The organism is Trinickia sp. Y13 (assembly GCF_029522115.1).
In the GTDB taxonomy this organism is placed as follows: Bacteria; Pseudomonadota; Gammaproteobacteria; order Burkholderiales; family Burkholderiaceae; genus Trinickia.
The window spans coordinates 1-56,598 of the sequence record NZ_JAKWFK010000020.1; the positions used below are offsets into that span (position 1 = coordinate 1).

General features: G+C 64.1%; 50 protein-coding genes (1 of these 50 only partly in view). 30 read left to right on the plus strand and 20 right to left on the minus strand.

Annotation, left to right across the window (positions count from 1 at the left end; all coding sequences use genetic code 11):
* Positions 1-236: 236 nt before the first annotated feature.
* Positions 237-1,469, minus strand: coding sequence for an SGNH/GDSL hydrolase family protein (locus MMB74_RS24565; protein ID WP_277431329.1), 1,233 nt, complete (start codon positions 1,467-1,469; stop codon positions 237-239).
* Between the two features lie 255 nt (positions 1,470-1,724).
* Positions 1,725-1,907: a hypothetical protein gene (locus MMB74_RS24570; protein ID WP_277431269.1), complete on the minus strand. Its 183-nt coding sequence runs from the start codon at positions 1,905-1,907 to the stop codon at positions 1,725-1,727.
* A gap of 192 nt (positions 1,908-2,099) precedes the next feature.
* On the opposite strand from MMB74_RS24570, the gene paaA reads away from it, so the two are divergent.
* From paaA to MMB74_RS24605, 7 genes are all read left to right on the plus strand, one after another.
* The gene (gene paaA / locus MMB74_RS24575) at positions 2,100-3,098 is read left to right on the plus strand and encodes a 1,2-phenylacetyl-CoA epoxidase subunit PaaA (protein ID WP_277431270.1); all 999 of its coding nucleotides are present in this window, start codon (positions 2,100-2,102) and stop codon (positions 3,096-3,098) included.
* 56 nt (positions 3,099-3,154) lie between these two features.
* Positions 3,155-3,439, plus strand: coding sequence for a 1,2-phenylacetyl-CoA epoxidase subunit PaaB (gene paaB, locus MMB74_RS24580; RefSeq protein ID WP_277431271.1), 285 nt, complete (start codon positions 3,155-3,157; stop codon positions 3,437-3,439).
* Between the two features lie 7 nt (positions 3,440-3,446).
* Positions 3,447-4,250: a 1,2-phenylacetyl-CoA epoxidase subunit PaaC gene (paaC, locus tag MMB74_RS24585; protein WP_277431272.1), complete on the plus strand. Its 804-nt coding sequence runs from the start codon at positions 3,447-3,449 to the stop codon at positions 4,248-4,250.
* Between the two features lie 40 nt (positions 4,251-4,290).
* Positions 4,291-4,857, plus strand: a complete 567-nt coding sequence (paaD, locus tag MMB74_RS24590; protein ID WP_277431273.1) for a 1,2-phenylacetyl-CoA epoxidase subunit PaaD — start codon at positions 4,291-4,293, stop codon at positions 4,855-4,857.
* Positions 4,858-4,861: 4 nt separating this feature from the next.
* Positions 4,862-5,950, plus strand: a complete 1,089-nt coding sequence (paaE, locus tag MMB74_RS24595; protein ID WP_277431274.1) for a 1,2-phenylacetyl-CoA epoxidase subunit PaaE — start codon at positions 4,862-4,864, stop codon at positions 5,948-5,950.
* Between the two features lie 172 nt (positions 5,951-6,122).
* Positions 6,123-6,731, plus strand: coding sequence for a TetR/AcrR family transcriptional regulator (locus MMB74_RS24600; protein ID WP_277431275.1), 609 nt, complete (start codon positions 6,123-6,125; stop codon positions 6,729-6,731).
* A gap of 255 nt (positions 6,732-6,986) precedes the next feature.
* Entirely contained in the window at positions 6,987-7,658 is a 672-nt protein-coding gene (locus MMB74_RS24605; protein ID WP_277431276.1) for a GNAT family protein, read from the plus strand.
* Between the two features lie 169 nt (positions 7,659-7,827).
* Here the strand turns inward: MMB74_RS24605 and MMB74_RS24610 are convergent, their stop codons facing one another.
* Positions 7,828-8,319, minus strand: coding sequence for an Lrp/AsnC family transcriptional regulator (locus MMB74_RS24610; RefSeq protein WP_277431277.1), 492 nt, complete (start codon positions 8,317-8,319; stop codon positions 7,828-7,830).
* A 162-nt stretch (positions 8,320-8,481) separates the two neighbouring features.
* Here MMB74_RS24610 and hppD point away from each other — a divergent pair, with 162 nt between their 5' ends.
* On the plus strand, positions 8,482-9,579 hold the full coding sequence (gene hppD / locus MMB74_RS24615; protein WP_277431278.1) for a 4-hydroxyphenylpyruvate dioxygenase: 1,098 nt from the start codon (positions 8,482-8,484) through the stop codon (positions 9,577-9,579).
* A 115-nt stretch (positions 9,580-9,694) separates the two neighbouring features.
* On the opposite strand, the gene MMB74_RS24620 is transcribed toward hppD, so the two are convergent.
* The gene (locus tag MMB74_RS24620) at positions 9,695-10,009 is read right to left on the minus strand and encodes a hypothetical protein (protein ID WP_277431334.1); all 315 of its coding nucleotides are present in this window, start codon (positions 10,007-10,009) and stop codon (positions 9,695-9,697) included.
* 409 nt (positions 10,010-10,418) lie between these two features.
* Here MMB74_RS24620 and MMB74_RS24625 point away from each other — a divergent pair, with 409 nt between their 5' ends.
* Positions 10,419-14,009 carry an indolepyruvate ferredoxin oxidoreductase family protein gene (locus tag MMB74_RS24625; protein ID WP_277431279.1) on the plus strand — a complete coding sequence of 1,197 codons (3,591 nt, stop codon included), beginning with the start codon at positions 10,419-10,421 and terminating at the stop codon, positions 14,007-14,009.
* A 146-nt stretch (positions 14,010-14,155) separates the two neighbouring features.
* Here the strand turns inward: MMB74_RS24625 and MMB74_RS24630 are convergent, their stop codons facing one another.
* Positions 14,156-16,426: an NADP-dependent malic enzyme gene (locus MMB74_RS24630; RefSeq protein WP_277431280.1), complete on the minus strand. Its 2,271-nt coding sequence runs from the start codon at positions 16,424-16,426 to the stop codon at positions 14,156-14,158.
* Positions 16,427-16,733: 307 nt separating this feature from the next.
* Between MMB74_RS24630 and MMB74_RS24635 the strand changes: the two genes are divergently transcribed.
* Positions 16,734-17,420, plus strand: coding sequence for an orotate phosphoribosyltransferase (locus MMB74_RS24635; protein ID WP_277431281.1), 687 nt, complete (start codon positions 16,734-16,736; stop codon positions 17,418-17,420).
* Between the two features lie 60 nt (positions 17,421-17,480).
* Here the strand turns inward: MMB74_RS24635 and MMB74_RS24640 are convergent, their stop codons facing one another.
* Positions 17,481-18,290: a response regulator gene (locus MMB74_RS24640; protein ID WP_277431282.1), complete on the minus strand. Its 810-nt coding sequence runs from the start codon at positions 18,288-18,290 to the stop codon at positions 17,481-17,483.
* Positions 18,291-18,471: 181 nt separating this feature from the next.
* Between MMB74_RS24640 and MMB74_RS24645 the strand changes: the two genes are divergently transcribed.
* The 4 genes from MMB74_RS24645 to MMB74_RS24660 all read left to right on the plus strand — a co-directional run bounded on the left by MMB74_RS24645 (position 18,472) and on the right by MMB74_RS24660 (position 23,105).
* Positions 18,472-19,080 carry a YbhB/YbcL family Raf kinase inhibitor-like protein gene (locus tag MMB74_RS24645; RefSeq protein ID WP_277431283.1) on the plus strand — a complete coding sequence of 203 codons (609 nt, stop codon included), beginning with the start codon at positions 18,472-18,474 and terminating at the stop codon, positions 19,078-19,080.
* 152 nt (positions 19,081-19,232) lie between these two features.
* Entirely contained in the window at positions 19,233-20,180 is a 948-nt protein-coding gene (gene argC, locus MMB74_RS24650) for an N-acetyl-gamma-glutamyl-phosphate reductase (RefSeq protein ID WP_277431284.1), read from the plus strand.
* A gap of 741 nt (positions 20,181-20,921) precedes the next feature.
* Positions 20,922-22,151 (plus strand): DUF2957 domain-containing protein, encoded by a 1,230-nt coding sequence (locus MMB74_RS24655; protein ID WP_277431285.1) that lies wholly within the window; start codon positions 20,922-20,924, stop codon positions 22,149-22,151.
* Between the two features lie 102 nt (positions 22,152-22,253).
* Positions 22,254-23,105 carry an OmpW family outer membrane protein gene (locus tag MMB74_RS24660; RefSeq protein ID WP_277431286.1) on the plus strand — a complete coding sequence of 284 codons (852 nt, stop codon included), beginning with the start codon at positions 22,254-22,256 and terminating at the stop codon, positions 23,103-23,105.
* Positions 23,106-23,319: 214 nt separating this feature from the next.
* Here MMB74_RS24660 and MMB74_RS24665 read toward each other — a convergent pair whose 3' ends face one another.
* Positions 23,320-23,763 carry a response regulator gene (locus MMB74_RS24665; RefSeq protein WP_277431287.1) on the minus strand — a complete coding sequence of 148 codons (444 nt, stop codon included), beginning with the start codon at positions 23,761-23,763 and terminating at the stop codon, positions 23,320-23,322.
* Between the two features lie 539 nt (positions 23,764-24,302).
* On the opposite strand from MMB74_RS24665, the gene MMB74_RS24670 reads away from it, so the two are divergent.
* Together MMB74_RS24670 and MMB74_RS24675 are read left to right on the plus strand one after the other, a co-directional pair.
* Positions 24,303-24,737, plus strand: a complete 435-nt coding sequence (locus MMB74_RS24670) for a DUF2844 domain-containing protein (RefSeq protein WP_277431330.1) — start codon at positions 24,303-24,305, stop codon at positions 24,735-24,737.
* 11 nt (positions 24,738-24,748) lie between these two features.
* The gene (locus tag MMB74_RS24675) at positions 24,749-25,999 is read left to right on the plus strand and encodes a DUF3443 domain-containing protein (RefSeq protein WP_277431288.1); all 1,251 of its coding nucleotides are present in this window, start codon (positions 24,749-24,751) and stop codon (positions 25,997-25,999) included.
* 2 nt (positions 26,000-26,001) lie between these two features.
* Here MMB74_RS24675 and MMB74_RS24680 read toward each other — a convergent pair whose 3' ends face one another.
* Positions 26,002-26,940, minus strand: coding sequence for a LysR family transcriptional regulator (locus MMB74_RS24680; protein ID WP_277431289.1), 939 nt, complete (start codon positions 26,938-26,940; stop codon positions 26,002-26,004).
* 96 nt (positions 26,941-27,036) lie between these two features.
* Here MMB74_RS24680 and MMB74_RS24685 point away from each other — a divergent pair, with 96 nt between their 5' ends.
* Positions 27,037-28,308, plus strand: coding sequence for an MFS transporter (locus MMB74_RS24685; protein WP_277431290.1), 1,272 nt, complete (start codon positions 27,037-27,039; stop codon positions 28,306-28,308).
* 42 nt (positions 28,309-28,350) lie between these two features.
* Here the strand turns inward: MMB74_RS24685 and MMB74_RS24690 are convergent, their stop codons facing one another.
* Entirely contained in the window at positions 28,351-28,995 is a 645-nt protein-coding gene (locus tag MMB74_RS24690; RefSeq protein ID WP_277431291.1) for a LysE family translocator, read from the minus strand.
* Positions 28,996-29,136: 141 nt separating this feature from the next.
* The gene (locus tag MMB74_RS24695; protein ID WP_277431292.1) at positions 29,137-30,240 is read right to left on the minus strand and encodes an NAD(P)-dependent oxidoreductase; all 1,104 of its coding nucleotides are present in this window, start codon (positions 30,238-30,240) and stop codon (positions 29,137-29,139) included.
* Between MMB74_RS24695 and MMB74_RS24700 the strand changes: the two genes are divergently transcribed.
* Positions 30,124-30,885 carry a Mut7-C RNAse domain-containing protein gene (locus MMB74_RS24700; protein ID WP_277431293.1) on the plus strand — a complete coding sequence of 254 codons (762 nt, stop codon included), beginning with the start codon at positions 30,124-30,126 and terminating at the stop codon, positions 30,883-30,885. The genes MMB74_RS24695 and MMB74_RS24700 overlap by 117 nt on opposite strands.
* 611 nt (positions 30,886-31,496) lie before the next feature.
* Entirely contained in the window at positions 31,497-33,152 is a 1,656-nt protein-coding gene (locus tag MMB74_RS24705; RefSeq protein ID WP_277431294.1) for an NRAMP family divalent metal transporter, read from the plus strand.
* Between the two features lie 100 nt (positions 33,153-33,252).
* On the opposite strand, the gene MMB74_RS24710 is transcribed toward MMB74_RS24705, so the two are convergent.
* A complete protein-coding gene (locus MMB74_RS24710) occupies positions 33,253-34,275 on the minus strand; it encodes a class I fructose-bisphosphate aldolase (protein WP_277431295.1) in 1,023 nt (340 codons plus the stop codon).
* 360 nt (positions 34,276-34,635) lie between these two features.
* Positions 34,636-35,547, minus strand: coding sequence for an EamA family transporter (locus MMB74_RS24715; protein ID WP_277431296.1), 912 nt, complete (start codon positions 35,545-35,547; stop codon positions 34,636-34,638).
* A gap of 257 nt (positions 35,548-35,804) precedes the next feature.
* Between MMB74_RS24715 and MMB74_RS24720 the strand changes: the two genes are divergently transcribed.
* Entirely contained in the window at positions 35,805-36,710 is a 906-nt protein-coding gene (locus MMB74_RS24720) for an AraC family transcriptional regulator (protein ID WP_277431331.1), read from the plus strand.
* On the opposite strand, the gene MMB74_RS24725 is transcribed toward MMB74_RS24720, so the two are convergent.
* On the minus strand, positions 36,644-37,552 hold the full coding sequence (locus MMB74_RS24725; RefSeq protein WP_277431297.1) for a LysR family transcriptional regulator: 909 nt from the start codon (positions 37,550-37,552) through the stop codon (positions 36,644-36,646). The two genes, MMB74_RS24720 and MMB74_RS24725, sit on opposite strands and share 67 nt — an antisense overlap.
* 121 nt (positions 37,553-37,673) lie before the next feature.
* Between MMB74_RS24725 and MMB74_RS24730 the strand changes: the two genes are divergently transcribed.
* From MMB74_RS24730 to MMB74_RS24740, 3 genes are all read left to right on the plus strand, one after another.
* Positions 37,674-38,318 (plus strand): glutathione S-transferase, encoded by a 645-nt coding sequence (locus MMB74_RS24730; protein ID WP_277431298.1) that lies wholly within the window; start codon positions 37,674-37,676, stop codon positions 38,316-38,318.
* Positions 38,319-38,360: 42 nt separating this feature from the next.
* Positions 38,361-39,383, plus strand: a complete 1,023-nt coding sequence (locus MMB74_RS24735) for a pyridoxamine 5'-phosphate oxidase family protein (RefSeq protein WP_346780710.1) — start codon at positions 38,361-38,363, stop codon at positions 39,381-39,383.
* A 177-nt stretch (positions 39,384-39,560) separates the two neighbouring features.
* A complete protein-coding gene (locus tag MMB74_RS24740; RefSeq protein ID WP_277431299.1) occupies positions 39,561-40,868 on the plus strand; it encodes an Nramp family divalent metal transporter in 1,308 nt (435 codons plus the stop codon).
* 37 nt (positions 40,869-40,905) lie between these two features.
* On the opposite strand, the gene nirK is transcribed toward MMB74_RS24740, so the two are convergent.
* Positions 40,906-42,198 carry a copper-containing nitrite reductase gene (gene nirK, locus MMB74_RS24745; protein ID WP_277431332.1) on the minus strand — a complete coding sequence of 431 codons (1,293 nt, stop codon included), beginning with the start codon at positions 42,196-42,198 and terminating at the stop codon, positions 40,906-40,908.
* A 130-nt stretch (positions 42,199-42,328) separates the two neighbouring features.
* On the opposite strand from nirK, the gene MMB74_RS24750 reads away from it, so the two are divergent.
* The gene (locus MMB74_RS24750; protein WP_277431300.1) at positions 42,329-42,751 is read left to right on the plus strand and encodes a hypothetical protein; all 423 of its coding nucleotides are present in this window, start codon (positions 42,329-42,331) and stop codon (positions 42,749-42,751) included.
* Positions 42,752-42,848: 97 nt separating this feature from the next.
* Here the strand turns inward: MMB74_RS24750 and MMB74_RS24755 are convergent, their stop codons facing one another.
* Complete coding sequence (locus MMB74_RS24755; protein ID WP_277431301.1) at positions 42,849-44,129, minus strand: DNA topoisomerase IB; 1,281 nt, start codon at positions 44,127-44,129, stop codon at positions 42,849-42,851.
* A gap of 118 nt (positions 44,130-44,247) precedes the next feature.
* The gene (locus tag MMB74_RS24760) at positions 44,248-45,027 is read right to left on the minus strand and encodes an SDR family oxidoreductase (protein WP_277431302.1); all 780 of its coding nucleotides are present in this window, start codon (positions 45,025-45,027) and stop codon (positions 44,248-44,250) included.
* 120 nt (positions 45,028-45,147) lie between these two features.
* Between MMB74_RS24760 and MMB74_RS24765 the strand changes: the two genes are divergently transcribed.
* Positions 45,148-45,558: a helix-turn-helix domain-containing protein gene (locus MMB74_RS24765; RefSeq protein ID WP_277431303.1), complete on the plus strand. Its 411-nt coding sequence runs from the start codon at positions 45,148-45,150 to the stop codon at positions 45,556-45,558.
* Positions 45,559-45,726: 168 nt separating this feature from the next.
* Complete coding sequence (locus tag MMB74_RS24770) at positions 45,727-47,433, plus strand: carboxylesterase family protein (protein ID WP_277431304.1); 1,707 nt, start codon at positions 45,727-45,729, stop codon at positions 47,431-47,433.
* Positions 47,434-47,449: 16 nt separating this feature from the next.
* Here the strand turns inward: MMB74_RS24770 and MMB74_RS24775 are convergent, their stop codons facing one another.
* Together MMB74_RS24775 and MMB74_RS24780 are read right to left on the minus strand one after the other, a co-directional pair.
* Positions 47,450-48,136, minus strand: coding sequence for a glutaminyl-peptide cyclotransferase (locus MMB74_RS24775; protein ID WP_277431305.1), 687 nt, complete (start codon positions 48,134-48,136; stop codon positions 47,450-47,452).
* Positions 48,137-48,146: 10 nt separating this feature from the next.
* A complete protein-coding gene (locus tag MMB74_RS24780) occupies positions 48,147-49,367 on the minus strand; it encodes a helix-turn-helix domain-containing protein (protein WP_277431306.1) in 1,221 nt (406 codons plus the stop codon).
* Positions 49,368-49,526: 159 nt separating this feature from the next.
* Between MMB74_RS24780 and MMB74_RS24785 the strand changes: the two genes are divergently transcribed.
* From MMB74_RS24785 to MMB74_RS24800, 4 genes are all read left to right on the plus strand, one after another.
* Entirely contained in the window at positions 49,527-50,291 is a 765-nt protein-coding gene (locus MMB74_RS24785) for a DUF899 domain-containing protein (RefSeq protein WP_277431307.1), read from the plus strand.
* Between the two features lie 8 nt (positions 50,292-50,299).
* Positions 50,300-50,938 carry a DUF2182 domain-containing protein gene (locus MMB74_RS24790; RefSeq protein WP_277431308.1) on the plus strand — a complete coding sequence of 213 codons (639 nt, stop codon included), beginning with the start codon at positions 50,300-50,302 and terminating at the stop codon, positions 50,936-50,938.
* A 217-nt stretch (positions 50,939-51,155) separates the two neighbouring features.
* Positions 51,156-51,353 (plus strand): DUF3311 domain-containing protein, encoded by a 198-nt coding sequence (locus MMB74_RS24795; protein ID WP_277431309.1) that lies wholly within the window; start codon positions 51,156-51,158, stop codon positions 51,351-51,353.
* The gene (locus tag MMB74_RS24800) at positions 51,350-52,846 is read left to right on the plus strand and encodes a sodium:solute symporter (RefSeq protein WP_277431310.1); all 1,497 of its coding nucleotides are present in this window, start codon (positions 51,350-51,352) and stop codon (positions 52,844-52,846) included. Before MMB74_RS24795 ends, MMB74_RS24800 begins: the two co-directional genes overlap by 4 nt.
* A gap of 114 nt (positions 52,847-52,960) precedes the next feature.
* Here MMB74_RS24800 and MMB74_RS24805 read toward each other — a convergent pair whose 3' ends face one another.
* Both MMB74_RS24805 and MMB74_RS24810 read right to left on the minus strand, forming a co-directional pair.
* On the minus strand, positions 52,961-54,412 hold the full coding sequence (locus MMB74_RS24805) for a PepSY domain-containing protein (RefSeq protein WP_277431311.1): 1,452 nt from the start codon (positions 54,410-54,412) through the stop codon (positions 52,961-52,963).
* Positions 54,413-54,414: 2 nt separating this feature from the next.
* Positions 54,415-56,598: the 3' portion of a TonB-dependent receptor gene (locus MMB74_RS24810; RefSeq protein ID WP_277431312.1), read on the minus strand. It continues 159 nt past the right edge of the window; only the last 2,184 of its 2,343 coding nucleotides appear in the window; its start codon lies beyond the right edge, outside the window — the gene reads right to left on this strand; the stop codon is at positions 54,415-54,417.

A 56,598-nucleotide genomic window follows, 5' to 3' on the forward strand; every position in this document is an offset into this window, starting at 1 on the left:
CGTCGCTCAACCGAGCAGCACCGAAAGAAGCCTTTCTAGCACCGCCTGTCTTGCGTTGCTGCGTCAGCAGCAGAGAAACGAGATTATGCAGAGTCTTTCACATCGCGTCAACTGTTTTTTAGCACTTCGCTTAAAACTCGTTGCCGCCGGCGCCCGTTTCATCGCCGCCTCACAAAGGAGGAGGCGAATAGTAGGTCAAACACGCCCACATGACAAGGGCATGACGCATCTTTTTTCTAACGACGCGCGGCCGTTGCGACCATCTCCAACGGAATCGCCGCAGCCATCGCCGAATAGCCCTCGTCGCTCGGGTGAATGTGATCGCCGCTGTCGAACCGTCGCTGCAAGCGGTCGGGATGCGCGCTGTCGCGCAACGCGGCATCGAAATCCACCACGCCATCGAAAGCCCGACTGCCGCGGATCCAGTCGTTCACGGCAGAGCGCACCGCTTCGCGCGCTGGCGGCAATGAGGCGGGGGTTAAGGTCGCACCGAAAATGCGCACGCCGCTTCGGTGCGCCTGCTCGATCAAGCGCCGGTAGCCGTCCGTCAGGCTGCGCACGCTGACCGAAGTGTGCGGGAAGTCGCAATCGAGTCCCGCGCGCGGCGGCATCGACGCGAAGTTGATGTCGTTGATGCCGATCAGCACGATGACCGCGGTCACCGCGGCGTGCCCCAGCGCATCGCGCTCGAACCTGCGCTCGAGCGCCTCGCCATAGCACGGCGAATCGCTCAACAGCCGGTTGCCGCTGATGCCGAAATTGAGAACCGCGGTTCGTTCGACGCCCGCTTGCTCGAAGCGGCGAGCCAACGCGTCCGGCCAGCGGTGATTTCGATTCAAGCTCGAGCGCAGGCCGTCGGTGATCGAATCGCCGATCGCGGCAACGGCGACCGCACCCGATGTCTGTACGTCGAGGCCGCTGACCCAAGCGGATTCGGTGAATTTGCGCGGAAACGCATCTGCCGCGACGTCCGCCGAATGATCGCCGGGCGTCGACACGTAGTTGATCTGATTGGCGACGCGATGCCAGGCTGTCAGCGTCTGCGCGGGCCCCGCGGCCAGACTGATCGCATACGGCTCGCCGGCCGTCAATTCCGCGGAAACGGGATCGCTATCGGCCTCGGCGCCCGGCTTCAACGTGACCCACGGTTTGCCGCCGAACGTCACACGCACCGACGTGCCCGGGCGCGTCGCCGCGCCGCCCACCGACTGCGCCAACGTCACGGCCGTCAGCGTGAGCGGCGCCCTACCCAGCGCGTTGCTCAGATGCACGCGCACACTGCGCCCGGACACCGTCGGATAGACGATCTGCCTGACCGTTCGGCCCGCCACCTCGGGGGTGCGATACAGCGGCGGCGGATCCGGCAGATCGGGGATCGATTGCATCGCGCTCGCCCAAGCGGTCACCCAACGGCCTGAGACCGGCGCGGCAAACGCCGAGCCGTCGAGGCAAACAACGATAAGCGCAATCGACGCAATCGCGCGGGCGCGCCACCGCTTGAGCCACCGTTTGAACCGGGAAGTGGAAGTGAAAACCATCGAGATCGGGTGGAGAAGCAATGAGGTAGCGCGGATTGTGCCTGACGGACGAAGCCTGCGGTAGGCTGCGCGGCCTTCCTGCCGGTAGCCACGGGCGCCGTGAAAGCACGATCGAGGCACGATTGGGCGCGGCACGCCCGCGCCCTGGGGTGCAAGGCGGCCCAAGCTCGCCGGCCCGCTCGCGGATCACGGCGAATGGCGCGTGATGATTTGATAGCCGGGCTCGGCGTTCTCATGCGCGGCGCGCTCGGCTTCTTCGTACGAAAGAAAGTGCTCGGCTTCTTCGATCGAGGGTGTGAGGCCGATGTCGCCATCCTCTCCCGGGCCCAAGTACTGTTCCCCGCTTTTCACCAAGTAGATGGTGGTCATGGTCGCGATGCAGTCATCTCGTCGAAGGAAATGCTTTCAGTCTAGCAGCCGCCATGCCGTCCGCCGCAAATCGCCCGGTCGCCCTGCGAACGCCGCCGCATCCGTATCATCCCTAACAAAATAATTTATTAACCGACCGGTCGGTTGGCTTATACTCGCGTCAACGTACAACTCAGGACGAGACCGCTCTCCATGTATACGCAATCCCTCGACATTCCGGGCAACGTGGCGGCGCTCGATGCGGGCGCGAGCACACCCGAGCAGCAACGCTTCGACGCCGTCATCGGCGCCGACGGCAAGATCGAACCGCAGGACTGGATGCCGGACGCCTATCGCAAGACCCTGATGCGGCAAATTTCGCAGCACGCGCATTCGGAGATCGTCGGCATGCTGCCCGAGGGCAACTGGATCTCGCGGGCGCCCAGTCTCAAGCGCAAGGCCATCTTGATCGCGAAGGTGCAAGACGAAGGCGGCCACGGGCTCTACCTGTACAGCGCATGCGAAACGCTCGGCGTCTCGCGTGACGAACTCGTCGACGCTCTGCACAGCGGCCGCGCCAAGTATTCGAGCATCTTCAACTATCCGACGCCCACCTGGGCCGATGTCGGCGTCATCGGCTGGCTCGTCGACGGCGCCGCGATCATGAATCAGATTCCGCTGTGCCGCTGCACGTATGGCCCCTATGCCCGAGCCATGATCCGCATTTGCAAGGAAGAGTCGTTCCACCAGCGTCAAGGCTACGACGCGCTGCTCGCGATGATGAAAGGCACGCCTGCTCAACGCGAGCTCGTTCAGCAAGCCGTCGACCGGTGGTGGTGGCCGGTGTTGATGATGTTCGGTCCGAGCGACAAGGATTCCGTTCACAGCAATCAGTCGGCGAAGTGGGGCATCAAACGCATCTCGAACGACGATCTGCGGCAAAAATTCGTCGATGCCACCGTCGAGCAAGCCAAAGTGCTCGGCGTCACGCTGCCCGATCCCGACCTCAAATGGAACGAGGCTCGCGGCCATTACGACTACGGCGCGATCGACTGGGAAGAATTCTGGCGCGTCGTGGGCGGCGACGGCCCCTGCAACAAGGAGCGCCTCGCCACGCGCATCAAGGCGCACGAGGACGGCGCGTGGGTACGCGAAGCCGCGCTCGCTCATGCCGAAAAACAGCGCCTGCGCGCGCGACAAGCGGCGGCCTGAGGCGCCGCGCCCGACGCAAGCGCTTCGTTCTATCAAGCATCCAGGAGTGTGAATTCATGAACAAGGAATGGCCGATTTGGGAAGTGTTCGTGCGCAGCAAGCAGGGCCTCGACCATAAGCATTGCGGCAGCCTGCACGCCGCCGACGCGTCGATGGCGCTGCGCATGGCGCGCGATGTCTACACGCGGCGCCAGGAAGGCGTGAGCATTTGGGTCGTGCCGGCCGCGGCAATCACGGCTTCGGACCCGAGCGAGAAGGCCGATTTGTTCGAGCCGGCCGGCGACAAGATCTACCGGCACCCGACGTTCTATACGCTGCCCGACGCAGTCAACCACATGTAAGAGAGTCATGACGACCACGCCCGAACATCTTTCCTACGTGCTGCGGCTCGCGGACAATGCGCTGATCCTCGGTCAGCGCAACGCCGAGTGGTGCGGACACGGGCCGGTGCTCGAAGAAGACATCGCGCTGGCCAACATGAGTCTCGATCTCATCGGCCAGGCGCGCATGCTCTACTCGCACGCCGCGACGCTCGAGCACGCGCTCACCGGTTCGACGAAGACCGAGGACGACTACGCGTACTTTCGCGCCGAGCGCGAGTTCGCCAACTACACGTTGGTCGAACTTCCCCATTGCGGGCCGCTCAGCGGCACGGCGCGCAGCGATCGCGATTATGCGGTGACCATCGTGCGCAATTACCTCTACACCGCGCTGATGGCTCACGTCTGGAGCGCACTCGAACGCTCGAAGGACGCGCAGCTCGCCGCCATTGCATCGAAGTCGATCAAAGAAACGCGCTATCAGCTCGAGCATGCCCGCGAATGGCTGATCCGCCTCGGCGACGGCACGGATGAATCGCATCGGCGCGTGCAAGCGGCGCTCGACTATTTGATGCCGTATATGCGCGAGTGCTTCGCACCCGACGCGCTCGAAGACGCCGTAGCGGCCGCCGGTATCGGCGTGCGCGCCGCCGATTTCCAATCGGACTGGCAGCGCGACGTGCAAGCGACCTTGGCCGAGGCCACGCTCACGCTGCCCGAGCCGGTGCAACACGTGACCACGGGCAAGTACGGCGAACACTCCGAGCACATGGGATTTCTGCTCGCGGAAATGCAAAGCCTTGCCCGCCAGCATCCCGGCGCGACCTGGTGATCGAGCCCATCCGATATTCGCATCGTTTAAGGTCCGTCCAATGTTAAGCAGCCCCGATCACGTCGACCGCGCCGATTCAAGCTCGCCGCTGAACGAGGATGCCGGCCTCGCTCGCGCTTGGGCGGTGCTCGAATCGGTGCCGGACCCGGAAATTCCGGTCGTATCGATCAGAGAACTCGGCATTTTGCGCGGCGTCGAGCGCGCCGAAGATGGCGCGGTCGAAGTCGTCATTACGCCGACGTACTCGGGATGCCCTGCAATGGCGCACATCGCCGAGGACATCGGGCAAGCGCTCGATCGCGCCGGCTTGACGCCGCATCGGATCAAGACAGTTCTCGCCCCCGCATGGACGACCGACTGGATCACGGACGAGGCGCGCGAAAAACTGCGCGCGTACGGTATCGCCCCGCCCGGCGGCCAGTGCGGGCGCGCGCCTGCGCACGAGCAAGCGGTCCGCTTCGTCCCGCGCCCCGTTGCTGCCCCCGTCTGCCCGCGCTGCGGCTCCGCGCATACGGAGCGCTTGGCGCAGTTCGGCTCGACCGCGTGCAAAGCGTTTTACCGCTGCCTCGATTGCCGAGAACCCTTCGATTACTTCAAACCCTACTGAACCCATGACGACCCCGCAATTCCATTCGCTGCGCATCCGCGAGGTGCGGCCCGAGACCGCCGACGCGGTTTCCGTCTCGTTCGAAGTGCCGCCCGAGCTGCGCGAGCAATATCGCTTCACGCAGGGGCAATTCGTGACGCTCAAGGCGCACGTGGATGGCGAGGAAACGCGGCGCTCTTATTCGATCTGCGTCGGCGTCACCGACTACGACCGCGACGGCGAATTACGCATCGGCATCAAGCGCGTGCGCGGCGGCCGCTTTTCCAACTTCGCCTTCGACACGCTGCAGGCCGGCCATACGATCGAAGTCATGACGCCCGATGGCCGCTTCTTCACGCATCTGAACGCAGAACAAGGCAAGCAGTACGTAGCTTTCGCCGGCGGCTCGGGGATCACGCCCGTGCTCGCAATCGTGAAAACGACGCTCGAGGTCGAGCCGCGCAGCACCTTCACGCTGATCTACGGCAATCGCAGCGTCGATGCGATCATGTTCGCCGAAGAGCTCGAGGATCTGAAGAATCGCTACATGAACCGCTTCGTCCTGTACCACGTGCTGTCCGACGACATGCAGGACGTCGAGCTCTTCAACGGCGTGCTCGATCAAGCGAAATGCGCCGCGTTTCTCGACACGCTCGTTCCCGCCGCCGCGATCGACGAAGCGTTCATTTGCGGGCCCGGGCCGATGATGGATGCGGCCGAAGCGGCGCTGAAGGCGGCGGGCGTGGCGCAATCGAAGGTACACGTCGAACGCTTCGGGACGCCGTTGCCGCAAGCGGGCGCGCCCGTCGTCGAGATCACCGACGATACGCCGGCCGCAGACCTCGAGATCGTCATCGACGGCAAGCGCCGCAAGATGCGGCTGCCGTATGAAGGCGCGAGCCTGCTAGACGTGGGCTTGCACGCCGGTCTCGCGCTGCCGTATGCCTGCAAAGGCGGCGTTTGCTGCACCTGCCGGGCGAAAGTGCTCGAAGGGGAAGTCAAGATGGATAAGAACTACACCCTCGAAGCGCAGGAGCTTCGCGATGGCTTCGTGCTGACGTGCCAGTGCCATCCCGTCAGCGAACGCGTCGTCGTCAGCTTCGACGAGCGTTGAAGTCCAGACCGGCCTCGCGCTTGACTCAACCGCGTTTCGCTTAAACTAGCGCCCGGCGGTCCGAGGCCGCGCTGCGCGGCGGCTCATCCGCCGCCTAGCGCGCAAAAGCAACGATCAATACGATTCCAACGCGACTCTCGCGCCTGGGCCGGCCCCCAACGACGACACAACCATGGCCCGTACCCGAGCACCCGATCACGACACTCAGCGCGAGCAGATCCTCGATCTCGCCGCCAACGCCTTCGCGCAAACGAGCTATCCCAGCACGTCGATGGCCGAACTGGCCGCGGCCAGCGGCACGTCGAAAGCACGGCTTTATCACTATTACGAAAGCAAGGAAGCGATTCTGTTCGATCTGCTCGACCGCTACACCAAGCGGCTGATGCTGATCATCGCCGAGGTGGAGGGGTCGAGCCAACGGCGCGGCCTGTCCGAGCGCGAAACGTTCGCCGAACTCGTGCGGGCGTTTCTGATCGAGTACGAGACCTCGCACAGCCGGCACGTCGCGCTGCTCAACGACGTCAAATACCTCGTCGAAAGCCAACGGGAAGTCATTCTCGATCGTCAGCGAGACATCGTCGCCGCATTCGCCCGCCAACTCGCACGCGCGTACCCCGGCCGCGTCGCCAAAGACAACCAGACGGCGCTGACCATGATGGTGTTCGGGATGATCAATTGGACCTTCACCTGGCTCAAGCCGGGCGGGCGCCTCGGCTACCGAGAGTTTGCCGACCAAGTCATGCAGGTCCTGGAGCATGGTCTCGTTCCAGCGGGCGAGTGACCGGACCATGCGCGCCCGCGATTAACGCTGCGGCGCAGCATCAAAACTCCAGTCTTATATCGGTCAAAATGACGCGGCGCATCGCCGCAACACAGAACTTTATACCTAATATTCAATAACTTAGGTGCTCGCGGACGCACCAATAGAGGCCAACCTCAGGGTTGCACTCGGGTTTTCCCTAGTGCTACCGATGCACATCGGGTAGAATTCGCATTGCGTCGCAACAATGGACGCACGACGAAAGGAGAACCCACGATGAACCCGCAGCCCTCTATCCGAGCCGCCGCCTCGACCGAGCAGCACGAGCGCCGTGCACAAGTGGCGCATCGTGAGCCTGTGCTCGTTCGTGAGTTGACGGCGGGCGACCGCGATCAGCTGTTGACACACTTTCTCGCGCTCGACGCGGACGATCGTCTCCTGCGCTTCGGTCAAGCAGCACCCGATCATGTGATCGAACACTACGTGCAATCGATCGATTTCACGCGCGACAAGGTCTTCGGTGTTTACGATCGCGCGCTCGCACTCGTGGGCGTGGGCCATCTCGCTTACTTGCCAGCCAACGGCGAAAATCGCACCGCCGAGTTCGGCGTGTCCGTGCTCGAAAGCTCGCGCGGGATGGGCGTAGGCTCGAAGCTGTTCGCGCGCGCGGCAATGCACGGCCGCAATACGCGCGTCACGACGCTCTACATGTACTGCCTGTCGCGCAACACGACGATGATGCACATCGCCAAAAAGGCCGGGATGAAGATCGAGTATGCATACGGAAGCGCCGATGCGTACCTGACCCTGCCGCCGGCCGATCAAACCAGCATCATCACCGAGATGCTGCAAGAGCAAGCGGCGCTGTTCGACTATGCGATCAAGCGCCAAGCTCGCAATACGGCGCGCATCATCGAGGCGATGATGCCGGCAGAAGCGCTCGCCTGAACGAGCGCCTCGGTTCATCGCGTCAACGCGAGGCGATTCGAGGCTGTTCGAGACTGTTCCCCCTAGCGCACCGCTCTCCCCTGTGCGGTGCGCGCGACGAGGCGGCTTCGGCCGCCTCGCCGCCCCTCTCCTCCACGCTTGCACACGTCTACCGGCCGGCGCCGATCGGTCATAGGATCGGCAAGGCAGTCGTTTCTTTGAACGATTCCAGCGCAAAACTCGTCTTGACGTCGATGACCGACGGATGATGCAGCAGTTGATCCTGCACGAAGCGCGAAAAATGGATCATGTCTTTGACCTGCACGCGTAGCAAGTAGTCCATCTCCCCCGTCATCGCGTGGCAGGCAACCACTTCCGGCCACGATTGCACCGCCGCTCGAAAGAGCTCGGCGTGCGTCGTCCCGGCATGCCCCGTCGCCCCGCCGCGTTTCTCCAGGCGGACGTTGACGTAAGCGAGCAACCCAAGGCCCAGCTTTTGCGGATCGAGCAGCGCGACGTAGCCGCGTATCACGCCGGCTTCCTCGAGCCGCCGAATACGCCGCAGGCAGGGGCTTGGCGAGAGATTGACGCGTTCCGCGATGTCTTGGTTGGATGCGCGCCCGTTCACCTGCAAAAAGGCGAGAATGCGCCTGTCGACGGCGTCCAATTCGATCTCAGCCATTTTTTTATTCCCCCTGCGTTTATTGAGACAGAAAGTTGCGCAATCGTAGTCGACGCCGAGCGAGTTCGCAAATTTTTGTTATGACCGTCGCTATACACTTGCGTCTATTCTTCATGGCCTGCGACGCTAGGCCACACCTAGACCGGAGAGACGGAGACAAGCATGCAGGTTCAAACGTGGGATAACCCCGTCGGCACGGACGGCTTTGAGTTCATCGAATACACCGCGCCCGATCCGAAGGCGCTCGGCAAGCTGTTCGAGCAAATGGGCTTTACCGCGATCGCCCGCCATCGGCACAAAGACGTGACGCTGTACCGGCAAGGCGAGATCAATTTCATCATCAACGCCGAACCCGATTCGTTCGCTCAGCGCTTCGCGCGGCTGCACGGACCGTCGATCTGCGCCATCGCGTTCCGAGTGCAGGACGCCGCCAAGGCCTACAAGCACGCGCTCGACCTCGGCGCTTGGGGCTTCGACAACAAGACCGGCCCGATGGAGCTGAACATCCCCGCCATCAAAGGGATCGGCGATTCGCTGATCTACTTCGTCGATCGTTGGCGCGGCAAGAACGGCGCGCCGGCGGGCAGCGTGGGCGATATCGACATCTACGACGTCGACTTCGAACCGATCCCGGGCGCCGCGTCGCGTCCGGTCGGCCACGGCCTCACCTACATCGATCACTTGACGCACAACGTCCATCGCGGACGCATGCAGGAATGGGCGGCCTTCTATGAGCGGCTGTTCAATTTCCGCGAAATCCGCTACTTCGACATCGAAGGCAAGGTGACGGGCGTCAAATCCAAAGCGATGACTTCGCCCTGCGGGAAGATCCGCATTCCGATCAACGAGGAAGGCTCGGAGACAGCCGGCCAGATTCAGGAGTACCTCGACGCTTACCGCGGCGAAGGCATTCAACACATTGCGCTCGGCTCGTCCGACATCTATCGCACCGTGGACGGGCTGCGCTCGACGGGCATCAAGCTGCTCGATACGATCGACACCTACTACGAACTCGTCGATCGTCGCATTCCGGGCCACGGCGAGCCGCTGGACGAGCTCAAGAAGCGCAAGATTTTGATCGACGGCGAAAAGGGCGACCTGCTATTGCAGATCTTCACCGAGAACCAGATCGGCCCGATCTTCTTCGAGATCATTCAGCGCAAGGGCAACCAGGGGTTCGGAGAAGGCAACTTCAAGGCGCTGTTCGAATCGATCGAGCTCGATCAGATTCGCCGCGGAGTGGTGCAGGACAAGGTCTGAAGGGGTTGGATGCGCGACGGCGTCACGCTGCCGCGCTTGAAGGGGCTCGAGCAGGCTTGAAGGGGGGGCGCCGCGGCGGGCAGAGCTGCCGCGGCTATACAGCGCAGCAATGCGATCACATCAAAGCGACCGGCATCGTATTCGCAGTTGCGCTAGCGTCTTCACGCTTGGCTGCCGCCGCCTCGACGCTCGACGCATGCGCGCGGCTGGCCCGCGCAATCGGCCGCGCCGCGAACGGCGTGCGCGCCGCCTTCCCCTCGCCGAGCGACGCGGCCCATACCTCGGCCGGGCTCGCGCCGATGCCGGCCTGCGCCATCGTGCGCGATACGGCCGCCGCGATCACGCCGGCTTGCGCCTGACGCACCGGCAAGCTCATCGCGAAAAATGCCGCGGAAATCATGAGGAAAGTCTGAATGTGTCGCTTTTCCATCTGTACTCCTTATATTTAAGGGCGCCATGGCATGCCATCCGCCAGGGGCGCCTCGCGCAGCCATCGATCCCAGCGTGGGTCGGGCCGCGTACCCGCCAATGAGCGGCGGGTTGAAGAATTAGACCAGGTCGGGCAAGCGCGCTCCACCCTTTAAACAACACGTTACGGGCGTTACAGAAGGAAACGCGCGCATGACACAGCTGCGTCACGCACCATTTTCGAGATATTGGACCGCTGGGGGAGTCTTGCCAGATAAGCGGTGGCACTATTTTTGACCGCTGCGGCGGGTTTCCACCAGTGCTACCATCGCAAAAAATCCGCCAATATGGCGGCCCCGGCCGAAGCATCCACAAGATGCGTCAGGTTGAGACGTTTTGGTGATCCCAAACAGGGTTGAGGAGTCAACATAATGAATGCCCCGCTGGACGCAGGTCAGCGAGCCTCGCTCGAAGCTGCGCTATCTTCCGTCACGCTCGACGACAAATACACGCTCGAACGCGGCCGCGCCTATATGAGCGGCATCCAGGCGCTGGTGCGTCTGCCGATGCTGCAGCACGCGCGAGACCAAGCCGCCGGACTCAATACGGCCGGTTTCATCTCAGGCTATCGCGGCTCGCCGCTCGGCGGTCTCGACCTCGCCCTGTGGAAGGCCAAGCAGCACCTCTCGTCCAATCATGTCGTGTTCCAGCCCGGGATCAATGAAGATCTCGCCGCGACGGCCGTCTGGGGCACGCAGCAAGTCAATCTCTACCCCGGCGCGAAGTACGACGGGGTGTTCTCGATGTGGTACGGCAAAGGCCCGGGCGTCGATCGATCCGGCGACGTGCTCAAGCACGGCAACTCGGCCGGCTCCTCGCGCCACGGCGGCGTGCTGGTGCTCGCCGGCGACGACCACGCTTGCAAGTCTTCGACGCTCGCGCACCAATCCGAGCATATCTTCAAGGCGTGCGGCCTACCGGTCCTGTTTCCGTCGAACGTTCAGGAATACCTCGATTTCGGCCTGCATGGCTGGGCGATGAGCCGCTACTCGGGCCTATGGGTGGCGATGAAATGCGTGACGGACGTCGTCGAATCGTCCGCTTCGGTCGATATCGATCCGCATCGCATGCAAATCGTGCTTCCGACCGATTTCGCCATGCCCGAGGGCGGCCTGAACATCCGATGGCCCGATCCGCCGCTCGTGCAAGAAGCGCGGCTGCTCGACTACAAGTGGTACGCAGCGCTCGCTTACGTGCGCGCGAACAAGCTCGACCGTGTCGAGATCGACTCGCCGCAGGCGCGCTTCGGCATCATGACGGGGGGCAAAGCCTATCTGGACGTGCGTCAAGCACTCGTGGACCTCGGTCTGGACGACGAGACCTGCGCGCGCATCGGCATTCGGCTCTATAAGGTGGGCTGCGTCTGGCCGCTCGAAGCGCAAGGCGCACAAGCCTTCGCGCGCGGGCTCGACGAGATTCTCGTCGTCGAAGAGAAACGCCAGATTCTCGAATACGCGATCAAGGAAGAGTTGTACAACTGGCCCGACGCCCAGCGCCCGCGCGTGTTCGGCAAGTTCGACGAAAAAGACGGCGCGGGCGGCGAGTGGTCCGTGCCGATGGGCAACTGGCTGCTGCCCGCGCACTACGAACTTTCGCCTGCGCTGATTGCCAAGGCGATCGCGACGCGTCTCGAGAAATTCGAATTGCCCTCCGACGTGCGCGAGCGTATCGCGGCGCGCATCGCCGTGATCGAGGCCAAGGAAAAAGCGCTGGCCAAGCCGCGCGTCACCGCCGAGCGCAAACCGTGGTTTTGCTCCGGCTGCCCGCACAATACATCGACGAATGTGCCCGACGGCTCGCGCGCGATGGCCGGCATCGGCTGCCATTACATGACGGTCTGGATGGATCGCAATACGAGCACGTTCAGCCAGATGGGCGGCGAAGGCGTGGCATGGACGGGCCAAGCGCCGTTCACGAACGAAAAGCACGTGTTCGCCAATCTCGGCGACGGCACCTACTTCCATTCGGGACTGCTCGCGATTCGCGCGGCGATTGCGGCCAAGGCGAACATCACCTACAAGATCCTCTACAACGATGCCGTGGCGATGACGGGCGGCCAGCCCGTCGACGGCGTGTTGACGGTGCCGCAGATCACGCATCAACTTGCCGCGGAAGGCGCGAAGAAGATCGTCATCGTCACCGACGAGCCGCAGAAGTACCACGGCACGACGCTACTCGCCCCGGGCGTGACGATCCACCATCGCGATCAGCTCGACGAGGTGCAGCGCGAGCTGCGCGAGATCGAAGGCACGACGATTCTCATTTACGACCAGACCTGCGCGACCGAGAAACGCCGCCGCCGCAAGAAAGGCGAGTTCCCCGACCCGGCACGCCGCGTCGTCATCAATGAAGCGGTCTGCGAAGGCTGCGGCGATTGTTCGGTGCAGTCGAACTGCTTGTCGGTCGAGCCGCTCGAAACCGAACTGGGCACCAAGCGGCAGATCAATCAATCGAGCTGCAACAAGGACTTCTCGTGTTTGAAGGGCTTTTGCCCGAGCTTCGTGACGGTGGAAGGCGGGCAGTTGCGCAAGCCTAAGGCGGTCAGCGCGAAGGCCAGCAGCGAGCTACCGGCGATCCCCGAGCCGACGTTGCCCGAGATCGCGCGCCCGTACGGCGTGCTCGTCACGGGCGTGGGCGGCACGGGTGTCGTGACCATCGGCGCGCTGCTCGGCATGGCCGCGCACTTGGAGCAAAAGGGCGTGACCGTGCTCGACGTGACCGGGCTCGCGCAAAAGGGCGGCGCCGTGATGAGCCACGTGCAGATCGCGAATACGCCCACCGACATCCATGCCACGCGCATTGCGATGGGCGAGGCGAACCTCGTGATCGGCTGCGATGCGATCGTCACGGCTAGCGACGAATGCACCTCGCGGATGAAGTTCGGCCTGACGCGCGTGGTCGTCAATAGCTCGAAAACGCCGACGGCCGAGTTCATCAAGAATCCGAATTGGACCTTCCCCGGCGCGAGCACGGAGCAGGACGTGCGCGCCGCCGCCGGCGATCAGGTCGACCTGATCGACGCGAATCGTTTTGCCGTCGCATTGCTCGGCGATGCGATCTACACCAACCCGTTCGTGCTCGGCTACGCATGGCAGCGCGGGTGGCTGCCGCTCTCGCATCGCTCGCTCGTGCGCGCGATCGAGCTCAATGCGGTTCAAGTGGAGAAGAACCTCGCCGCATTCGAATGGGGCCGGCGCGCGGCGTACGATTTGGCGAGCGTCGAACGCGCCGCCAAGCCTGCCGCGGGCGCGCAGGACGCGGGCGCGACGGTCATCTCGCTGCATACGAAAAAGTCGGTCGATGCGTTGATCGCCAAGCGCATCGAGCTTTTGACCGCTTACCAGGATGCGGCGTACGCCAAGCGCTACGAAAGCCTCGTCTCGCAAATGCGGGCTGCCGAACGCCTGCTCAACGACGGCAGCGCCGTCAGCGAGCCGTTGACGGAAGCCGTCGCGCGCAATCTGTACAAGCTGATGGCGTACAAGGACGAGTATGAGGTCGCGCGCCTGCAGACGGACCCGGCGTTCCTTGCGAAGCTGAAGGACCAGTTCGAAGGCGATTGGAAGCTGAACTACCATCTCGCCCCGCCGCTGCTGGCGAAGAAGGACGCCAAGGGGCATCTCGTGAAGAAGCAGTACGGCCCGTGGATGCTCTCCGCGTTCAAGCTGATCGCGAAGATGAAGTTCCTGCGCGGCTCGGCCTTCGACGTGTTCGGCAAGACGCAAGAGCGTCGCACGGAGCGGGCGTTGATCGGCGAGTACGAAGGGCTCGTGCGCGAGGTGATCGCGGGGCTCAAGGCCGAGAACGTCGCGCTTGCGACCGAACTGGCGAATCTGCCCGATGGGATCCGCGGCTACGGGCATGTGAAGGAAAACAACCTGAAGGCGGTGCGCGTGAAATGGAACGAGCTCATTGCCAAGTGGCGCAAGCCTGACGGCGGTGCGACGCGCCACGCGGCGTAAGGTCCACCGATAGGTCCATCGGCGGCGCCTGGCGCGCCGATGGGCGCAACAAAAATGGCGGCTGTCTGTGAGGACAGCCGCCATTTTGTTTGGCTTCGGCTTTCTGGGGCGTACGGCCTGCGCTCGCGCGGCCGCACTTTCTGACGTTACTCCGCCCGCACGTTCGCAGCGGCCACGGCCGTCATATTGATGATCCGCCGCACCGTCGCCGCGGGCGTGAGGATATGCACGGGCTTATCCGCGCCGAGCAAGAACGGCCCCACCGTCACGCCTTCGCCGCCGACCATCTTCAGCAGGTTGTAGGCGATGTTCGCGGCTTCGACGTTCGGCATCAACAACAGGTTCGCTTCGCCCGTGAGCGTCGTGCCCGGGAACGACTGCTTGCGGATGACTTCGGACAACGCCGCGTCGCCGTGCATTTCACCGTCGACTTCGAGGTGCGGCGCGCGCTCCGCGATCATCTTGCGCGCGGCCGCCATCCGCTGTGAAGCGGACGACGGCGCGCTGCCGAAGTTCGAATTCGACAGCAGCGCGATCTTCGGCACGATGCCGAACCGCTCGATTTCGCGCGCGGCCAGGATCGCCATATCGGCCAACTGCTCGGCGCTCGGCACTTCGTTGACGTACGTATCGCAGATGAACAGATTGCGGCCCGGCAGCATCAGCAGGTTCATCGCCGCATAATGCTCGGCTTGCGGCGCACGGCCGAGCACTTGCTCGATGTACTTCAAATGGCTGTGATACGTGTCGATCATGCCGCAGATCATGCCGTCGGCTTGCCCCAGGCGAATCAGGATCGCGCCGATCAGCGTGTTGAACTTGCGCATCGCGGCCTTCGCGATCTCGGGCGTGACGCCGTCGCGCGCGCCGATCTCGTGATACAGCTGCCAGCTTTGCGTGAAGCGCGGATCGTCCTCGGGATCGACGATCTCGAAGTCCGTGCCAACCTTCAGCTTCGAGCCCATTTTCTTCAAGCGCATGTCGACCACCGACGGCCGGCCGACGATGATGGGCTTGGCGATTTTCTCCATCAGCACGAATTGCGCGGCGCGCAGCACCCGCTCGTCCTCGCCTTCGGCGAAGACGATGCGCGCGGCACTCTTCTTTGCCGCGGCAAACACGGGCCGCATGACCATGCCCGTGCGATAGACCGTCGTGCCCAATTGCTCGCGATAAGCATCCATGTCTAGGATAGGCCGCGTGGCCACGCCCGAATCCATCGCCGCTTGCGCAACGGCCGGCGCGATCTTGATGATGAGACGCGGATCGAACGGCTTCGGAATCAAATACTCAGGGCCGAATTCGAGCGAATGGCCTTCGTACGCCTTCGCCACTTCGTCACCCTGATCCGTTTCTTCAGCCAACTCGGCGATCGCGCGCACGCAAGCGAGCTTCATTTCTTCGGTGATCGTGGTCGCGCCGACGTCCAGCGCACCGCGGAAGATGAACGGGAAGCACAGGACGTTGTTGACCTGATTCGGATAGTCGGAGCGACCGGTCGCAATGATGGCGTCGGGGCGCACGGCCTTCGCGTCTTCGGGCCGAATCTCGGGTTCGGGATTGGCGAGCGCCAGGATGAGCGGCTTCTCGCCCATTTCCTTGACCATCTCGGGCTTGAGCACGCCCGCGCTCGAGCAGCCGAGGAATACATCGGCCGATTTGATCGCATCGGCCAGCGTGCGTGCGTCGGTCACGGCCGCGTAGCGCGCCTTCGACGGATCGAGGTTGCCCCGGCCTTCGTAGATGACGCCCTTCGAATCGGCGACGAGCACGTTCTGCTTGGACAGCCCCAGCTTCACGAGCAAGTCGAGACACGCGATCGCAGCGGCGCCGGCGCCCGAGCAGACGAGCTTGACCTTCGACAGCTCCTTGCCCACTACTTTCAAGCCGTTCAGGATGGCGGCCGATGCAATGATGGCCGTGCCGTGCTGATCGTCGTGGAAGACCGGAATTTTCATGCGCTCGCGCAGCTTCTGCTCGATGTAGAAGCATTCGGGCGCTTTGATGTCCTCGAGGTTGATGCCGCCGAGCGTGGGCTCGAGCATGGCGATTGCCTCGACGAGCTTGTCGGGGTCGGACTCTGACAGTTCGATATCGAACACGTCGATGCCGGCGAACTTCTTGAACAGGCACCCCTTGCCTTCCATGACGGGCTTGGCGGCGAGCGGGCCGATGTTGCCCAGCCCCAGCACCGCCGTGCCGTTGGTCACGACGCCGACGAGATTGCCGCGCGACGTGTACTTTTGCGCGTCGAGCGGATCGGCGTGAATCGCCTCGCAAGCGGCCGCCACGCCCGGCGAGTACGCGAGCGAGAGGTCGAGCTGGTTCGACAGCGGCTTGGTGGGCGTGACCGAGATCTTGCCGGGCTTGGGATTCTGGTGATATGCGAGGGCGCTTTGCTTCAGTTGTTCGTCCATATTTGAGCCTGCGAGACGTAATTGAATTTGGCCGGCACGCTCATGCCGGGGCCGCGCCGGGCAAGCCGGCAAGGTAGCGGCTGCGGCAGTCGATGCTTGCGCCGGTTGGGCGCGGCGCCGCGCCTGCCGGGGGTAAGGCAGACGGCGCGTGAGCGTTTCGCGGGGCGCCTAGTGTACACCCCCTAATCTCGGTTTCCAGCGGGCCGGGCTCGGAAGTCGGGTAAAATACACGCCTACGCGCGCAGCAAACACGCCTGCGCCAACGGGCAAACCGCCCACCTCATGCCCATCATCCAAGGATTCGCCCATGACAGGCCTCGATCGCCAAACGATCTCCGATACGACCGCCAAGATTCTGCTCGAAGTGCAAGCCGTGCATTTCAACGCCGAAAAGCCGTTCATCTTCACCTCGGGGTGGGCCAGCCCCGTGTACATCGACTGCCGCAAGCTGATTTCCTACCCGCGCGTGCGCCGCGCACTCATGGAAATGGCCGAAACGACGATCTTGCGCGATGTCGGCTACGAGCAGATCGACGCCGTGGCCGGCGGCGAAACGGCCGGCATTCCCTTCGCCGCGTGGATCGCCGACCGCATGATGGTGCCGATGCAGTACGTGCGCAAAAAGCCGAAGGGCTTCGGCCGCAATGCGCAAATCGAGGGGCAGCTGGAAGAAGGCTCGCGCGTCCTGCTCGTCGAGGACCTGACCACCGACAGCCGCAGCAAGATCAACTTCATTAACGCGCTGCGCACCGCCGGCGCGCGCGTCAATCACTGCTTCGTGCTGTTTCACTACAACATCTTCAAAGAGAGCGTTTCGGTGCTCAAAGACATCGACGTCGACTTGCACGCGCTCGCCACCTGGTGGGATGTGCTGCGCGTCGCGAAAGCGTCGGGCTACTTCGATTCGAAAACGCTCGACGAAGTCGAGAAGTTCCTGCACGCGCCGGCAGAGTGGTCGGCCGCGCACGGCGGCGCAACGGCCACGCCGCAGTAACGCAAGCCAAAGCGTGGGGCCGCCCTGCCTCACGCAACGCAGAGCGGCCCCACGTACACGCTACGCGCGCGCCGCTCGCTTTCTTCGCAGCTCGCACCGCCCTTTCGGCCCGCCACGCTCCGCGAGCGGATCCACGCGCCAGCGCCCGCGGCGATGCACCGGCTCGCCCCGCGCGAGGCCATCATGGCTCAAGCCGTTCACACGAGCGTATTCGATGAGCTGCGCATCGCCCGTCAAGCCCAGTTTGCGCAGCGCCGTCATCTTGTGCGAGCTGATCGTCTTGATGCTGCGATTCAATTGAAGCCCGATTTCGCTCACGCTGAGCCCCGAGGCGAATAGGCGCACGACTTCGATCTCCCGAGGCGACAACGCCGGCAAAGCCGCGACGCCGCCGCCGACCGACGCCCGCTCGAGCGCCCTGCGCAGCGACGGGCTCACGTGGCGCACCCCGCGCATTGCATGGCGCACCGCCAAGCCGATATGCGAGAGGTCGTCGCATTTGCCGACGACGGTCACCGCGCCCGCATCGAACAGGCGCCGCAGCAGCGCGCCGTTGCCGAGCATGGTCAGCACCACGATGCGAAGGCTGGGAAAATGCCGCCGCAAATAGCCGATCAACGCGAGACCGTCGCCGTATCGCCCGCCCGGCATGGAAAGGTCGGTCACGACCACATCGGCCGGCGCGCGCCGCAGCATCTCCACGAGCTCGGTGGATTGGCGCGCCTGCCCGAGCAGGGCGATGTCCTCGAAAGCATCGAGCGCATGTCGCACGCCGAGCAAGATGATGGGGTGATCGTCGGCGACGACGACGCGCGTGGGCCGCATTGCCTGTGCGCTGCAAGAGGGAAGTGTCGAAGCGAATTCGTTCATTTGACGATGACGATTGATTTGCGAGAGGTTCGATCGCCCGTGCCGCCTGTGCCGAACGGACGTGCGGCCGCCACGGGCGAAGGACGACGATGTTAGACTGGCTACCGCGCTGCGGCATGCTTTCGTCGAAAAATGGGCCGCATGCGGTCTCTGCTCTCGCCGTCGACCGGGGAATCGGCTCATGCGCAATCACAGCGAAGTCGTCGCATCGGTTTTCGCCGGGCGGCCGCCTAGGCGAGCCGCCATAGGCATCGCTGCGCTGTGCCTCGCCTGGTGCGCAACGCGCCTGAGCCCCGTTGCCGCGCAAAGCGCCTTCACCGTGACGAGCAGCGATTTGCGCGACGGGGCGCCCGCCCCGAACGCGCAGGTCTACGACAAGGACAACTGCAAAGGCGGCAACGCGTCGCCGCAACTGTCGTGGCACAACGCGCCGCCTGGCACCAAAAGCTTCGCCGTCACCCTGTTCGATCTCGACGCCCCTGGCCCCGGATGGTGGCATTGGGCTGTCGCCGAGATCCCGAGCAGCGTTCGCTCGTTGCCGTCCAATGCAAGCGCCTCGGGCGCCATCAAGCATATCGGTGCGATCGAGGCGCGCAACGATTACGGCGAGACGGGCTACGGCGGCCCTTGCCCTCCGCCCGGCAAGCCGCACCGCTATGTCCTCACCGTGTTCGCGCTGAACACCATGGACTTGCGGCTGGGCCCGGCCCGCCACGCGCTGATGTTCGATCACGAGATCAACACGTCGGTGCTCGCAAAGGCCCAGTTGACCGTGACCTACGGGCGCTGAAGCGCGCTTGCCCGCTCATGCGTTCGAGCCGGCTTCTGGCGGCAACGTACCGGTTCACGCCGAAATTTCTCCGCAACTCCCGTTAACCCTTAAAATCATGCTTTCGCGCCACGAACGGGCGCCATCTCAACCGGCCACATAGCGAGATCGAAATGAGCACGAAAGTTTTTGTCGACGGACAGGAAGGCACGACGGGTCTGAAGATTTTCGACTACCTGTCGCGCCGCGCCGACGTCGAAGTGCTCCGCATCGAGGAATCGAAACGCAAGGATATCGATGAGCGGCGCCGCCTCATCAACGCCTCGGACGTGACGTTCCTGTGCTTGCCCGATGTCGCCTCGCGCGAATCGGCGAGCCTCGTCGAGAACGCGCATACGGTGCTCATCGATGCGAGCACGGCGTTTCGCACCCATGCCGATTGGGCCTACGGCCTGCCCGAGCTCACGCGCGCCCAGCGCGAGCGTCTGCGTACGGCCAAACGCATCGCCGTGCCGGGCTGCCATGCATCGGCGTTCGTGCTCGCCATGCGCCCGCTCGTCGACGCGGGCCTCGTCTCGCCCGATTTCGCAGCGCATAGCCATTCGATCACGGGGTACAGCGGCGGCGGCAAGAAGATGATCGCCGACTACGAAGGCGCGGCCAATCCGAAACTGCAAAGCCCCCGGCCTTACGCGCTCGCGCTCGGTCACAAGCATCTGCCCGAAATGGCGGCGCATACCGGCTTAAAGACGGCGCCGATCTTCACGCCTATCGTCGGGCCGTTTTACAAAGGCCTTGCCGTCACGACGTATTTCTCGCCAAGCCAGCTCGCCAAGCGCGTAGGCCCGCGCGACGTGCAAGCGCTGTTGGCCGAATACTATGCGGACGAAGCGTTCGTGCGCGTCGCGCCGTTCGATGCCGACGACAACCTAGACGCGGGCTTCTTCGACGTGCAGGCGAGCAATGAGACGAATCGCGTCGACCTGTTCGTCTTCGGCAATGAAGAACGATTCGTCACCGTTGCGCGGCTCGACAATCTCGGCAAGGGCGCCTCGGGCGCGGCCGTTCAATGCATGAACTTGAGCATCGGCGCGGACGAGCACGCTGGGCTACAACGCTGATCAGCAGCACTCGAGAACGTGCGATAGAGCCGGCGGCGACGCCGGCTTTTTTATTTGATGCATCGCAATAGCGACTTGCGATGAGTCGAGAAGCGGCGCACTCATCTCTTCGACGAATATTCAAATTGACTTACGCCGCCGCTGAGCGCGCAGTGATGCGCCGGCAATAACTGCGGCATTCATCCGATCGTTGAGGCACAACCTTCCGCACGGGCGCCCCGGCCGGCAAGCGCCGAAACTCGGGCGCCGCATCCCTCATCCCATGCAAGCGGCGTGCTGACTCGCGCTGAACGCCGCTTTGCATGCAAGCGCTTGAAACGCTCTTTTTGTTTCAATACGCCGCTGCATCCCTTATCCCATCTCGCTTTATCGATTCACGGTTTTTTGAATTAGCTTTTTTAGACGGCTTTATCAATTGACACAAAAAAGATGCGCGAGGACATTATGTCGCATAACGAGATCAGGGAGACGACCGGCAACACCCACGCCGGCTCGACGAAGCGCGCGGCAAAACGGCCGCCGCTCGGTGGCGCCCGCTTGCCGGAGCGCCGCAGGCTCGCTTCCCCGATCGTTTGTTTCGAACGCTGCCCGAGCGCGCCGGCCGGCCACTGCCACGCGACGTGAGCGCATACGCAAGGAGGATCCGCGCGACCTATCGCAATCAGTTAGCAGTGCGAACTAAATCAAGCGGCGGCCGACAGGGAGCCGGACGCCCGATAACGATAAGCATGGAGGAACGACATGAAACGGAACACCCTTTCGATGCTGGCGCTCGTCGCGCCCTTTCTGGCCGCATGCGGCGGCGGTGGCGGCGGCAGCAACGCCGTGCCCGGTGGCGCGAATGCCGCGGCCGACCGGCTCTGCCCCGCATCGCTCGACTACAACACGGTGTTCACGGGCGGCGGCGGCGACGGCGAACTCGTGAAGATGCAGATCGATACCACGAAGATGACGTGGCAAGTGACCTATGTCGAATCGGCGATTCCCGCCACGACAGGAACGGTATCGCCGTCCCGAGCGGGAACGTCGCAAAGCGGCACGCTCGCACCCGAGACCCTGTTGCCGACGCAAAAGCAGAACGAATGTGCGTTCTACCTGCAGGGTGCGAGCTTGGACCCGAACAAGCCAGCTCGCATCTTCGTCGGGCAAGGGGTGCTCGGCGGCACGATTCCCGGCAAGGAAATCCAATACAGCGGGATCGTCGGTTTCGGCGCCGTGGCCGACAACAAGTTCCCCTACTTCCCGTACATTGGCTTTTCGTCGATCGAGACGAATCTGGCTAACGTGGCCGGCGCCTACAACCAGCTCGGCTATCACATCATTCCCTCGCAGAACTACGCGACGGTGCCCGTCGATGCGAAGATCGTCATCAACGCCGACGGTACTTGGAGCGAAACCGACAACGTGGGCGTGAACGCGGGCAAGACGCAGCAGGCGGGCACGAACTGGGTCCAGTCGAGCGATGGCAGCGGCGCGTTCGAGAGCGACGCGTTTCAAAGCCAAGCCAAGCCGACGAACGCAGTCTCGCCGGCGGGCAAGGGCTTCATGATCGTCGGCAAGCTGCGCAATCAACTCGTGCCGATCCTGATTCGGACGGGATACGCCAATCCCTCGACCTTCACCGCCGACGACGAATCGGGCATCACCATCCTCGCGCCGCAAACGCCCATCGCCGTCAATACGCAGAACGGGCAATACATCGGCGTCGACAGCCAATTCGCTTATCGCGCCACCGCGCTCGTGGGCACCGAAGCGACGATGCTCGATCCGTATCAGGCGGCCAATGCATCGGCCGCCACGCCGCTCGATCTGAGCTTTGCCAACGCCGTGCCGGGCGTCGTGCTATCGGCCGTGACGGGTTCGTCATCGAGCGCGGCTACGGGCAAGCTCATCTTCACGGGCGGCGTGTTCGGCTATCTCTACAACGAGAATTCGTCGCCGTACTTCACGATCAACGCGTTCGTTCAATAGCGCAAACGCCGCACAACGCGAAGTCGACGCATGCGCCGGCTGGCCCGTTCGCGGGCCAGGGGCGGAGCGCCGATCGAAAAAAACGAAGACAGGGAGGAAACGATGAAGACGAAAAATACGTTGGGCCAGCTTGTGCGCGCCGCCGGCGTGGCGTTGCTTGGGACCTTGGCGAGCGGCGCCCACGCGCAGAAGGCTGGCGACAACGTCGTCACGCTCGGCTGGTTTCACATCATGCCGCAAGACTCGAGCACGCCGATGACGACCTATGTTTCACCGCAGCCCATCGATACGCCACTGCGGCTGCCAAGCGCATTCACCTCGCAAGGAACGGGGCTGTCGACGAACAATGCGGATACGCTCGGCCTCGTCTTCAGCCACTTCCTGACCGATCACATCGCGCTCACGACGGTCGCCGGCGTGCCGCCCACTTTCAAGATCAGAGGCCGCGGCTCGATCGTCCCGCCCGGCCCCGCCGGTGCGCTTGGCACCGAAAATCTCGACGACCCGGCCAACGAGCCGATCGTCAAAAGCGTGCGCCAGTGGAGCCCGGCGATGATGATTCAGTACTACTTCAATTCGGCGACGGCGCGGTTTCGCCCCTACGTCGGCATCGGTATTTCGTACAACTTCTTTACCAATCTCGAGCTCAATCCGAACTTCGTCACGTCGACGCAAAACAACCTGGGTTCGGTGCTTGCCGCGGGCGCGGCGCGACCGGGCGTGACGAGCGTTTCGGCGAAGGCCTCGCCATCCTGGGCTCCCGTGTTCAACGCAGGCGCTTCCTACGACTTCACGGAGCATTGGGGCGTGAGCGCATCGGTGACCTATATACCGCTGAAGTCGCGCTCGACCGTGTATGTGCGTGCGGCCGACGGCACGTTGCTGGGCACGACGCAGGCCCAATTGACGGCCGATCCGATCATCACCTATCTGGCGCTTTCGTATAAGTTCTGACACGCGGGCCGATTAGGGCGACGCTCGCCGCTGCCGGGGCAATTGAACGCGCGAAAAAAAAGCCCGCCTATCGGCGGGCTGAATCCATATCAGAGGAGACATGGAGGAGACAACTTCACTCTAGCAAACCGTTTGGTGCATTGCAACACGATCACTGCACCCGCTCGCGGGCATCGTTGCCCTTGCGCAACATCTGGCATTTGCGGCGCAAAGTTCACACCAAAGTCATCGATAGAAGAAAGCCGAGTTGATCCACGCCGACCGGCTTGACGAGATGAACGTCGAAACCCGCCGCCAATGCCATGTCGCGGTACTGCGGCTGCCCCCAGCCCGTCAGCGCAATCAATAGCAACGACGAGCCCCCCGCCAATTCACGCATGCGCCGTGCCGTCGGCAAGCCCTCCAGCATCGGCGCGCCGATGTCGATCAAGGCGGCATCGGGCGGCGCCTGCCGGGCGATCTCGAGCGCCTGCTCAACCGAGTGCGCCTCGACGGCGTCATAGCCCAAGCTCTCGACCAGGTTAACCAACATGCGGCGCGCCGCGTCGTCGGTGTCGGCAATGAGCACGCGCTTGGGATGCGCAACCGCGCTTGCGTCGCCGGGTTCTTCCGTTCCGCTCGCGACCGTCCCTCGTGCGCCGTACCAATCGGACTTCATTGCTTCATCCTTTGCACAGTGCTCGTCGCAGCCCCCGGACCCGGGGCCGCGGAAGCATTCGTATGGTGATTCGCGTTGTCACGGATGTCGTGCTGCTCGATCAAACGAGCGTTTGGTGAGAAAGTTCAGCGCTCGGTTAAAAATAAGGGTTTCTGCTCACATAGGCAAAAAATTTTTCAAACTCGCGGCAAAGCGTCGCTTCAACCGCCCCCTTCGAACGTTCCAAAGGGCGACTGCGCTCGCGCGCCTTATGGGCAATAGCCGCGCGTGATCGTGCCCACCCGCGCCACTCTGATTCAACCCTCTTTCCCTCCCGTTCGAACAGCCGTTTCACCGCTCGCGAGCGTCGCGCCGGCCTAAAGTTCGCCCTCGAGCGTCCGTTCACCTCACTGGTTACGAGATCGATCGTGCGCCGCGCAGACGAAAGCAACGAACTGCACGGTTGCGCGCCAGCACGAACCCGGTTGACGCGCTTGCCGGTCATTCGTCGCATCGCCAGCGAAGGAAATGCAGTGAAATCGTCTGTCTTTACGAACGCCATCGCCGTGGCGCTCGCCGCGGTTGGATTCATCGCCGCACCGGCCGCACAAGCCACACTCGGCCAGCGCGCCGACAGCGTCGCGGCCGACGCAACGCGCCTTTCCGCCATTGCCCACGCAAGCAGCGTGCACGCGGCCTACACGGTTCACACGATCACCCTGCCTTCGGGCACGGTCGTGCGCGAATATGCCGGCGCCGACGGCATCGTGTTCGGCGTTGCATGGGACGGTCCGACCCTCCCCGATCTGAGAGCCACGCTCGGCGCCGCATTCGACCGCTTCACGGGTGCGAGCCCCACGCGCGGCAGCGGGCCGCTCGCTGTGTCGGCAAGCGATCTCGTCGTCTACTCCAGCGGACATCTGCGCGCGTTCTCGGGACACGCGTATTTGCCGCAAGCACTCCCGAATGGCGTCGACGCCACCGTAGTTCGTTAGGAGCGCCGACGATGTTGCGATTCTCGATCTCGAAAGCGATGAAGGCCGCCGCGGCGCTGCTGATTGCCTGCCTCACCGCGGCCTGCGGCGGCGGTGGTTCCGGCGGCGGCAATTCGGTCAGCAATAACTCCGCACAAACGTCGGCGCCCACGTCGTCACTGGCCGCCAATGTCGCGGCGATCGCCGTCGACCATGGCGTGGCTGGCGTGCCAAACATGCCGTTCGTGAGCGTCACCGTTTGCACGCCGGGCGGTGCGAGTTGCCAAACGATCGATCACGTGCTGGTCGATACGGGATCATGGGGCCTGCGCGTATTCGCCTCGCAGTTGCCCGCGTCGGTCTCGCTGCCGCAACAAACCACCGACAACGGCGGCTCCCTCGCCGAGTGCATGCAGTTTTTCGACGGCTACACTTGGGGCTCGGTCCGCATCGCCGACGTGCAGATCGCCGGGGAGCGCGCCGCGTCGCTGCCGATCCAAGTGATCGACGCCAATTACGCGGCCGTGCCGGCTAGTTGCTCGAACACCGGCGCCGCGCGCAATACGCCGAGCACGCTCGCGGCCAACGGCATTCTCGGAATCGGTGTGTTCAAACACGACTGCGGCGCGGCGTGCGCCAACCAAGCGATCGCAGGCACCTACTACGCTTGCGCGGGGACGAGTTGCCTATCGACCGCCATTGCGGAATCAAGGCAGGTCGCCAACCCCGTGCCCTACTTCGGCGCGGACGGCAATGGCGTCATCGTCAGTCTCCCCGCCGTGCCAAGCGGCAGTGCGACGAGCGTGACGGGACAATTGATCTTCGGCATCGGCACGCAAAGCGACAACACGATCGATGCCACGGCACACGTGATCGGGGCGGATCCGTCGCGCGGCGTGTTCACGACCACCGAAAACGGAACGACCTACTCGGGCAGCATCATCGATAGCGGCTCGACGGGCCTGTTCTTCGCCACGAACCAGATGCCCGCCTGCGCGAGTCCGAATCAGAGCTATTACTGCCCCGGCTCGACCGAGCAGTTCAGCGCGACCAACGTCGGCACGAACGGTGTCGCAAGCACGGTCGGGTTCAGCGTGGGCAACGCCACGCAGATCTGGCAAGCATCGGGCGGGGCAGCGGCGATGCCGCTCTTCGCGGGGCCTGCGTTCGTCGGCTCCCAAGTGTTCGACTGGGGCTTACCGTTCTTCTACGGGCGCAACGTCTACACCGCCATCGAGCAAGAAGCGACGCCAGCCGGCACGGGGCCGTACTTCGCCTACTAAGGCTAAGGCGCGCGAAGCCGATCGGGTTGCGCGAGCACGTCCATCAGCGCCTCGCGCAACAGGGCCATGGGCCGCACGAGCCGGCCCGGCAGCGTGCCGTGCACCAACCAGACGTTCAGGCCGCCCGAAAACTCGGGCGCTTCGATCGCCTGCAGTGCATCTTTGTAAGCGCTGGCGGCAAGCTGGCTCGGCGTGACGATGCCCAATCCCACTCCACGCGCCACCAGCGAAAGCTGCAATTCCGAGCCGAAGGCTTCCACCGCGACTTCGAATCGCAGCGAGGCCGCGCCAAGCGCCCGGCCCAGCGCCGAGCGCATGCCGCATCCGTCCTGATTAAGCACCCACGGGTGTTGTGCAAGTTCGGCTAGCGTAAGCCGCGGCGCGCCTCGTCCGCGGCCACCCCTGCGCGGCAACTGCATTGAACGCGGAGCAACGATGACCGTCGGTTGCACGGCCAGCAGCGTCGCGGTGACCGTCTCGGGCATCGCGGCCGCAGCCGGCGCCATGATGACCGCCGCGTCCACTTCCGCCCGCAGCGCCCGCTCGAGCAACGCGGGCGACCACGCCGCCGTCACCCGCAACGTGAGGCGCGGGAACGCCGCGCGCAAGCGGTCGATCGGCTGCTCCAGCGCAAGCTCGGAGAGGAACGGCGGCACGCCGATTTTCAATTCGCCGGCGGGCTCGCTGCCGGGCGCGGCAACGGCCAGCAAATCGTCCACGCTGCGCAGCACCGCGCGCGCCAGCGCATAGACTTCCTTGCCCGCGCCGGTGGGCTTCATCGGCTTGCTCTGCCGATCGAGCAGCGCCACACCCAGCGTCGTCTCGAGGTTCTGCACGCGCCGCGTCAGCCCCGGCTGCGTCACATGCAGTTTCTGCGCGGCGCGCACCATCGATCCGCTATCGACGACTTCGACGAAGGCTTGCAAGTCTCGCGTATTCAAAACAACTCCGCATAATCAATATCGACATATTTCAATTGTCGCATATGTCCCACGAGCCTACGATGGCCGCTCCCCAACCGCTCGTTCGACCTCCTCATGAATGGTCCTCCCCCCTCCCCCGAGTTGTCCTGCCCGAGCGCAGCACCGGCGGCGCTAGATCGCCAAGGCGCGCATCGGCTCACCACGTCACTGACGATCCTATTTGCCGCTGCGGTCGGCATCATCGTCATGGACCTGTTCGCGGCGCAGCCGCTGATTGGCCCGATTCAGCGCTCGCTCGGCCTGCCCGACTCCTTGACCGGCGCCATCGCGATGCTGCCCCAACTCGGCTACGCCTTGGGGCTCGTCCTACTCGTGCCACTCTCCGATCTGCTCGAAAACCGGCGGCTCGTGGTGCGCACGCTGGCCGCTTGCGCGGCATTGCTCGGCGTCGCAATGCTCGCGCACGACGGACTCGTCTTTCTCGCCGCGCTGTTCTTGGCCGGCGCCAGTTCGAGCGTGATTCAAATGCTGGTGCCGATGGCGGCGTCGATGGCCTCGGAAGCTCGCCGCGGACGCGCCGTCGGCAATGTCATGAGCGGTCTCATGCTCGGCATTCTGCTGTCGCGGCCGCTGGCGAGCGTCATTGCCGGCTCGATCGGCTGGCGCGCCTTCTACGGGGTCGCGGCCGTCGCCGATGCGGTGCTCGCGCTCGTGCTCGCCGTGCGCTTGCCGCGCCATGCGCCGCTCGTTTCGACGACGTACGGCGCGTTGCTGCGCTCGCTATGGACGCTGCTGGTATCGGAACGGGTGCTGCAGCGGCGCGCGGTTTCGGCGGCGATGGCGATGGGCGCATTTAGCGCGTTTTGGACCGCGATCGGACTGCGCCTTACACACGGTCCTTTCGATTTCAGCTTCTACGACATCGCCTGGTTCGCGCTCGCAGGCGCGGCCGGTGTCGTGGCGACGCCGCTCGCCGGCTTGGCCGGAGACAAGCGATGGGGCCGCAGCGCGCTCCTCGCCGGTCATACGAGCATGGTGATCGCGCTCGTGGCGAGCGGCATCGTCGGCGCCGGCTGGTTCGGCTTCGACGCAAGCGCCCATAAGAGCCTGGCCGTCGCACTGCTGGTAGCGGGCGCGGCCACGCTCGATGCTGGCGTCGTCACCGATCAAACGCTCGGCCGCCGTGCGATCAATTTGTTGAACCCCGCCGCGCGCGGGCGCCTGAACGGGCTTTTCGTCGGCATCTTCTTTATCGGGGGCGCTGTCGGCGCATCGGCGGCCGGGGCAGCATGGGCCTGGGCGGGATGGAGCGGCGTTTGCGTCGTTGGGCTCGCCTTTGCGGGCACGGCGTTCGTGCTGGGCCTGTTGCCCGGGGCGCACGAATAGCGGGCGCTATCCGTGCGGAACCGGCGGCAAATCAATCGCGAATCAGTGGCGAACGAGCGCCATCATCGCGCCGAAGCCGACGAAGACGCCGCCCGTCAGCCGATTGAAGGCCTGCGCGACGCGCCCGCTCTTGAGCGTGGAGCCGATGCGCGCGCCGCACAGCGCATAGACGAGGTACCAGCTGACCTCGATCACCGCGAACGTGGCGACGAGGATACCGAACTGCGGCAGGGTCGCCTTCGATGCGTCGATGAATTGGGGCAGTAGCGCAGCGGCGAACAGAATCGCCTTCGGGTTGCTGCCCGCGACGAGAAAGCCGTTGCGGTAAAGCGCGCCGAGCGAGCGCTCGCGTTTGGTCGGCCCTTCTTGCGCCAGTGCTTCATCGGCGTTCGCTGCGGCCGGCACGCTCGCACGCCACGATTTCACGCCGAGATAGATCAAGTACGCGGCGCCGATCAGACGCAGCGCGTCGAACATGGTCGGCCATGCCTTGAGGAACACGCCTAGACCGGCCGCCGATACCGACAACATGATGACGAGCGCGGAGAGGCATCCGGCCATCGTCGCCGTTGCACGGCGCAGGCTGTGCTGGGCGCTGTGCGTCATCACGACGAGCATGTTCGGCCCGGGAATGGCTGAAATCACGAAAACCGTCGCGACGAACAACCACCAGGTGTGCAAATTCATGATGCGAGGCTTCCCAAAGAATGGCGCAAAACGTCGATTATGCGCGCGATCTCATAGCCATGCAGGCGCTCGCGCATCGGGTTTCGCCGCTGCGTCGTGTGCAGCGGGCGCGCTCGCCTCGCCTCGCACGCAAGCGATCGATCAGCGCCCGGCGCGCCGCGCGGCTACCTCGCCGAGCACGGCAAAGTCTTTCTCGCCCTCGCCTCGCGCCATGACTTCCAGCAAGTTGTCGCGCAGCAGGCTGCCGATGGGCATCGGCGTCGAATTCGCCTCGGCCGCAGCCAATGCGAGCCGGACGTCCTTCAGGCCGAGCCGCGCCTTGAACAAGGCCGGCTCGTAGCGCCGCTCGGCGATGAGCTTGCCGTAGCCCGCATACACGGGCCCCGGGAATACGCTGGACGTGATGACATCGAGGTAGTCGGTTACCGTCACGCCATGCGCGGTGAGAAGCGATGCAGCCTCGCCAAGCGTTTCGATGGCCGATGCGAGCGTGAAGTTGGCCGCGAGCTTGATGACGTTGGCGTGTTCCGGCAGGGAGCCGATGCGCCAAGTCTTCTGCCCGATGGCGTCGAACACGGGTTGGACGCGGTCGATCGCTTCGGCCGGCCCCGCCGCGATGATCGTCAGCTTCGCAGCGGCCGCCACGTCGGGCCGACCCATGACCGGCGCCGCCACATAGTGGATGCCGCGCGCGGCATGATCGCGCGCCTGCGCCTGCGCGAGCGCGATCGACACCGTGGACATGTTCACATGGACGAGCCCGCGCGGCGCGTGCTCGAGCAAGGCCGCATCCACCACGTCGAGCACTGCCCCATCGTCGGCGAGCATGGAAAACACCGCGTCGCCCGAAAAAGCGGCCGCCGGCGCGTCGACGATGCGCGCACCGAGTTCCGCTAGCGGGGCGGCCCGCTCGCGCGTGCGGTTCCATACGCGCACCTGATGGCCCGCTTTGAGCATGTTTTCGACCATCGCATGGCCCATGTTCCCCAAACCGATAAAGCCGACATCCATCGCTTGTCCCCTCGCAGAAACGAAAAAGCGCAGTAAAGCACGATTGCGGCGAATTTGCCGGCCAGCGAGGGCGGCGCGGGCCGCGCACGCGGGCGTAGTCGGTGCGATACTCGTTCGATGCCTACCGTCACCGCCACGTTCCGGTTTTACGAAGAACTGAACGATTTCCTCGCGCGGCCGCTGCGCTCGCGCGCGTTCAGCTGCGTCTGCGCCCGCAACGCCACGACCAAGCACATGATCGAGGCCCTCGGCGTGCCGCATACGGAGGTGGAATTGATCCTCGTGAACGGCGAATCGGCGGGATTCGATCGCGTGCTCGCGGATGGGGATCGCGTCGCCGTCTATCCCAAGTTCGAAGCGCTCGACGTAACGCCGCTCCTGCGCGTGCGCGAAAGGCCGTTGCGCACAACACGGTTCGTGGCCGATGCGCACCTGGGCGGCCTCGCGCGGCTGCTTCGTCTGGCCGGTTTCGACACGCTGTACGACAACCATTTCGCCGACGACGAGATCGAGGCGCTCGCCGCCTCGCAAGAGCGCATCGTGCTCACGCGAGATCGCGAGTTGCTCAAGCGCCGCACGATCACGCACGGCTGCTACGTGCGCTCGCTCAAACCGCAAATGCAACTGCAGGAAGTCGTCGATCGGCTCGACCTGGCCGGGAGCGTGCGCGCGTTCCGGCTGTGCCTCACCTGCAACGCGCCGCTGCGGCGAATCGATCGAGTCGAAGCGCAAGGCCGCGCCCCCGAAGGCGTGCTCGAGCGGCATTCGCAATTCGTCACTTGTGACGTATGCAGGCGCGTCTTCTGGGAGGGATCGCATTGGGAGCGGATGCGCACGCTCATCGATGCGCTCGCCCCACCGCCTCGCCCGGCCTCGTGAAACGGGGCGGCATCGCTTCGACGAACCCCGCGCGATTTCAGGCCACCGCTGCCACCGCCGACCGTTGCCACTGTTGCGCCGATCCCACATCGCCTTCGCGCGCCAAGCCGGTTCGAACCCGTTCAATCTTCAGGACGACGAAGCATTCTTGGCGCTCGAGCGCACGCTCGGGCGCGAAAAAATTGAGGTGGCACCAAACTCGCTTATTGACGCATCTTCGATGCAACAACTAAAATTCAACCAATTCCACAAATGGGGCATATGCCTTGGACAGTTGCAGTAGTCGACCTTCGAACAGTATTTCCGCCTGATCGGCACGACGTCCGCTAATGCTTCCCTAAGCCGCCGTCTTGCCAGCAGGCAGACGGTGCGCGCCGCAGTTTCTCCCTAGTTCTCCGCGCATCGATTTTCGAATGGCCAACGCGCCGTTCGGACGCCGCTTCGCGTGTATCTCACGCAAGCGCGTCCGTCGGTTCGAAGCCGCGAGCGGCTTGCGCTCGCGGTTCGCACGCACACGCCGGCCCGCGCTCGCCACGAGCTAAAGCGCGCGGCCGCCGTGCCGATGAACACGGTCGTACGCGCCATGCGCGAGCGCTAGAGAGAAAGTAGAAATGTCCACACCCATCAACGTTTCGCCCACCCGGGGCGCCGTGCTCGACGACGCGCACGTCGGCGACATCAAAGGGGCCTTCGGGACGATCGCTCACCACGACACGGCGCCGCGCCGCGGGTGGGCCGCCCGTCTGCGCACCCTGCTCGCGATCTTGGGGCCGGGGCTCATCGTCATGGTCGGCGACAACGACGCCGGCGCGTTCGGCACTTATACGCAGGCGGGCCAGAACTACGGCACGACGCTTTTGTGGACGCTCGCACTGTTGATTCCCGTGCTGTACGTCAACCAGGAAATGGTGTTGCGGTTGGGCGCGGTAACGGGCGTAGGACACGCCCGCTTGATCTTTCAGCGCTTCGGCAAATTCTGGGGTGCCTTCAGCGTGGTGGATCTGTTTCTGCTCAACGCGCTGACCATCGTCACCGAATTCATCGGCATCACGTTCGCGCTCGGCTTTTTGGGCGTGCCCAAAGTGCTCGGCGTGTGCATCGCGGCCGTCTTGACGATGGCCGCCGTCAGCACGGGCGACTTCCGCCGCTTCGAACGGTTCGCCATTGTGCTCTGTGTGCTCAGCCTGCTGCTCGTGCCAGTGCTCGTTTCGATCCATCCGCCGGTCGGCACGATCGCACGCGATTTCCTGGTGCCGAGCTGGCCCCAGCACGCGAGGCTCTCCGACGTCATGCTGCTCGTGATCGGCATCGTGGGGACGACCGTTGCGCCGTGGCAGTTGTTTTTCCAGCAAAGCTACATCATCGATAAGCGCATCACGCCGCGCTTCATGAAGTACGAAAAGATCGATCTGTGGATCGGCATCGGCTTCGTCGTGGTGGGCGCGGTCGCAATGATGGCGTTCACGGCGGCGCTGTTCGCCGGGCGCCCGGAATTCGGTCGGTTCACCGATGCCGGCGGTGTCATCGCGGGGCTGCACAGGTATGTCGGCGAAACGTCGGCCACCATCTTCGCCGTCGCGTTGCTCGACGCTTCCATCATCGGAGCCGCCGCCGTGTCGCTCTCGACGGCCTATGCGATCGGCGATGTGTTCGGCATTCGCCACTCGCTGCATCGCAGCGTGTCCGATGCGAAAGGCTTTTACGTCGTCTACTTCGCGATCATTGTTTTCGCGGCCGCGCTCGTGCTGATGCCGGGTAGCCCGCTCGGGCTGCTCACGGTTGCCGTGCAAACGCTGGCCGGCGTCCTGCTGCCTAGCGCCACGGTCTTCCTGCTCTTGCTGTGCAATGACAAAGCAGTGCTCGGCCCATGGGTGAATTCGAAACGGCTGAACGTGTTTACGGGCGCGGTGGTCGCCGTCCTGGTCGTGCTCTCGATCATCTTGACCGCCGCAACCGTCTTTCCCGACATCTCGGGCCAGGCCATCGTCGCGATTCTCGCCGGTGGGGCGTTGCTGTTCGCTGCAGCATATCTCGGCACGGAAGCGTGGCGGCGCATGACCCGCGCGAAGGACGATGCACAGCTGGCGACTACGCCTGCGCCACATGAGCTTGCTCATCGCAACGCCTGGCGCATGCCGCCGCTGCACGAGCTGCCGCCGCCCGTGCTGACGCTCACGACGCGCCTATGGATGGGGGCGCTGCGCGGCTACCTCGTCGTTGCCGTTGGGCTCGTCATCGTCAAGGTGGTGCAGATGGCGATGCATTGAGGGCGTAAGCGGCGCCGAGCGAATTGGCGCGATCATCGAGCAAGCGATAGTAAAGGCGAAGCCATTGGCTTCGCCTTTCTTTTACCGTCGCACCGCATCCTCACGCCGTGGCTTCGTCCTTCGCGGCATAGCATCCGCGCGCAGCGGCGCTGTTCAATTTCGCACGCTTGAGCAGCGCCTGCTGAGCGATGCCGATGTTGGCGGTCTGGCCACGCCAAGCGTCGAGCGGCGGCTCTTGTAGCGCGCGACCATAGGAAAAGCTGAGCGGCCACGGACGGCGGCCGATCCGATTGATCGCATCGAGGTGAGCGCTCGCTTGCACCGGTGTTTGCCCGCCCGACAGGAAATAGATGCCGGCAACGGCCGGCGGCACCGTGCGGCCGAGAACCGACACCGTGCGCGCAGCCACTTCGCTCACGCCGGCTGCACGCGCGGCAGCTTTGCCGGCCAATACCATGCTCGGTTTGAGCAGCATGAGCTCCAACGCCACGCCATGCCGGTGCAGTGCGTGAAACACCTCGTGCAATACCGCTTCCGTCACTTGCGCGCAGCGGTCGATCGAGTGACCGCCATCCATCAGCACCTCGGGTTCGACGATCGGCACGATGCCCGCTGCTTGGCAAATGGCAGCGTAGCGCGCCAGCGACTCGGCGTTGGCTTCGATGGCCAGGCGGCTCGGCAATGTATCCGACACGTTGTAGACGGCGCGCCACTTCGCGAATCGGGCGCCTTGCGCCTTGTATTTCTCGAGCCGCGCGGCAAGGCCGTCGAGCCCTTGCGTGATCTCGTCGCCTTCGGCATGTGCAAGCGGGATCTTGCCCGTATCGACCTTGATGCCCGGAACGATGCCCTGCCGCGCAGCGAGGCTCGGTAGCGGCTCGCCATCGGCGGCGCACTGGCCAAGCGTTTCTTCATAGAGGATGACGCCGCTCACATATTGCGCAAGGCCCGGCGTCGACAGCAAGAGCTCACGCCACGCACGGCGGTTTTCCTCTGTCGATTCGACGTCGATGCTCTTGAACCGCTTCGCGATGGTGGGGCCGCTTTCGTCCGCGGCCAGTAGGCCTTTGCCGTTTTGCACGATGGCGTCGATCGTGGCTTGCAGTGCGCTGTCCGTTTGCATCGTCTGCTCCTCCTAGGGCGAAAAAGCTTCGTGCGCGGAACCGAGCGCGCGCGAGGCCTCGTTCCAGTGTGCGCGGCAGAGCATGCATGTGCCAGCTGTCGATGTGCGCTCGACCGCTTTTGGCCGTTCGAATAAGCGAGCAATCGCAGTGCCCGCACCCGTGGGCGAGCGCGGCATGGGGACGAAGAGAAGGCCGAGCGCATCGCACGGGGGAGCGCCGCCGATGAGCCGCAAAAAAAGACCGCGGACCGGCGAGCCCGCAAAGGCAAGCCGGCCCGCGGTCGGACCGAAACCGACGACCTGCGTCGCATCGGCGGCCGAAGACCCGCCGAGCGACTGGCCGAACCTGGCAGACCCCGCTCAGCGCGCCGGCGCGCGACGGGTTCCCTTCAAGAACGGCAGCTGACGAAACACATTGAATGCGATCAGATTGCCCAGCACGACGAGCGCGAGGCCAATCACCGCCGGGGCCGACCATCGATAGCCTTCGAACACGGTCGACACCGCGAGCGCGACGAAGGGAAACAAGACCGTGGAATAGGCCGCGCGCTCCGGCCCGATCCGGCCGACGAGCGTCAAATACGTGGTGAAGCCGATCACCGAACCGGGCACGGCCAGATACAGCAGGGCACCCAAATACCGCGGCGTCCATTCGGGTTGAAACGAGAAGCCCGCTGCGAGGCTGCCCAGCGTCAACACGCTAGCGCCGATCAGCATGGCCCAGCCGTTGGTCACGCTAGGATGCAGGCCCATCGACTGCATCCGGCTGGACAGCAGATTCCCGGCAGAAAAGCACATCGTGCCGACCAGGGTGATCGCTAGGCCCAGCCACATCGTCTTGTCGCCTGCGTGGTCCGCAACCTGAGGCGCGAACAGGCAGAGGATGCCGACAAGGCCCAGCAGGGCGCCCAGGATCGCGCTCGGCTGCAGCGCGCGGCCCATGAACAGCCGCCCGTTGACCGCGTTGAACAGCGGGGCGGTGGAAAACACGACTGCGACGAGGCCGCTCGGCACGATTTGCTCGGCGTAGTAGAAGCACAGGAAGTTGCAGCAAAACAGCGCCAACCCCTGCGCGAACAACAACGGCCAGGCGGCGCGGGGCGGGCGCATCGGGCGGCCCGTCATGCGCACGATCGCCAGCATGACGATCGAGGCAAGGATGAAACGGAACGCGATGGAGACGGGCGGCTCCACGACACCGGTCTGCCACTTGATGGCGATCCAAGTCGTGCCCCAAATCAGCACCGTGGTCGAATAAAGCAGCAAGTTCATGAGGCTCTCATGTTCTGTCGAAGGTTTCGCAACGGGCCGGTATGCCCAAGCGCGTTCACTATGCGGCGGCGGCGCACGATTCGCGTTGTCTATCCTTGCGGTTTTATTCCCGCGCACGGGGCGCGACGGCGGGCACGGGTGCGCCGCTTTCTCTATACTCATGCGGTCATGATCCGATTCTTATCGCCGCCGTGAACGCGAGCCCCTTCGCCCTTGCCCCGACCGACGCTTCGTGCGTCGATGCACCGCCGTTCGGCATGCATTCGGTCGGCGTGACGCTGGCCAACGCGAATGCCACGCTGGAGCGTTTCGCCTGGCTGGGGGATCGGCTGGCCGCGGCGATTTGGCGGCGGGACATCGTCGAAGACGAAACGGCCTACGATCGGCCCGGCCATCACACGCTCTCGTGCTACCTGAACGGCGGCTATCGCACCGAGCGGCAGAAGCTGCCCGGCCAGTACGGTGCGCCGGCTCGGCTGTGCGCGCTGCCGGGCGACCACGAATCGCGCTGGTGGGTGCGGGGCCACATGCATTTCTTCCATCTGTACTTCCTGCCCGAGCACTTCACCCAGCGCGCCGTGCAAGAGCTCGATCGCGAACCGCGCGAACTGACGCTGGCCGATCGCACCTACTTCGAAGACGCCCATATCGCCGCGCTGTGCCGCGCGCTCGCGGCGCAATCGTGGGACGCGCCCGACGAGCGCCTGCGCGCGAACGAAGCGGCCCACGAAATCCTGAGCCTATTGCTGCGCAGCCAATCTGTGCGCCGCAGCGACGCGCCCGTCAAGGGTGGCCTCGCGCCCGTCGTGCGGCGGCGCTTGCGCGATTACATCGAAGCGCATTTGTGCGGCGCGATTACGCTCGGCGACCTATCAGAGGTCGCTTGCCTGTCGGAATTTCATCTGTCGCGCATGTTCCGGGCCTCGTTCGGCATGCCGCCGCACGCCTGGATTGCGGGCCGGCGCGCCGAGCTCGCGCGGCAATTGCTGCGCACGACGCTACTGCCGCTGGACGAAATCGCCGAACGAGCCGGCTATGCCGACGCAAGCCATTTCAGCCATCGGTTTCGCGCGGCCGTGGGCGCCTCGCCGCTCGCTTATCGGCGGGCGCTCAAATGCGACTTCAACGCTTCGATGACGGCTGCGACTTTCGGCGAAGGCTGACGCGCCGAGGGGTAGACGGCTTGGATCGCGGCAGGCTCGCCCGCCCATCGCGGAAATAGACGAACGAGCCGCCCGGCCGCCAGGTCCTCTTCGATCGAAAAATCGGTAAGGAGCGCGAAGCCTGCGCCCGCGAGCGCGGCCGCGCGGCAAGCGGTGGCCGTATTGGCAACGAACGCCGGCTGGCAGCGGACCCGCAAGCGCTGCCCGCCCGCGCCCGACAAGGCCAGGGTGTTGGGGTGCGGGATCGTCGATAAGGCCACGAACGGCATCTCGCTCAGGCCGCCCGGCGATTTGGGCAACTTGTGGTGCGCGAGGAAGTCGGGGCTGGCGACGAGCCAGCGCAGATACTGCCCGAGCCGAGCCGATCGATAGCTCGAATCCTTTAGGTTTCCTAAACGAATGGCTAGGTCGATCCGCTCCGCGACGAGATCGGCGTATCCGTCCGCGCACATCAGTTCGATTTGCAACTGCGGATGCGTGCGCTGCAGCGCGACCAATGCCGGCGCCACGACGAGCGCCCCGTAGTCGATCGGCGATGCAATACGCACTGCGCCGCGCAATGGTCCCGAGTGAGTGGCGATGGCGGCGAGGGCATCGCTTGCCGTGCGCAGGCACGCCCGGCTCGCTTCGTACAGCGTGCGCCCTGCCTCGGTCAAGCTCGAGCGCCGCGTCGTGCGCACGATCAGCGTCGTGCCCACTTCCGCTTCGAGGCGCTGCATATGCGTGCTGACCATCGTCTTGGCCAGCCCGAGCCGCTCTGCCGCCGCGCTGAGCGAGCCGCTCTCCACCACGGCCGCGAAGACGACGAGACGATTGAGATTGATATCGCGCAATTGTGGCATGAGCGATTGTCCACCTTCGATGGATTGTGATTCGTCGATTATCCATCTTATGCGGCCAATCCGGCTGCGATACGCTTCGCATCGAGTCAATCGATCTTCTTTCATCGTAAGGACCAGCCCTATGCCACTCGCTCGCCCCGATCGCCCGATCCGCCTTCACTCGATGCGTCTTTCGGGCCATGCCCATCGCGCAAAGCTGTTTCTGAGCCTGCTTGGCCTGCCGTTCGAAACGATCGAAGTGGATGTTCGGGCGGGCGAGCAACGCACCCCGGCCTTTCTAGCGATGAATCCCTTCGGGCACGTACCCGTGATCGAGGACGGCGAGACGATCGTGTTCGATTCGAACGCAATACTCGTCTATCTCGCGAAGCGCTACGCCGATGCATCGTGGCTGCCGGAAGACCCCGTCGGCGCGGCGCAGGTGACGCAATGGCTCGCTCTGGCGGCGGGTCCGATCGCCTATGGGCCATGCGCGGCCCGTCTCGTGAAGGTGTTCGGCAACGACCTCGATTACGACGCCGCCGTGCGCACGGCGATCAAGCTGTTCGATGTCATCGAACCGATGTTCGGCACGCGAGCCTTCGCCATCGGAGCGCAGCCGACGATCGCCGACGTCGCGGCCTACACCTACATCGCCCATGCGCCCGAGGGCGGTATTTCGCTCGCGCCGTATCCGAACTTGCGCGCTTGGCTCGCACGGGTGGAAGCACTGCCCGGCTTCGTCGCCATGCCGGCAGTCGCGCCCGCGCCGGCGACGCAATCGTAGAACCCGTAGGTCGCCCTACTCCTAGACGAGGATGCTTGCGCCATGAGCACCGAAACGCACGAACGCCGCCCCGTCATGCCGCCGCCCGGCTGGGACCTCGACGACGCACCGTTCCATGCCGGCGAAATTGCCGTGCAGACGCGCGCCGGCGTACGAGAAAAAGCCGAAATAGGCGGGCGGCGCGGCATACGCCGCTATTTGCCCGAACAGCACCGGCAGTTCTTCGCGCAATTGCCGTTCATCGTCCTCGGCGGCATCGATGCCCAAGGGCAGCCCTGGGCCACATTGCGTGTGGGCGATCCGGGTTTCGTCTCTTCGCCCGATGCGACGACGCTGCGCATCGCGGGCGAACCACTCGACGGCGATCCGCTCGCCCGCGCCTGGCGGACAGGCGCCGCGTTGGGAGGCCTCGGCATCGAGCCGCCGACGCGCCGGCGCAATCGCGTCAACGGCATCGTGACCGCGGACGACGACGGCGTCCTGACGGTGAACGTGCGCCAAAGCTTCGGCAATTGCGCGAAGTACATCCAAAGCCGCACGCCGACTCGCATCGAGCAAGGGCGGCCGGCCACGGAACGCGCTTCTGAACGCCGGGCCGCGACGCTCGATGCGGCCGACCGGACGCTCATCGCGAGCAGCGATACGTATTTCATCGCCACGCGCAGCACGCTGGCCGACGACGCCGCGTCGCAAGGCGTCGACGTGTCGCATCGCGGGGGACCGCCGGGGTTCGTCCGTATCGAGGACGAGCGCACCTTCGTCGCCCCCGACTATCGCGGCAATCAATTCTTCAATACGCTCGGCAATCTTGCCGAAGACAGCCGCGCGGGGCTGCTGTTCATCGATTTCGACCGCGGCGACCTGCTCTATGTCGCTGCGCGCGCCGATATCGTCTGGGAAGGCGCTGCGCTCGAGACGTTTGCCGATGCTCAGCGACTCGTGCGGTTCACGGTCGAAGAAGTGCGACGCAGTCCCGCATCGCTGCCTTTTCATTGGTCCGCGGTCGAATATGCCCCGCAGTTCGCCATCGCTAACGCGGCGTCGACGCTATCGAGCGGCAACTGAACGTCAGGGAAGCGGAGCCGGTCCTCGCCTAGCGGCGGCCGGCTAACGCGCCGCCCACGGCCAGGGCAAGGTGGGCGTTGCCGCCATCGATATGAGCGTCATTTATAAAAACAATTATCATTCTCATATCGATAGCTTTTACCATGAACACCTCATGCAAGGGGAACGAGGTGCGTCATGACGACTGCGCAAATGCAACTGGGAATGAGCGGCCGCGCCACGTTGGCGATCGGCGACGCCCTCGCCGGGCGCGGCGGGCACAGCCCCTTCGCGCGGCTGCGCGCGGCCCTGCTGTTTGCCGGCCCCGCCGTCGTCGCGTCCATTGCGTACGTGGACCCCGGCAATTTTGCGACGAACCTGCAGGCGGGGGCCAAGTACGGCTATTCGCTATTGTGGGTCGTGCTCGCGGCGAACGTCGTGGCGATGTTGTTTCAAGCGCTTTCGGCCAAACTCGGCATCGTCACGAATCGCAATCTCGCTGAAATCAGTCGCGCGCATTTTCCTGTGCCCATCGTGTACGCGATGTGGGGCGTGAGCGAGATCGCCGCCATGGCGACCGACCTCGCGGAATTCCTCGGCGGCGCCCTCGGCTTGTCGTTGCTGCTTCATGTGCCGCTCATCGCCGGCATGGCGATCACCGGCATCGTCACCTATGCGATCCTCGCTGCCGAAAAGCGCGGCTTTCGCCCGCTCGAGCTCATCATCGGCGCCTTGATCGGCACCGTCGCGCTCTCCTATGTGATCGAGTTGATGCTCGTCGACGTGAACTGGAGCGAAGCGGCGCACGGCGCCTTCGTACCGCATCTGCAAGGCGGCGGCGCACTCTCGCTCGCCGCGGGCATTTTCGGCGCGACGGTCATGCCGCACGCGATCTACCTGCACTCGGGCCTCACGCAACATCGCGCCCCCGCTCGCAACGATGCGGCGCGCCGCAAACTGCTGCGCTTTTCCAATCGGGAAGTGATCGTCGCCCTGTCGCTCGCCGGGCTCGTGAACATGGCGATGGTCATCATGGCCTCGAGCGCGTTTCACGCAGGGCATGCCGACGTCGCCGAGATCGAGACCGCCTATCGGAGCCTCACGCCGCTGCTAGGCGCAGGCGCCGCCGCGGTGTTCCTCGTGTCGTTGCTGGCCTCAGGCATTTCGAGTTCGGTCGTGGGGACGATGGCGGGACAGATGGTGATGCAGGGTTTCGTCGGCCTTCACATTCCCGTCGGGCTGCGCCGGCTTTTGACGATGGCGCCCGCTTTCGTCGTCGCCGCACTCGGCGTGCAGGCCACCGACGCGCTGCTCTACAGTCAGGTCGTGCTCAGCTTCGCATTGCCGGCGCCGATGATCGCGCTCGTCATCGTGACGAGCCGGCGGGACATCATGGGCGAATTCGTGAACAGCACGAAAGTGACGACGGCCGCGATTGCCGCGACCGTCGTCATCCTTGCGCTGAACGTCGTGCTCCTGCTGCAAACGTTCGGGGCGCTCGGCTAAGGCAAGTCAGGCCTAGCCTAGGCCCTCGTCGCCTCGCTTACTGTGCCTGTACCGATCCGACGTGATAGACCGCCGGGTCGGCTTTGCCCCCGACTTCGAGCAGGCCGACGAGGCCCTTGCCTGCACGCGTGAGCGCATGGTCGACGAGCATGTACTTGCCCGGGTACTGCATCTTCATTTCGACGATCGCTGCGCCGCCCGGCGGCACGATCGTCGTTTGGACATCGTGCTTGACGCCGCTCAGCGAACCGCCTTCATAGACGGTATCGAACACCCCGCCGATGATGTGGAACGACGAGATCTTGTTCGGGCCGCCCACGCCGAAGTACACACGCACCGTCTGGCCCACGTCGGCCACGAGCTTATGCGTCTTCGTCAGCGAACCGACCGCGCCGTTGAATACGTAGTACTCGGGCTGCTCGGCAGACAGCTTGGCCATATCCACTTGTTGATGCACGTGCGTGCCGAACGGTTTGGTCGTGTAGATCTCGCCCTGCATCACGTAGTATTCCTTGTCGACCTTGGGCAAACCGCCTTCGGGCTCGATCAGGATCATGCCGTACATGCCAGCCGCGATGTGCTCGGGAACGAGCGGCGTCGCGCAGTGATACACGTACAAGCCCGGGTGCATCGGCTTGAACGTAATCGTCTTTTGCTGGCCCGGGGCGACCTGCGTATCGCCTCCGCCGCCCATCCCGCCCATCACCGCATGCAGGTCGATCGAGTGATTCATCTTGCTCGTCGGCGCATTCGCGAGCGTCAGCTCCACCGTGTCGCCCACCCGCGCGCGCAGCATCGGACCAGGCACTTGCTTGTCGAAGGTCCAGTAGGTGAACGTCGTACCGTTGTCGAGCTTGCCGGTGACTTCATCGGTTTCGATGCGGTATTTCAGCGTCTGCGGCGCGCGAGCGCCGATCGGGGACGGCACGGCGGACGGGTCGCCCGCAATGCTGATGGCGTCCGCTTTGGCCGGCAAGGCGGGGGCCGCCGAAGCGGTGTAGACGGCAGGCATGGGCATCGCGTGTCCGTCCATGCCGCCGTGGGCCGAGGCCGGTTCGACACCGCCCATATCGCCACGCGCGGCCTGCGCCGGAGCCTGGGCCGCGGCGGCGGTCACGATGAGCTTGCCTTCCATGCCAGCTTCCTTATGGCCGGCCACGCTGCAGAAGTACGGGAACTCGCCCGCACGCGTTGCCACGAAACGCAGCGTCGTCGGTCCGCTCGCGCCGCTGAAGCGCTTCGATTCGACTTTCAGGTCGGGGAACGTGATGTCGTGTTCCGCGCCCTCCTTGCTTGCGATCGCGATTTCCACCGTATCGCCGACTTGCACTTTCAAATCGGGATCGGCATTGCCTCGCTCGTCTTCATAAACGAGCTTGCCGTCGGCGATATCCGTGCGAAGCGTGAAATGTTTAACGTTGCCCTGTGCGGCTGATTTAGCGGCGTGTGCGGAAGCGGGAATGGGTGTAGCAGCAAAACCGGCGGTGCTGCCGCTCCCCATGATCAATGCGACGGCAAAGCATATTGGCGTAATAACACGGAATTTGCACATCATGTGCTCCATAACCGATAGTCTGTTTTATGACCGGCCCGAGACATGGCCCGCGGTCTACGCGGCCATGCGGTTCGATGCCGGCGCTGGTTGGGCGAGTGGCCCCGGCCTTGCCGGGCATCGCCTGTTCAAACGCGATCGATTGAGACGCTTCGCCGCGTCCGTTGCACGAGCCCGCGTCGCTATCGAATGCATGAAAACAGTTCGAATATTCCCGATCGATTTCCTCGACTTAATTGCCACGGGAATTCCGACTGCATCATTCGATCCGTCGATCGACTATCGACGTTTCACAATGCCCGTCTTCATGTATTCCAATGTAGTCAAATAAACGCCAAATAAAATTGATGGTGATCAAGCGAAAACACCAAGTGGATTTCCACGGTATTGGCACCCGACCGCGCGCCGCCCATTCAAGCCGCGAAGCGTTACGGGTGGCGGCGATTCGGGTTTATGCGCCGTTTCGCCACAGCACGCGATTTAGCGAGTAATTTGACGAGCCGTGCGTCATCGCGAGGGCTCGAATCATCGCCACTCGTAGCTGAATTGGGGCCGTGCTTGCCGTTGGCGCGTTTGGCCGTCGTTTCCCGATCGCGCGCCTCCCGTTTCGCACGCCGCGCTTCGCGTGCGAGCAGCGCGGCGAAGGCGGCCTCGTCCGCCTTCAAACCGCGCCGCGTCCTAACCTTCGGTAGCTCACAGAGCTCGCCGGCTTCGAACGCCTCGATGACCCCGGGATGGATGTAGCAGCGCCGGCAGACCGCCGGCGCATTGCGCAGCGTTGCCGCGACGTGCTTGACGGTCTCGACGAGATGCTTGCGGGCGTGGGCCGCGCTGCGCGGCTCGATCTGACGCAGGGCGGCGAGCGCGAACACGCTGCCGGCCCACGTGCGATAGTCCTTCGCCGTGAAATCGGCGCCGCTCGTTTCGCGCAGATAATCGTTGATGTCGGATGAGCCGACGGGCCGGCGCTCGCCGTTTTCATCGACGTATTGAAACAGTTCGCGCCCCGGCAAATCCATGCACCGTCGTACGATGCGGGCCACGCGCGGGTCGTCGACATCGACATCGTGCTCGATGCCGCTCTTGCCGCGAAACCGAAAGCGCAAGTGCCCGGCGCGCACGGCCGCGTGACGCTTGCGCAGTGTCGTGAGCCCGAAGGATTGGTTTTCGCGCGCATACTCCGCGCTGCCCACGCGCACGAGGGTGACATCGAGCAAGCGCACCACGGTCGCCGCCACTTTTGCCCACGGCATGCCTGGTAGGCGCAGATCGCGCGCCACGTGTGCGCGAATCTTCGGCAACGCGTCGCCGAAGGCGGCCATCCGGTCATATTTGGTGGCATCGCGTATTTCGCGCCAGCGCACGTGGTAGCGGTACTGCTTGCGCATGCGCGCGTCGCGCCCCGTCGCTTGCAAGTGGCCCAGCGGGTCGGGGCAGATCCACACGTCGGTATAGGCCGGCGGCACCGCGAGCGCATCGATGCGTTTGATTTCCGCTTCGTTGCGGATGCGCCGACCCTGCGGGTCGAAGTAGACGAAATGCCCGCGCACAAGCTTGCGCGTGATGCCGGGACGACGGTCGTCGACATAGCGCAAGTCCTTCGGCAATTCGATCGGCGGCGCGGCAGGCTCGGGCGCATCGCCACCCGAGGGGTTGCGTGTCGATGCGCGTGCAGGCGGGCGGCTCGAACCGCGAGAAGGCTTGGGCATGGCGCGAGGCAAAGACGGAGGGTTGAGACGTTTTATGCAATCGCCATGCCATAGGCGCCGCTCGGTGCGAGCGCCGACTATCCTTCTGCCGGGCGCCGTGCGGCTCGACGCCCGGAGGTCAACCCAGATGCCCCGCACCGAAGCGGTCGTTGAAAGTGTGGAATTGCTCCATGTATTTCTCGTAACCCTGCTCGGCGGCAAAGCGCAGCGGGTAGACGCGTTTGACCAGCACTTCGCGCGCGTTCGGCTGCGTTTCGAGAATGCTCATGACTTCGCCGATGAACTCGGCAAGCGGCATGGCGTTCGGATCGTTCGCTTGCTGCTCGCCCATCAATTCGGTCGCGACATACGGCGGAACGATTTCTATGACGTCGACCGGCGTATGACGCAATTGATAGCGCAACGCGTCGCTGAACGCATGAATCGCGGCTTTCGTCGCGCTGTAGGCCGGCGTATGAGCGAGCGTGAGAAACGCCAAGCCCGAAGACACGGTCAGCACCGTCGAGTGCGGCTGACGCTTCAGTTGCGGCAACAGCGCCGCGGTCAGGCGCATCGGCGCAAGCAGATTCGTCGCGACCGTCGCCTCGGCGGTCGACAGATCCACCTCGTCCGCAGCCCAGTCTTCCATCTGCATGATGCCGGCGTTGTTCAGCACGGCGTTCAGTTGCGGATACTCCTCGGCCATGCGCGCCGCGAAGCGCTCGATTCCCTTCGGGTCCTGTAGATCGAGTTGCGCCGTCTTCATCCCGGGGTTGGCTTGCGCCACCTGACGCAGCGTGTCCTCGCGCCGGCCGGCGATGATGACTTGATTGCCGCGGCGATGAAACGCTTCGGCCAAGGCGCGCCCGATGCCCGAGCCACCGCCCGTGATGAGAAGGGTGTTTCCAGTCACTTGCATGATGTCTCTCCCGTGGTTGACTGACGGCAGAATAGCGCCAATACTCTCATATAGGAAGTAGGCACCTTTTTGTATCATACGAACACATTCGTAACTAACCTACCAATTCGAGCCATAGAGATGAGCCTGAAAAAACAAAAGCAGACGGGGCGCGCCGTCGTCTTCGAATCGCCCACGGGCAAGCCGTCTACGCCCGAGATCGACGACGTCGTGATGGAAGTCATCGGCAAAGTCGCGGATAAATGGACCATGTGCGTGCTCGAGGTACTCGCGCAGAACGGCGTCTTGCGGTTCACGCGCATTGGCGAGCTCGTCGGCGGCATCAGTCAGCGCATGTTGACCAAGACGTTGCGGCAGATGGAAGAAGACGGCTTCGTCACGCGCACCGTCTACCCCGAAGTGCCGCCGCGCGTGGAATATCAACTGACCGAACTCGGCGAGAGCCTGTGCGCCGCGTTTTGCGGTGTCTGGGTGTGGGCGGAAAAGCATTACGCGCAACTGCAAGCGCGGCCCAAGCAAGCCAAGGCGTGACACACCGCGGCGCAGCACCAGCTCGCCATCGCTATCTTGCGCTAAGGGTGGTAATGCGTCCTGTTTTAGCGCAAATCGCGCTCAAGCCCCGGTAAATCACGAAGATCGAGGTGCTTGCCATCGGCAAGCGCATTGCAATTCGCATCGATCCTTCGAAAGGGGCAAACCATGAATCCACGATTGACCAGTCGCTCGGCGTCTCGCACGGCGATCGCCTCGGCCGCCTTAGCGCTGCTTTGCGCCACACCGCTCATCGCCCGAGCGTTGCCGGCGATGCCGTCGCCGCAAGTGCAGCTCGTCGACGGCGTGATCGCCGGGGACCGCTCGATAACGGACACCCATCAGATCAATGTTTTTCGCGGCATTCCCTATGCCGCTGCCCCGGTAGGCATCCACCGCTGGCGCGAGCCGCAACGCGTGGCGAGTTGGCCGGGCGTGCGCGATGCCAAAGCCTTCGGCCCGCGCTGCATGCAGATGGCGTTGCCCGGCATTCGATTTCGTTCGTCGAGCATGAACGAAGACTGCCTCTACCTGAACGTATGGGCGCCCGCGGCAAGCCAAAGCGCGAAGCTGCCGGTACTCGTCTATTTCCATGGCGGTGGCTTCGCATTCGGCGACGGCTCCGAGCCCCGCTACGACGGCTCGCATCTCGCCGCCCGCGGGATGATCGTCGTGACGGTCAATTACCGGCTCGGCGCGTTCGGCTTCATGATGCATCCGGAGGCATCGCGCGACAGCGCGGTCGGGGCGGCGGGAAATTACGGTCTGCTCGATCAGCAGGCGGCGCTGCGCTGGGTGCGCGAGAATATCGCACGCTTCGGCGGCGATCCGCGGAAGGTCACCATCGGCGGAGAAACGACCGGCGCGATGGCCGTGAGCGCGCACATGGCCGCGCCTTCCTCACGCGGGCTGTTCGCGCGGGCGATCGGCGAAAGCGGAGGCGCGTTCGCGCCCAATGGCTTCTGGCGGCGCGAGAAAGCGGAAAAAGTCAGCCGAAGCTTGGCAGCCCGCCTCGGCGCGGATTCGCTCGCGGCACTGCGGGCGCTATCGGCCGAGAAAGTGCAGGCCGCAATGGGCACTCATCGTGAACCGCAGCCGTTTTTCTGGCCTAGCATCGACGGCTATTTCCTCACCGATACGCCTGCCGCCGTCTTCGAAGCAGGGGGTCAAGCGCCGGTTCCCTTGCTCGTCGGTTCAAACTCGCAAGAAAGCCACTTCCGAACGGTCTACGGTCCGATGGCGCCGACGCCCGAGAACTGGACGCTGATTCTCAGCGCCGTGTTCGGCAACGAAGTCGCACAAGCACGCGCGTTCTATCCAGGAAACGACGCCGACGAGATCAACCGCTCGGCGGCGGTGCTCGCCAATGACTTGACGATGAGCCACAGCGCCTGGCGCTGGATGGATTTGCACCGGCAAACCGGCCGCGCCCCCGTGTATTTCTATCTGTTCACGCATCCGCGCCCGACCGCAGTGGCATCGGCTACCCAAGAGAGCGCGGGCGAGAATTCGTCACCCAGCACCGGTGCGCCTCACCGATCGGAGATAGCCTATGTGTTCGACAATCTCGATCAGGATCGTCGTTATCAGTGGACGAGCGACGATCGCGCCGTCGCGCATATCTTTTCGAGTTACATCGAGCAGTTCGTGAAGACGGGCAATCCGAACGGCATCAACGATAGACAATCGGATTTCACGCGGCTCGGACGCGTGACGAGCGTCGTGCGCCCTCCGCGTTGGCCGGCCGTGCGGCAAGAGCGCGACGGCTTGACAAGGCAAGCGATCGGCAAGGACACGGTCACCATGTGGGATGCGAGCGCCGAGCGGCAAGCCCTCGTCGAACGCATCATGAAAGCGCGACCCGGGGCGAATTAAGGGCGTTGCAATATAGTCAATCGCCCGGCCCTTCGCCGGCATTGCTCGATGCGCCGCCGGGCGCCGCCCGGCGCGCAGGACGGCGCACCACCCTTACCTTTGCGCTCGTGCCGCCGCCGCAAAAGAACTGCGTGCCGCCATCGGATTCGAGCCCCGAGACGACCACGCTCGGCGGCATCGCGAGCGCCTCGATCACTTGGCCTGTCTGCGCATCAAGGTGTCGAATTTCGCTTTGCTCGTCCTCCCACGTGCCGTGCCACAGTTCACCGTCGACCCAAGTCACGCCCGTGACGAACCGATTCGATTCGATCGTACGCAGCACCGCGCCCGTTTCGGGGTCGATTTGCAAGATCTTGCGTTCGGCATAGCGGCCGAGCCAGAGCGAACCTTCGGCCCATGCCAGCCCCGAAGTGCCGCCGCCGGCCGGCGCCGCGATGGTACGCAGCACGCGCCCCGTTGCCGGGTCGAGCTTATGGATCGAGTCGCCATCCACCTGAAAGATGTGCTTTCCGTCGAAAGCCGTTCCCGCATGCGCAGGCACGTCGAGCGCGGATTGCATTCGACCGCTTACCGGATCGAGCACGCACAGCTTCTCGCCGGCGGCAAACCAGACTTGATGGCCGTCATAGGTCACGCCGGCGACTTGCTCGACGCCCGGCAACGGGCCGAATTCCCGGACAATTTCAGCATTCGATAGGTTCATCGTTGGCATCCTAAAGGTTCGGTAGCGGCGAAGGGAGTAACAATGTCGTCGCGAATCCAACGACAGGCGGCGTCATCCACCTTCTCGCCCGCCCCTCGCCTATCGCTTGAATTTTCCCGGAAGAGGCCAGGGCATCGAGCGCACGCTGCACCGATCGCTGGCTCGCACCCAACGCAAGCGCCAAGGCCGAACTGGACCACGACTCGCCGTCGGCCAGCAGCGCAAGAACCGCCGCATGTTTCTCGTCGAGGGGTCGCGCCAAAACGACGACGTCGCGCGCCGTGCGGGGCATCAGCGCAAATCCGCGCTTGGTCGCCGTCACGTCCGCGAGCGGTCTGAGCAATGCGCGCAAGCGGCCGATTTCCACACGCAAGCGCACCCGGTGCGACTCGTCGATCGACCTCGCGCGAAACGCGTGAGCGATCATGACTTCTCTCGGAATGTCCTGCGGCCAAGCTTCAGCCAGAACGCGTGCGAGCGCGAACAACACGGGCCGGGTGGCGAGGGTCACCGTCGTTTCGGCATCGCGCACGGCATGGCGGCACGCGTCGACGATAAGACGCCGCGGCGACGTTAACGCCTGCACTTGCTCGAGCGTCAGCGTGCGCGTCTGGCCGCCCGAGATCAGGCGCGCGGCCGGAGCGGCAAGCGCCAGCGAGGCGCTCTCCACTTCGGCCATCAACGAAGCGATACCCGACGCACGCGCTGCCCGAGCCGCGCGTGCAAGCGCTTCACGCGCCGCCGTTGCTTGCAGGCGGCGAATCGCAATGCCCGCCGCAAGCAGTTCCGAGGATGCCAATAAGGCCGGAGGCAGCGGACCGGATGAGCCAACGAGCAGCGCGCGCTGCGCATCGTCGATGCGCCCGAGCAGCAGCGACCGCCGCGCTGCCAGATTGCGCGCGTGCGCCGCATTGAGCCGATCGCCATGCGCTTCGAGCATCGCGCGCGCCGCATCGAGCGATTTCTCCGGCCAGTTCAAATCGCGCGCGGCCAGTGCGACTTCGGCTTGCGCCACGACGCATCGCGCGCGCGCCAATGCGTGCTTCTGCCCGAAGGCGCGTGCGGCGCTGCGCAAGAGCACCCTCGCGCGCGCGAGATCGCCAAGCTGCGCCATGGCGATGCCGCGCAATGCCAGCGCAGGCGCGTCCTCGCGCTGCGACACGCAATTGAGCGCGCGCAGCGGATCACCGGCGGCAAGCGCGCGCGACGCGGCGGCAATCAGCGAGTCCATTCGAATCCCGCCACACTTGTCACTCCTTGCATTCGATACCGGTCGCTAATCTAGCACGTGACATGTCACGACATGTAGCCGCCCGCCCGCGCAAAAACGGCACGCCGAGCAACGGCGGCGCAATCAACGATCACCCAATCTATCGAACGGAGCCAAACCATGACGACACACGCAATAGGAACACGCGACGAGTGGCTCGCCGCTCGTCTCGCCCTGCTCGATGCCGAGAAGGCGATGACGCGCCAAAGCGACGAACTTGCACGCCAACGACAAGCGCTGCCATGGGTGCGCGTCGACAAGGACTACCGCTTCGACACCGAGCGAGGCACGGTATCGCTAGCGGATCTGTTCGAAGGCCGCTCGCAACTGCTCGTCTATCACTTCATGTTCGGTCCGGACTACAAGGCGGGATGCCCCTCGTGCTCGTCGATCGCCGATACGTTCAATGGCTTTCACGTGCACCTGGCCAATCACGACGTCACGCTCACCGCCGTTTCCCGCGCGTCCCTCGATAAGCTCACTGCGTACAAGCAGCGCATGGGTTGGACCTTTCCGTGGGCGTCGTCGCACGATAGCGACTTCAACTTCGATTTCAACGTATCGTTCACGCAGATGCAGCAACGCGACGGCGAAATCGAATACAACTATCAACGCGGCGCGCACGCGATGGATGTCGAACCCGCGCCGGCGCCGGTGGACCAGTTCGCTCGAAGCTGCGGAACCGATGCGAAAACTTATGCCCGAGACCGGCCCGGCGTGAGCGCCTTCGTGCTCGAGGACGGCGCCATTTATCACACCTACTCGACGTACGCGCGCGGGCTCGATGCGTTGTGGGGCATGTACCAGTGGCTCGATCGCGCACCGCTCGGCCGCAACGAGACGGGCGTTTGGTGGAAGCGGCACGACGAGTATGCGATGCGGTGAGGCCTGCGATGGGTGAACTGCCGATGCCGGGGGGTTGGTCGCTGTCCGCCATGTGGATGCCGATGTGCGGGCAGACGTGGCTCGACGCTGCGGCGGCGTTCACCTTCATGTGGAGCGCGACGATGGCGCCGATGATGCTGCCGTCGCTCGCGCCTGCATTGCTGTCGTATTGGAAGCGCGTTCGCGCCCGGGGCAAAGGCCGGGCCGCGCGCGCTACGGCGTTGGCCGCCGCGAGTTACTTCTGCGCATGGACCGCTTTCGGCGCGATCGTGTTCGTCGTGGGCGCGACGGTCGCGGCAAACGTCATGCAATCGAGCGCGTTGGCGCGCGCCATGCCGGTATGCTCCGGCGTCACCCTCTTGCTCGCCGTGGGCCTTCAGTTCACCGCATGGAAGGCCCGCAGAGTCGCGTGTCGCGAAAACGTCTGCCGGTATGGCGGTATCAACGCGGACGATGCGAGCGCTGCCGTGCTACATGGACTTCGGCTCGCGCTTCACGACGGTTATTGCTGCGCCAATTTCATGGCGGCGCTCTTCGCCGTCGGCGTCATGAATCCTTTTGCAATGGGCGCGGTTACAGTGGCAATGGCAGTGGAACAATGGGCGCCCTGGCGCGTGCGCACCCCACCCCTACGTAATCCTACTTAGCACCCTTAAGTAGTTATGCGCTTGCGGTCCGCATACCGAGCGCAAATACTACGCCCGTCAATCGCAATGCAATTTGCGTGGGCAAACACCCGCCGTTCCCGCATAGAAACATCGCGCTTGGCTCGATTCATCCCACGATAGTTCAATAAAGACAGAGAGTGGGCGGCATTCGGTCGTAACGCGCCCATTGCCTCATCGTCGACCCCTAAGGAGCATCATGGAGACCTCCACCGCCCCACGTCGCGCGTGGCTACCGCTGATATTGCTGTTGCCCTATCTCGCCCTGCTGTGGCTGCCGTTCTATAGCGACGGCCGCCCTGCGCTGCTCGGCTTCCCGTTCTTTTACTGGTACCAATTCCTCTGGGTGCCCATTACCTCGCTGTTGATGTACGCCGTCTACCGGAGCGCCAAATGACCGAACCCACTTCGATCAATACCACCGCTCTGGTGATCTTCGTCGCGTTCTTCGCGCTCATCACGATTCTGGGTTTCGTCGCGGCACGCTGGAAGCGCGGCGACCTCACGCAATTGCATGAATGGGGGCTCGGCGGCCGCCAATTCGGCACCGTCATTTCGTGGTTCCTCGTAGGCGGCGATTTCTACACCGCCTACACCGTCATCGCAGTGCCCGCGCTCGTGTACTCCGTCGGCGCGTACGGCTTTTTCGCACTTCCCTACACGATCATCGTTTATCCGTTCGTGTTCGCCGTCATGCCGAAGCTTTGGCAAGCGTGCCACCGCGGCAATCACATCACCGCAGCCGACTACGTTCAAGGCGTGTTCGGCGGCAAGTGGTTCCCCGCCGCCGTCGCGCTGACCGGTATCGTCGCCACGATGCCCTACATCGCGCTTCAGCTCGTAGGCATGCAAGTGGTCATCAAGAGCCTGGGCGTGACCGGCGAATTGCCGCTCATCGTCGCGTTCGTGATCCTCGCGCTTTATACCTATGCGAGCGGTCTGCGTGCGCCCGCGATGATCGCGTTCGTCAAAGACATCATGATCTATATCGTGGTGATCGTCGCCGTCTGCTGGATTCCCTCCAAGCTCGGCGGCTACGGCGCGCTGTTCGATATCGCGGACAAGCACTTCGCGGCCAAGGGCGGCGCGACCGGCATCTTGCTCAAGCCCTCGCAGTTCACGGCCTATGCAACGCTCGCACTCGGCTCCGCACTCGCCGCTTTCATGTATCCGCACACGATGACGGGCGTGCTTTCGTCCAAATCGGCTGCGACCGTCAAGAAAAACGCGATCTTCCTGCCCGCCTACACCGTGCTGCTCGGCTTGATCGCCCTGCTCGGCTACATGGCGATCGCGGCCGGCGTGCACGTGAAGTCGCCCTCCGACGTGGTGCCGGCGCTGTTCCTCACGCTGTTCCCGTCTTGGTTCGTCGGCTTCGCGGCAGCGGCGATTGCGATCAGCGCGCTCGTGCCGGCGGCGATCATGTCGATCGGTGCAGCGAACTTGTTCACGCGCAATCTGTACAAGCCTTTGATTGCGCCGAACGCCACGCCGGCAAAGGAAGCATCTAACGCCAAGCTCGTCTCGCTCGTCGTGAAGTTCGGCGCGTTGCTGTTCATCATCGCGTTGCCGACGCAATATGCGATCGATATGCAGCTGCTCGGCGGCGTGTGGATCTTGCAGATCTTCCCGGCCGTCGTGTTCTCGCTCTACACGCGTCGTCTGACGACGCCGGGCTTGTTCCTCGGCTGGCTCGCGGGTATCTCGCTCGGCACGATTCTCGCGGCGATGCAGGGCTTGAAGCCGGTCTACGCGCTGCATATCGCAGGCGCGACGTATCCGACTTATATCGGTTTGATCGCGCTCGTGGTCAACGTCGTCATCACGGTCGCCGTGTCGGCAGTCACGGCAAAGAGCCCCGCGGCGCAACCGAATATCGCCGCGCAATAAGCGGCTCCGCCTCTCGCAGCATGCAACGGCCATCGATCGACGATGGCCGTTTTTCTTTGGGGGCGTCGCGCTTGCCGATAATCCTCCTGCGACGCCGACCGCCCCGCGCGAACGTCACCCTGTCGCCATGCGCCTGCCGAACGCGAGCCGATCCGCCGCCCACACGGCAACGAGCGTCGCGCCCATGAGCGGAAAGACGATGCCTAACACGACGAGCGCCGTCTTCCATGCGCGCATCGGCGGCGCGCCTTGTTCTTTGCTAGGGGCGCCGAGCGTGCCGGCGGGCCGCCGCTTCCACCACATGACGAACCCCGTGACGGCCATGGCGGCGAGCCCCAACGAAATCACCGTGCAGACGATCTGATTGCCGAGGCCGAAATAGCGTCCCATGTGCAGCGACGTCCCGTACGACACCGCCTTTGCCACTGCCCCGTAGTCGCCGTAGCGAATGTCCTTCAGCACGGCGCCACTGTATTGATCGAGGTACAGCGTGCGCTCATGGCGGGGATCGTCGGGGAAATAGCTGACGGTGTAGACGCCGTCGCTGCCGCGCGGGACTACGATCTCGTAGTCGTCGGAAAGCCCCAACCCTCGGAGTTGCTCGACGATGCGGCCGAGCGGCAAACGTTCGGCCGCATCGTGCGCCGGCGCATGCGGGACAGGCACCGCGCCCACCGCCCAAGGCACGTTCGGCAACGGCATGTCGTCCATCACCATGCCAGGCATCGAATCCGTTTGGCTGGACATCTTCATCGCGTGATGCTCGCTCGCACCGGCTTCGTCGGTCGACGAAGCCGACTCCGTGCGCGCGGATGCGTTCGCCGCGCCCGGCACGCGAGAATGCAGCGCCAAGCCGCCCCACGCGCCTGGCGGTGAACCCAGATTCACGCTGGTTGCGAGCGATTTGAATTGCTTGCCCCACGAGCCCGTCCACGGCAACCCCGTCACGATGAATGCGAGCGCGCCTGCCGCGAGCCAGATGCCGAGGACGGCGTGGACGCTTTTCCATAAGGCGCGCCCGTGCACGGCGCCGTTCGGCCAGAATAAATCGCGAGCGCGAGCGCCGGCCCTCGGCCACCAGAGGGCGACGCCGGTGCCGATCATGACGAGCGTCCAACAGGCGGCCAACTCCATGAGCAGTTCGCCGGGTTTGCCAAGCAACAGCTTGCGATGCAGCATCCGAACGACCTGCATGAACCGATGTTCGACACTCAGCGTGCCCAGCACTTCGCCCGAATACGGATTGACGTAGACGCTTTCGCGCTCGCCGCCGGGCAAGCGAAACACGAACTCGGCGCTGCGGGCCGGATCGTCGTCGATCCGTGCGCTGCTCGGGCGCGCGCCCTTTGGCATCGCCGCCGCAGCGAGCGCGAGCAACGACTCGTGCGCGAGCCTCGGCTTATCTTGCGGTTCGACGGTCAAGCGATGCGGATAGAGCATCGGCTCGATCTGCGGCTTGAAGCAGTACAACGTGCCCGTGACGGCAAGCACGATCAACAGCGGCATGACGAACAGCGCCGCATAGAAATGCCAACGCCAGAGCGTGCGATAACCTGTATTTCGCATCGTCACATCCTCAATTTGGCATCGATATAGAACGTGCGGCCCGGATACGGGTGGTAGACGAAATAGCGCGCGTCGAAAAGGTTGTCGACGCCCACGCCGATTTCGCTGCGCTTGGTCGGTTCGAACGAGAAGCGCGCATCGGCCACCGTGTACGTGCTCGTGCCGCCGAACACGTCGGGGTTCGTGTCGGTGTTCGTCAGCGTGTTGTACTGGCGCCCCGAGTAGCGCGCGCCCAGCGTGAGCGCGGTGCGTTCGTCGAAGTGATAGGTCGCCGCGAGGTCGGCGCGCCACAGCGGAATGCGGTAGAAATACTTGCCGACGGACGCCGGATTCTGCGCATTGGCGAGGATGCGCGATTGTGTATACGCGACGCTCGCCAACACATCGAGCCCGCGCACACCCACGTCCGCGCCCTCATAGCTCAACTCCACGCCGCGCGAGCGCACTTTGCCGATGTTCTGGAAGTTCGTGACGTTGGGTGTCACGGTCGTATCGGTCTGACTGAAGATGGCGTTTTTCACGTCGTCCTGAAACAGCGAGAAGCGCCAGGTGCCGTTCCAATGCGACCATTCGGCCATGAGTTCCTTCGATAGATCGTCCTCGGGCATCAGATTCGGGTTGTTGTTGACGATCGAGGAACCGTTGATCTGCCCTTGGAACAATTCGCTTACCGTGGGAAAACGGTAGGCGCGCCCAATCGACGCGCGCAGGGTGAGTTCGTCGGTGACGTCGAACGAAAGCGAGGCCTTCGGCGAAACATGGTGCTGGTTCGCCTGCGGATAGGGCAGCCCCCTCGCGCCCACGGCCTGCTGGCCGTCATAAGCGTTCCATTCTTCGTAGCGCGCGCCGTAGACGAACTTCCAGCGCTGCAGAAAGCGCCATGCATCCTGAGCGTACAAGGCCTGGGTTCGGGTCTTGCCGCCGAACGCATTGGCGAACGAAACGGCCGCGCCGTCTCGCCAGTTCGCCGTGTTGTAGGTCTCGTTGCTCAGGCGGTAATCGTCGTAGTGATAGCCGAATGTCAGCCAATGATTGCGCCAACCGGCTTCGCGCGACGAAGGCGTCCAGGTCGCCTTCAAATCCAGCGTCTTCCATCCGGCGCCGTCGCCGTACGTCACGACGCCGGGCCCGTTGCCGGGGCCGCTCGCGTTCGCCGTGCGGGCTACGCTGTTCGATACGTCGTAGTACGAAGCGATCGCCTCGGCGTTCCAACCCGCAGCCTGATGCGTGCGCAGCGTCAGCCCGTAGAGCCAGTTCTCGTTCGAACCTAGGCTCGGTGCGAACGCGGAGGCCGGGATCGAGTACTCGTAGCCGCCGATATCGACCTTGCCGCTGTAGACGGGGTTGCCGTTGGCATCCCGCAGAAACGTAGACGTTTGGCTGTTGTAAGTCTGGCTCCAGTACCCGAGCGTGAAGGTGCCTTGAACCGTCGGCGTGAAATCGTATTGCGCCTTCAGCGTCAATTGATCTTGAATCGTGTGCTCGATGCCTTCGCCGTTGACGCCGAGCGCCGCAGTCGGCGCGTTCGTCTGGTTGTTGTAAAAATAGGCGCCGGTGACGGGCGCGTCGCCCGGCTTGGCCGGCGTCGACGAGCGCGCGAGCGTGGCGAACGACAACGGTTGACTGGTGTTTTCGAGGTGATTGACGCCGAGCCGGAAGGAGAATTTCCCGATCTTGTCGCCGATCGTCGCCGTCGTCTCGCTGCCGTTGTAGTTCGCGTTGACGCCGTACAGATCGAAGTGCTGCGTGAACGCCTTCACATCGGCTTCGGCTTCGAAGCGCTTGGGCATGCGCGTTGAAATGAGGACCGTCGCGCCCAGCGAGTTACCGGGATAAAGCGCGGAAAACGGCCCATAGACTACATCGACGCGCGCGATCTCGTCGGGAAAGACCATCGACCAACGCGGCGGAAACGAGTAGCTGTTGCCCAGAAGATTGCTGAGCAACAGACCATCGGCATAGACGAGCCCGCGCGCGCTTTGCGTATTGCTCGTGCCGCGCACGGCGATGATCGAATTCAAGTCGCCGATGAAGCGCTTGCGCACCGCGAGATTGGGCATGTGCTTGAGCGCATCCTCGGTGTTGACCACATTCCACTGCGAGAACTGATCGCGTGTGACGGTCTCGACCGTCGCGGGCAAGTTCGGATCGACGGAGCGAGGCGATGACGCACCAGCGGCGCCAGC

What these genes read in the sequence shown, in the direction of transcription:
- MMB74_RS24570 (WP_277431269.1), bottom strand. Translation starts at nt 1,907, where the DNA reads ATGACCACCATCTACTTGGTGAAAAGCGGGGAACAGTACTTGGGCCCG.
- paaA (WP_277431270.1), top strand. Translation starts at nt 2,100, where the DNA reads ATGTATACGCAATCCCTCGACATTCCGGGCAACGTGGCGGCGCTCGAT.
- paaB (WP_277431271.1), top strand. Translation starts at nt 3,155, where the DNA reads ATGAACAAGGAATGGCCGATTTGGGAAGTGTTCGTGCGCAGCAAGCAG.
- paaC (WP_277431272.1), top strand. Translation starts at nt 3,447, where the DNA reads ATGACGACCACGCCCGAACATCTTTCCTACGTGCTGCGGCTCGCGGAC.
- paaD (WP_277431273.1), top strand. Translation starts at nt 4,291, where the DNA reads ATGTTAAGCAGCCCCGATCACGTCGACCGCGCCGATTCAAGCTCGCCG.
- paaE (WP_277431274.1), top strand. Translation starts at nt 4,862, where the DNA reads ATGACGACCCCGCAATTCCATTCGCTGCGCATCCGCGAGGTGCGGCCC.
- MMB74_RS24600 (WP_277431275.1), top strand. Translation starts at nt 6,123, where the DNA reads ATGGCCCGTACCCGAGCACCCGATCACGACACTCAGCGCGAGCAGATC.
- MMB74_RS24605 (WP_277431276.1), top strand. Translation starts at nt 6,987, where the DNA reads ATGAACCCGCAGCCCTCTATCCGAGCCGCCGCCTCGACCGAGCAGCAC.
- MMB74_RS24610 (WP_277431277.1), bottom strand. Translation starts at nt 8,319, where the DNA reads ATGGCTGAGATCGAATTGGACGCCGTCGACAGGCGCATTCTCGCCTTT.
- hppD (WP_277431278.1), top strand. Translation starts at nt 8,482, where the DNA reads ATGCAGGTTCAAACGTGGGATAACCCCGTCGGCACGGACGGCTTTGAG.
- MMB74_RS24620 (WP_277431334.1), bottom strand. Translation starts at nt 10,009, where the DNA reads ATGGAAAAGCGACACATTCAGACTTTCCTCATGATTTCCGCGGCATTT.
- MMB74_RS24625 (WP_277431279.1), top strand. Translation starts at nt 10,419, where the DNA reads ATGAATGCCCCGCTGGACGCAGGTCAGCGAGCCTCGCTCGAAGCTGCG.
- MMB74_RS24630 (WP_277431280.1), bottom strand. Translation starts at nt 16,426, where the DNA reads ATGGACGAACAACTGAAGCAAAGCGCCCTCGCATATCACCAGAATCCC.
- MMB74_RS24635 (WP_277431281.1), top strand. Translation starts at nt 16,734, where the DNA reads ATGACAGGCCTCGATCGCCAAACGATCTCCGATACGACCGCCAAGATT.
- MMB74_RS24640 (WP_277431282.1), bottom strand. Translation starts at nt 18,290, where the DNA reads ATGAACGAATTCGCTTCGACACTTCCCTCTTGCAGCGCACAGGCAATG.
- MMB74_RS24645 (WP_277431283.1), top strand. Translation starts at nt 18,472, where the DNA reads ATGCGCAATCACAGCGAAGTCGTCGCATCGGTTTTCGCCGGGCGGCCG.
- argC (WP_277431284.1), top strand. Translation starts at nt 19,233, where the DNA reads ATGAGCACGAAAGTTTTTGTCGACGGACAGGAAGGCACGACGGGTCTG.
- MMB74_RS24655 (WP_277431285.1), top strand. Translation starts at nt 20,922, where the DNA reads ATGAAACGGAACACCCTTTCGATGCTGGCGCTCGTCGCGCCCTTTCTG.
- MMB74_RS24660 (WP_277431286.1), top strand. Translation starts at nt 22,254, where the DNA reads ATGAAGACGAAAAATACGTTGGGCCAGCTTGTGCGCGCCGCCGGCGTG.
- MMB74_RS24665 (WP_277431287.1), bottom strand. Translation starts at nt 23,763, where the DNA reads ATGAAGTCCGATTGGTACGGCGCACGAGGGACGGTCGCGAGCGGAACG.
- MMB74_RS24675 (WP_277431288.1), top strand. Translation starts at nt 24,749, where the DNA reads ATGTTGCGATTCTCGATCTCGAAAGCGATGAAGGCCGCCGCGGCGCTG.
- MMB74_RS24685 (WP_277431290.1), top strand. Translation starts at nt 27,037, where the DNA reads ATGAATGGTCCTCCCCCCTCCCCCGAGTTGTCCTGCCCGAGCGCAGCA.
- MMB74_RS24690 (WP_277431291.1), bottom strand. Translation starts at nt 28,995, where the DNA reads ATGAATTTGCACACCTGGTGGTTGTTCGTCGCGACGGTTTTCGTGATT.
- MMB74_RS24700 (WP_277431293.1), top strand. Translation starts at nt 30,124, where the DNA reads ATGCCTACCGTCACCGCCACGTTCCGGTTTTACGAAGAACTGAACGAT.
- MMB74_RS24705 (WP_277431294.1), top strand. Translation starts at nt 31,497, where the DNA reads ATGTCCACACCCATCAACGTTTCGCCCACCCGGGGCGCCGTGCTCGAC.
- MMB74_RS24710 (WP_277431295.1), bottom strand. Translation starts at nt 34,275, where the DNA reads ATGCAAACGGACAGCGCACTGCAAGCCACGATCGACGCCATCGTGCAA.
- MMB74_RS24715 (WP_277431296.1), bottom strand. Translation starts at nt 35,547, where the DNA reads ATGAACTTGCTGCTTTATTCGACCACGGTGCTGATTTGGGGCACGACT.
- MMB74_RS24720 (WP_277431331.1), top strand. Translation starts at nt 35,805, where the DNA reads ATGCATTCGGTCGGCGTGACGCTGGCCAACGCGAATGCCACGCTGGAG.
- MMB74_RS24725 (WP_277431297.1), bottom strand. Translation starts at nt 37,552, where the DNA reads ATGCCACAATTGCGCGATATCAATCTCAATCGTCTCGTCGTCTTCGCG.
- MMB74_RS24730 (WP_277431298.1), top strand. Translation starts at nt 37,674, where the DNA reads ATGCCACTCGCTCGCCCCGATCGCCCGATCCGCCTTCACTCGATGCGT.
- MMB74_RS24735 (WP_346780710.1), top strand. Translation starts at nt 38,361, where the DNA reads ATGAGCACCGAAACGCACGAACGCCGCCCCGTCATGCCGCCGCCCGGC.
- MMB74_RS24740 (WP_277431299.1), top strand. Translation starts at nt 39,561, where the DNA reads ATGACGACTGCGCAAATGCAACTGGGAATGAGCGGCCGCGCCACGTTG.
- MMB74_RS24750 (WP_277431300.1), top strand. Translation starts at nt 42,329, where the DNA reads ATGGGTGTAGCAGCAAAACCGGCGGTGCTGCCGCTCCCCATGATCAAT.
- MMB74_RS24755 (WP_277431301.1), bottom strand. Translation starts at nt 44,129, where the DNA reads ATGCCCAAGCCTTCTCGCGGTTCGAGCCGCCCGCCTGCACGCGCATCG.
- MMB74_RS24760 (WP_277431302.1), bottom strand. Translation starts at nt 45,027, where the DNA reads ATGCAAGTGACTGGAAACACCCTTCTCATCACGGGCGGTGGCTCGGGC.
- MMB74_RS24765 (WP_277431303.1), top strand. Translation starts at nt 45,148, where the DNA reads ATGAGCCTGAAAAAACAAAAGCAGACGGGGCGCGCCGTCGTCTTCGAA.
- MMB74_RS24770 (WP_277431304.1), top strand. Translation starts at nt 45,727, where the DNA reads ATGAATCCACGATTGACCAGTCGCTCGGCGTCTCGCACGGCGATCGCC.
- MMB74_RS24775 (WP_277431305.1), bottom strand. Translation starts at nt 48,136, where the DNA reads ATGAACCTATCGAATGCTGAAATTGTCCGGGAATTCGGCCCGTTGCCG.
- MMB74_RS24780 (WP_277431306.1), bottom strand. Translation starts at nt 49,367, where the DNA reads ATGGACTCGCTGATTGCCGCCGCGTCGCGCGCGCTTGCCGCCGGTGAT.
- MMB74_RS24785 (WP_277431307.1), top strand. Translation starts at nt 49,527, where the DNA reads ATGACGACACACGCAATAGGAACACGCGACGAGTGGCTCGCCGCTCGT.
- MMB74_RS24790 (WP_277431308.1), top strand. Translation starts at nt 50,300, where the DNA reads ATGGGTGAACTGCCGATGCCGGGGGGTTGGTCGCTGTCCGCCATGTGG.
- MMB74_RS24795 (WP_277431309.1), top strand. Translation starts at nt 51,156, where the DNA reads ATGGAGACCTCCACCGCCCCACGTCGCGCGTGGCTACCGCTGATATTG.
- MMB74_RS24800 (WP_277431310.1), top strand. Translation starts at nt 51,350, where the DNA reads ATGACCGAACCCACTTCGATCAATACCACCGCTCTGGTGATCTTCGTC.
- MMB74_RS24805 (WP_277431311.1), bottom strand. Translation starts at nt 54,412, where the DNA reads ATGCGAAATACAGGTTATCGCACGCTCTGGCGTTGGCATTTCTATGCG.